General features: G+C 42.1%; 45 protein-coding genes, 4 pseudogenes and 1 riboswitch (1 of these 50 running past the window's edge). Of the genes and pseudogenes, 26 read left to right on the top strand and 23 right to left on the bottom strand.

Features of this window, described 5'->3' with window-relative positions; all coding sequences use genetic code 11:
* Positions 1-559: the 5' portion of a LysR family transcriptional regulator gene (locus tag AAEZ02_RS11195; protein ID WP_101032890.1), read on the bottom strand. The gene continues 326 nt to the left of window position 1, outside the view; the window shows 559 of its 885 coding nt (coding positions 1-559); its start codon is at positions 557-559; its stop codon lies off the left edge, out of view.
* Positions 560-651: 92 nt separating this feature from the next.
* Here AAEZ02_RS11195 and AAEZ02_RS11190 point away from each other — a divergent pair, with 92 nt between their 5' ends.
* Positions 652-789, top strand: a complete 138-nt coding sequence (locus AAEZ02_RS11190; protein ID WP_351075574.1) for a hypothetical protein — start codon at positions 652-654, stop codon at positions 787-789.
* Between the two features lie 117 nt (positions 790-906).
* Here the strand turns inward: AAEZ02_RS11190 and AAEZ02_RS11185 are convergent.
* A pseudogene (locus AAEZ02_RS11185) lies at positions 907-1,086 on the bottom strand (helix-turn-helix domain-containing protein); the annotation flags it as partial.
* Positions 1,087-1,192: 106 nt separating this feature from the next.
* Between AAEZ02_RS11185 and AAEZ02_RS11180 the strand changes: the two are divergent.
* The gene (locus tag AAEZ02_RS11180; protein WP_164839409.1) at positions 1,193-1,330 is read left to right on the top strand and encodes a hypothetical protein; all 138 of its coding nucleotides are present in this window, start codon (positions 1,193-1,195) and stop codon (positions 1,328-1,330) included.
* A 167-nt stretch (positions 1,331-1,497) separates the two neighbouring features.
* On the opposite strand, the pseudogene AAEZ02_RS11175 reads toward AAEZ02_RS11180, so the two are convergent.
* Positions 1,498-1,638: pseudogene (locus AAEZ02_RS11175) on the bottom strand (LysR family transcriptional regulator); the annotation flags it as partial.
* Positions 1,639-1,731: 93 nt separating this feature from the next.
* Here AAEZ02_RS11175 and AAEZ02_RS11170 point away from each other — a divergent pair.
* Entirely contained in the window at positions 1,732-1,884 is a 153-nt protein-coding gene (locus AAEZ02_RS11170; protein ID WP_335687566.1) for a hypothetical protein, read from the top strand.
* A gap of 135 nt (positions 1,885-2,019) precedes the next feature.
* On the opposite strand, the gene AAEZ02_RS11165 is transcribed toward AAEZ02_RS11170, so the two are convergent.
* The 7 genes from AAEZ02_RS11165 to serA form a co-directional block, all read right to left on the bottom strand.
* Complete coding sequence (locus tag AAEZ02_RS11165) at positions 2,020-2,451, bottom strand: nitrate reductase cytochrome c-type subunit (protein WP_124013999.1); 432 nt, start codon at positions 2,449-2,451, stop codon at positions 2,020-2,022.
* Positions 2,452-2,549: 98 nt separating this feature from the next.
* Positions 2,550-5,033, bottom strand: a complete 2,484-nt coding sequence (gene napA / locus AAEZ02_RS11160; protein ID WP_101032888.1) for a nitrate reductase catalytic subunit NapA — start codon at positions 5,031-5,033, stop codon at positions 2,550-2,552.
* A gap of 731 nt (positions 5,034-5,764) precedes the next feature.
* Positions 5,765-6,943: a lipocalin-like domain-containing protein gene (locus AAEZ02_RS11155; protein ID WP_124014000.1), complete on the bottom strand. Its 1,179-nt coding sequence runs from the start codon at positions 6,941-6,943 to the stop codon at positions 5,765-5,767.
* Positions 6,940-9,513, bottom strand: a complete 2,574-nt coding sequence (locus AAEZ02_RS11150; RefSeq protein ID WP_124014001.1) for an ABC transporter permease — start codon at positions 9,511-9,513, stop codon at positions 6,940-6,942. The genes AAEZ02_RS11155 and AAEZ02_RS11150 overlap by 4 nt, the downstream gene beginning before the upstream one ends.
* 5 nt (positions 9,514-9,518) lie before the next feature.
* Positions 9,519-10,226: an ABC transporter ATP-binding protein gene (locus AAEZ02_RS11145; protein ID WP_101032885.1), complete on the bottom strand. Its 708-nt coding sequence runs from the start codon at positions 10,224-10,226 to the stop codon at positions 9,519-9,521.
* A gap of 183 nt (positions 10,227-10,409) precedes the next feature.
* Positions 10,410-11,372 (bottom strand): tRNA-modifying protein YgfZ, encoded by a 963-nt coding sequence (ygfZ, locus tag AAEZ02_RS11140; protein WP_124014002.1) that lies wholly within the window; start codon positions 11,370-11,372, stop codon positions 10,410-10,412.
* A gap of 166 nt (positions 11,373-11,538) precedes the next feature.
* On the bottom strand, positions 11,539-12,768 hold the full coding sequence (gene serA, locus AAEZ02_RS11135; RefSeq protein ID WP_351123103.1) for a phosphoglycerate dehydrogenase: 1,230 nt from the start codon (positions 12,766-12,768) through the stop codon (positions 11,539-11,541).
* A gap of 180 nt (positions 12,769-12,948) precedes the next feature.
* Between serA and AAEZ02_RS11130 the strand changes: the two genes are divergently transcribed.
* The 4 genes from AAEZ02_RS11130 (at position 12,949) to AAEZ02_RS11115 (ending at position 15,799) form a co-directional block, all read left to right on the top strand.
* Complete coding sequence (locus AAEZ02_RS11130; protein ID WP_101034750.1) at positions 12,949-13,569, top strand: DUF2238 domain-containing protein; 621 nt, start codon at positions 12,949-12,951, stop codon at positions 13,567-13,569.
* Between the two features lie 485 nt (positions 13,570-14,054).
* A complete protein-coding gene (locus AAEZ02_RS11125; protein ID WP_101032882.1) occupies positions 14,055-14,723 on the top strand; it encodes a helix-turn-helix transcriptional regulator in 669 nt (222 codons plus the stop codon).
* A gap of 191 nt (positions 14,724-14,914) precedes the next feature.
* Positions 14,915-15,352, top strand: a complete 438-nt coding sequence (locus AAEZ02_RS11120; protein ID WP_101032881.1) for a PaaI family thioesterase — start codon at positions 14,915-14,917, stop codon at positions 15,350-15,352.
* Between the two features lie 204 nt (positions 15,353-15,556).
* Positions 15,557-15,799 (top strand): YgjV family protein, encoded by a 243-nt coding sequence (locus tag AAEZ02_RS11115; RefSeq protein WP_101032880.1) that lies wholly within the window; start codon positions 15,557-15,559, stop codon positions 15,797-15,799.
* 724 nt (positions 15,800-16,523) lie between these two features.
* On the opposite strand, the gene AAEZ02_RS11110 is transcribed toward AAEZ02_RS11115, so the two are convergent.
* A complete protein-coding gene (locus AAEZ02_RS11110; protein WP_351123101.1) occupies positions 16,524-18,008 on the bottom strand; it encodes a CYTH domain-containing protein in 1,485 nt (494 codons plus the stop codon).
* A gap of 236 nt (positions 18,009-18,244) precedes the next feature.
* On the opposite strand from AAEZ02_RS11110, the gene AAEZ02_RS11105 reads away from it, so the two are divergent.
* The 4 genes from AAEZ02_RS11105 (at position 18,245) to putA (ending at position 24,532) form a co-directional block, all read left to right on the top strand.
* Positions 18,245-18,925: a TIGR00153 family protein gene (locus AAEZ02_RS11105; protein WP_351123099.1), complete on the top strand. Its 681-nt coding sequence runs from the start codon at positions 18,245-18,247 to the stop codon at positions 18,923-18,925.
* Between the two features lie 25 nt (positions 18,926-18,950).
* Positions 18,951-20,219 carry an inorganic phosphate transporter gene (locus AAEZ02_RS11100; protein ID WP_351123096.1) on the top strand — a complete coding sequence of 423 codons (1,269 nt, stop codon included), beginning with the start codon at positions 18,951-18,953 and terminating at the stop codon, positions 20,217-20,219.
* Positions 20,220-20,358: 139 nt separating this feature from the next.
* Positions 20,359-20,940, top strand: a complete 582-nt coding sequence (locus tag AAEZ02_RS11095; protein WP_351123093.1) for a TIGR04211 family SH3 domain-containing protein — start codon at positions 20,359-20,361, stop codon at positions 20,938-20,940.
* Between the two features lie 397 nt (positions 20,941-21,337).
* The gene (putA, locus tag AAEZ02_RS11090; protein ID WP_351123090.1) at positions 21,338-24,532 is read left to right on the top strand and encodes a bifunctional proline dehydrogenase/L-glutamate gamma-semialdehyde dehydrogenase PutA; all 3,195 of its coding nucleotides are present in this window, start codon (positions 21,338-21,340) and stop codon (positions 24,530-24,532) included.
* 189 nt (positions 24,533-24,721) lie between these two features.
* On the opposite strand, the gene AAEZ02_RS11085 is transcribed toward putA, so the two are convergent.
* Entirely contained in the window at positions 24,722-25,021 is a 300-nt protein-coding gene (locus tag AAEZ02_RS11085) for a hypothetical protein (RefSeq protein ID WP_124014007.1), read from the bottom strand.
* A 547-nt stretch (positions 25,022-25,568) separates the two neighbouring features.
* Here AAEZ02_RS11085 and AAEZ02_RS11080 point away from each other — a divergent pair.
* The gene (locus AAEZ02_RS11080) at positions 25,569-26,912 is read left to right on the top strand and encodes a Na+/H+ antiporter NhaC family protein (RefSeq protein WP_206191883.1); all 1,344 of its coding nucleotides are present in this window, start codon (positions 25,569-25,571) and stop codon (positions 26,910-26,912) included.
* Between the two features lie 469 nt (positions 26,913-27,381).
* Positions 27,382-28,089, top strand: coding sequence for a 23S rRNA pseudouridine(2604) synthase RluF (locus AAEZ02_RS11075; RefSeq protein WP_164839524.1), 708 nt, complete (start codon positions 27,382-27,384; stop codon positions 28,087-28,089).
* A 19-nt stretch (positions 28,090-28,108) separates the two neighbouring features.
* On the opposite strand, the gene AAEZ02_RS11070 is transcribed toward AAEZ02_RS11075, so the two are convergent.
* Positions 28,109-30,265, bottom strand: coding sequence for a S46 family peptidase (locus AAEZ02_RS11070; RefSeq protein ID WP_124014009.1), 2,157 nt, complete (start codon positions 30,263-30,265; stop codon positions 28,109-28,111).
* A 220-nt stretch (positions 30,266-30,485) separates the two neighbouring features.
* Positions 30,486-31,688 carry an aromatic amino acid transport family protein gene (locus AAEZ02_RS11065; protein ID WP_101032870.1) on the bottom strand — a complete coding sequence of 401 codons (1,203 nt, stop codon included), beginning with the start codon at positions 31,686-31,688 and terminating at the stop codon, positions 30,486-30,488.
* A gap of 258 nt (positions 31,689-31,946) precedes the next feature.
* A riboswitch (yybP-ykoY riboswitch) is annotated at positions 31,947-32,058 on the top strand.
* Between the two features lie 95 nt (positions 32,059-32,153).
* On the opposite strand from AAEZ02_RS11065, the gene AAEZ02_RS11060 reads away from it, so the two are divergent.
* The 8 genes from AAEZ02_RS11060 (at position 32,154) to lysS (ending at position 42,084) form a co-directional block, all read left to right on the top strand.
* Positions 32,154-32,708, top strand: coding sequence for a TMEM165/GDT1 family protein (locus tag AAEZ02_RS11060; protein ID WP_124014010.1), 555 nt, complete (start codon positions 32,154-32,156; stop codon positions 32,706-32,708).
* Between the two features lie 11 nt (positions 32,709-32,719).
* Entirely contained in the window at positions 32,720-34,129 is a 1,410-nt protein-coding gene (mdtD, locus tag AAEZ02_RS11055) for a multidrug transporter subunit MdtD (RefSeq protein ID WP_351123085.1), read from the top strand.
* Between the two features lie 400 nt (positions 34,130-34,529).
* A complete protein-coding gene (locus AAEZ02_RS11050; RefSeq protein ID WP_101032867.1) occupies positions 34,530-34,910 on the top strand; it encodes a SpoIIAA family protein in 381 nt (126 codons plus the stop codon).
* A gap of 500 nt (positions 34,911-35,410) precedes the next feature.
* Complete coding sequence (gene ohrR / locus AAEZ02_RS11045; RefSeq protein ID WP_101032866.1) at positions 35,411-35,902, top strand: transcriptional regulator OhrR; 492 nt, start codon at positions 35,411-35,413, stop codon at positions 35,900-35,902.
* A 329-nt stretch (positions 35,903-36,231) separates the two neighbouring features.
* Entirely contained in the window at positions 36,232-37,383 is a 1,152-nt protein-coding gene (chrA, locus tag AAEZ02_RS11040) for a chromate efflux transporter (RefSeq protein ID WP_351123082.1), read from the top strand.
* A 132-nt stretch (positions 37,384-37,515) separates the two neighbouring features.
* Positions 37,516-39,180: a methyl-accepting chemotaxis protein gene (locus tag AAEZ02_RS11035; RefSeq protein WP_351123079.1), complete on the top strand. Its 1,665-nt coding sequence runs from the start codon at positions 37,516-37,518 to the stop codon at positions 39,178-39,180.
* Between the two features lie 247 nt (positions 39,181-39,427).
* Positions 39,428-40,526, top strand: a protein-coding gene (gene prfB, locus AAEZ02_RS11030; protein ID WP_164839407.1) for a peptide chain release factor 2 whose coding sequence is annotated in 2 segments (ribosomal slippage) — positions 39,428-39,502 and positions 39,504-40,526 — 1,098 coding nt in all. Because the reading frame shifts where the segments join, the coding sequence is not laid out codon by codon here.
* A gap of 55 nt (positions 40,527-40,581) precedes the next feature.
* Positions 40,582-42,084, top strand: coding sequence for a lysine--tRNA ligase (gene lysS / locus AAEZ02_RS11025; protein WP_101032862.1), 1,503 nt, complete (start codon positions 40,582-40,584; stop codon positions 42,082-42,084).
* A 109-nt stretch (positions 42,085-42,193) separates the two neighbouring features.
* On the opposite strand, the gene AAEZ02_RS11020 is transcribed toward lysS, so the two are convergent.
* The 5 genes from AAEZ02_RS11020 to AAEZ02_RS11000 form a co-directional block, all read right to left on the bottom strand.
* Positions 42,194-42,622 (bottom strand): PaaI family thioesterase, encoded by a 429-nt coding sequence (locus AAEZ02_RS11020; protein ID WP_351075539.1) that lies wholly within the window; start codon positions 42,620-42,622, stop codon positions 42,194-42,196.
* Positions 42,623-42,681: 59 nt separating this feature from the next.
* Entirely contained in the window at positions 42,682-44,391 is a 1,710-nt protein-coding gene (locus AAEZ02_RS11015) for an FAD-dependent oxidoreductase (RefSeq protein ID WP_124014015.1), read from the bottom strand.
* A 40-nt stretch (positions 44,392-44,431) separates the two neighbouring features.
* Positions 44,432-44,875 carry a transcriptional repressor gene (locus AAEZ02_RS11010; protein WP_101032859.1) on the bottom strand — a complete coding sequence of 148 codons (444 nt, stop codon included), beginning with the start codon at positions 44,873-44,875 and terminating at the stop codon, positions 44,432-44,434.
* A 45-nt stretch (positions 44,876-44,920) separates the two neighbouring features.
* A complete protein-coding gene (locus AAEZ02_RS11005) occupies positions 44,921-45,202 on the bottom strand; it encodes a DUF134 domain-containing protein (protein ID WP_101032858.1) in 282 nt (93 codons plus the stop codon).
* Between the two features lie 222 nt (positions 45,203-45,424).
* The gene (locus AAEZ02_RS11000) at positions 45,425-46,432 is read right to left on the bottom strand and encodes a WD40 repeat domain-containing protein (RefSeq protein ID WP_232772084.1); all 1,008 of its coding nucleotides are present in this window, start codon (positions 46,430-46,432) and stop codon (positions 45,425-45,427) included.
* Positions 46,433-46,647: 215 nt separating this feature from the next.
* Here AAEZ02_RS11000 and pyrC point away from each other — a divergent pair, with 215 nt between their 5' ends.
* The gene (pyrC, locus tag AAEZ02_RS10995; RefSeq protein ID WP_124014202.1) at positions 46,648-47,685 is read left to right on the top strand and encodes a dihydroorotase; all 1,038 of its coding nucleotides are present in this window, start codon (positions 46,648-46,650) and stop codon (positions 47,683-47,685) included.
* Between the two features lie 113 nt (positions 47,686-47,798).
* Here the strand turns inward: pyrC and AAEZ02_RS10990 are convergent, their stop codons facing one another.
* The gene (locus AAEZ02_RS10990; RefSeq protein ID WP_351075533.1) at positions 47,799-51,233 is read right to left on the bottom strand and encodes an EAL domain-containing protein; all 3,435 of its coding nucleotides are present in this window, start codon (positions 51,231-51,233) and stop codon (positions 47,799-47,801) included.
* 587 nt (positions 51,234-51,820) lie between these two features.
* Here AAEZ02_RS10990 and AAEZ02_RS10985 point away from each other — a divergent pair.
* Positions 51,821-52,264: a DUF2057 family protein gene (locus AAEZ02_RS10985; protein ID WP_351123076.1), complete on the top strand. Its 444-nt coding sequence runs from the start codon at positions 51,821-51,823 to the stop codon at positions 52,262-52,264.
* A 209-nt stretch (positions 52,265-52,473) separates the two neighbouring features.
* Here AAEZ02_RS10985 and AAEZ02_RS10980 read toward each other — a convergent pair whose 3' ends face one another.
* Together AAEZ02_RS10980 and AAEZ02_RS10975 are read right to left on the bottom strand one after the other, a co-directional pair.
* Positions 52,474-52,617 (bottom strand): OmpA family protein, encoded by a 144-nt coding sequence (locus AAEZ02_RS10980; RefSeq protein ID WP_164839394.1) that lies wholly within the window; start codon positions 52,615-52,617, stop codon positions 52,474-52,476.
* 58 nt (positions 52,618-52,675) lie between these two features.
* A pseudogene (locus AAEZ02_RS10975) lies at positions 52,676-53,590 on the bottom strand (IS5 family transposase).
* 456 nt (positions 53,591-54,046) lie between these two features.
* Between AAEZ02_RS10975 and AAEZ02_RS10970 the strand changes: the two are divergent.
* The 3 genes and pseudogenes from AAEZ02_RS10970 (at position 54,047) to AAEZ02_RS10960 (ending at position 56,783) form a co-directional block, all read left to right on the top strand.
* On the top strand, positions 54,047-54,562 hold the full coding sequence (locus tag AAEZ02_RS10970; protein ID WP_124014205.1) for a hypothetical protein: 516 nt from the start codon (positions 54,047-54,049) through the stop codon (positions 54,560-54,562).
* A gap of 177 nt (positions 54,563-54,739) precedes the next feature.
* A pseudogene (locus AAEZ02_RS10965) lies at positions 54,740-55,802 on the top strand (transposase).
* 387 nt (positions 55,803-56,189) lie between these two features.
* Positions 56,190-56,783 carry a hypothetical protein gene (locus tag AAEZ02_RS10960; RefSeq protein ID WP_124014206.1) on the top strand — a complete coding sequence of 198 codons (594 nt, stop codon included), beginning with the start codon at positions 56,190-56,192 and terminating at the stop codon, positions 56,781-56,783.
* A gap of 201 nt (positions 56,784-56,984) precedes the next feature.
* Here AAEZ02_RS10960 and AAEZ02_RS10955 read toward each other — a convergent pair whose 3' ends face one another.
* Positions 56,985-57,587, bottom strand: coding sequence for a hypothetical protein (locus AAEZ02_RS10955; protein WP_351123071.1), 603 nt, complete (start codon positions 57,585-57,587; stop codon positions 56,985-56,987).
* Positions 57,588-57,671: the final 84 nt, after the last annotated feature.

Genomic DNA, 57,671 nt, shown 5'->3' with positions numbered 1-57,671 from the left:
CTTGCCAGCGTATCTCCGCTTTATCTGTGAGTGGATGTCCTTCGGGTAAGCATGCAAGTAAGGGATATTTAGTCAGTGGTTGATTCGATAACTCTGTTTTATGGGTTGTCGGCAGTGCGGTAAACGCAATATCTAGACTGTTGTTCAATAGTGCTTGTTCGCAACCAAAGCCGCCATACTCGTACATCTGTATTTCAATCCCCGGATATTGCTGCCGATAATTGGTCAACAAGCTGGTAATTAAACTGCTCATCATAGGGCAGACGCCAAGCCGTAATAGTCCTGTTTTTAAGCCATTGAGGTTGTTAATATCTTCTTGAAGTCGATGCCAATGACCCAAAATTTCCTTAGCACTTTTTTCAAACAATTGCCCTGCTTGAGTTAGCTCAACCTTTTGATTGTTCCTAATCAGCAATTTCTCACCCATATTGTCTTCTAAACGCTGGATGATTTTTGTGAGTGTCGGTTGAGTCATAAAACATTTTTCTGCCGCCCGGGTAAAGTTTTCAGTTTCAACTAAGGTCAGAAAACTCTGCAAGTTCTTGATTGGAATGTTCATGCTTAAATGGAATCCATATTATGTTATTAATTCATTTTACGGATAAAGCATAAACGATTACTTTGAACTAGTTAACAAAACGGGGAATACCAATGAAATCAATTTCTAATTTATGGGTCGGTGCGTTGTGGCAAGCCGCCATGCCGCTTGAAAATGAAGCGCAAGCATTACCGGTTACGCAGATAGCTCGAACTGTGCCAGAAACGCCATTTCACAAAACATCAAAATAAAAAAACCAGCCTAGGCTGGTTTTTTTAGCTTTTTTGTGATGTTAGTTAACCATGTTAGCGGCCAATGCTGGATCGGTTAACCATGCCACTTCAACAGAAGTGGCATTGCTCAAGTCATCGCCCTGTCTGAGTTAGCTCAACCTTTTGATTGTTCCTAATCAGCAATTTCTCACCCAAATTGTTTTCTAAACGCTGGATAAGTTTTGTGAGTGTCGGGTGAGTCATAAAGCCTTTTTCTGCCGCCTGGGTAAAGTTTTCAGTTTTAACTAGCGTCATAAAGTTCTGTAAGCTACTGATTTAAAAGTTCATGCTGAAATGGAATCCATATTATAGTATTAATTCATTTTACGGATGAAGCATAAAAGATTACTTTGAACTCGTTAACTGACACGGAGAACAACCAATGAAATCAATTTCTAATTTATGGGTCGGTGCGTTGTGGCAAGCCGCCATGCCGCTTGAAAATGAAGCGCAAGCATTACCGGTTACGCAGACAGCTCGAACGGTGCCAGAAACGCCATTCCACAAAACATCAAAATAAAAAAACCAGCCTAGGCTGGTTTTTTTTAGCTTTTTTGTGATGCTGGTTAACCGTGTTAGCGGCCAATGCTGAATCAGTAACCATGCCACTTAACAGAAATGGCATTGCTCAAGTCATTGCCCTGCCTGAGCTAGCTCAACCTTTTGATTGTTCCAGATAAGCCATTACTCGCGGATATTATCTTTGAAATGCTGAATGATTTTGGTCGGTGTCGGTTGGGTTATAAAGCCTTTTTATGTCGCCCGTATAAAGTTTTCAGTTTCAACTAAAGTCAGAAAACTCTGCAAGTTCTTGATTGGAGTATTCATGCCTAAATAGAATCCACTCTATGATAATTATTCATTTTACCTATGAAGCATAAAAGATTACTTTGAACTCGTTAACAAAAATGAGGAATGGCAATGAAATCAACTTCAAGTTTATGGGTCGGCGCATTATGGCAAGCGGCGATGCCTGAGAAAGATGAGATCCAATCATATAATGTATCACAAACTGCAGCAGAACCGAGTGCGCAGTCTGTCCAGCACAAATCTCAAACAATAAAACCAGCTTAGGCTGGGTTTTTTTTAAGCATTTTTTGCTATGCGAGTTGACAGCATTATCTACACATTTTGAATAGATAAAAAAAGCCACTTCAATAGAAGTGGCTTTTTTAAATTGAAGCTAGAAGGACGTTATGCCCTCGTGGCTTACTTGGTTGTAAATGTGTTTTCCACTAGTTCCTGTTTATTGTTTGCTTGGGCAACATGACACTGTACACAGAAGTAGTTCATGCCATTTAATGTGCCTTTGTCATCGACTACGTGTGATTTTGCCACTGGCGTTGCTTTCATTCTTTTGGCTTTGTCCCAAGCATGGCATGTCAAACAGCCGTTTTTATCTGTGGTGATACGATAGCTGTCTTTATGAGGGATCAGCGGCGGTTGCTGGGCAAAGCTGCGTGGGATAGCTTTTCCTCGAGTAGGATAAGTTGCCATAGCATCGGCTGGCGAATTGTCGTTTATGGCGACGTTACCTGCACGAGACTCTACTTGAACAGGGGTGCTGTCTGCTAAAGCTTGCTGTCCAGAATAGGCGTTAAGGCTTAATAGTATAGCCGCGACGCTAAGTAGTTTTTTCATTTTCATCTCCGTTACATCCTAATGAATGTAGAAATTGAGCATCATAGCTGTCATGGCTGAATCACCCAATGACAGCAGCAGTGAATATAAAAGGCGTATTAAGCTTTAAATATTTTCACTGGACACTTCTTGAAGTCAGTTTCTTTTGATAAGGGATCCGTTGCATCTAACAGCAGCTTGTTCACTAATTGCTTGGCGTCGAAGAATGGCATGAATACCACGCCTCTTGGCGGCTTATTACGGCCTTTGGTTTCCACTCTGGTGTTGATTTCACCGCGCGGAGAGGCAACGGTAACTTCATCTCCTTGGGCTAAACCGCGCGCCTTAGCGTCTGCTGGATGCATAAAGACCTGAGCACTTGGCATGGCTTTATGCAGTTCCGGTACTCGAGCGGTCATTGACCCTGTATGCCAATGCTCTAGAACTCGCCCGGTGGACATCCACAGATCAAACTCTTCATTAGGCTCTTCTGCAGCGGGTTCATAAGGCAATGCAAATATAACGGCTTTACCATCTGGTTTACCGTAAAAATTGAAGCCTTCACCTTTTTTAACGTAGGGATCGCTGCCTTCAACAAAGCGACGAGTGGTTTCTTTACCATTGACGACCGGCCAACGTAATCCTCGTGTTTGGTGATAAGTGTCAAAGTCGGCTAAATCGTGTGCATGTCCGCGGCCAAATTGAGCATATTCTTCGAAAATACCTTTCTGTAGATAAAAGCCAAAGTGTTCATTTTCATCGTTATAAGTACCTTTACAATCGCTTACTGGGAACTTATTGATTACGCCATTGGCAAATAGTACTTCATACAAGGTTTTATCGGCTAGCTCAGGTTGCTTAGCGATTAACTCTGCTGGCCAGACTTCACTAACTTTAAAGCGTTTAGAGAATTCAACCAGCTGCCATAAATCTGACTTAGACCCTTCAGGTGTTGGTACGAGCTGATGCCAAAAATGAGTGCGACGTTCCGCATTACCATATGAGCCTTCTTTTTCAACCCACATTGCGGTTGGCAGAATTAAGTCAGCAGCCATTGCGGTGATGGTCGGGTAGGGATCTGAGACCACAATGAAGTTTTCTGGGTTACGAAAACCAGGGTAAATTTCATCATTAATGTTAGGGCCTGCCTGCATATTATTTGTACACATGGTCCAATAACAGTTTAATTTACCATCTTTGAGCATGCGACTTTGCTGTACTGCATGGTACCCAGGTTTGGCGGGAATGGTACCCGCTGGGACTTGCCATAGTTTTTCAGTGATTTCACGATGTTTAGGATTTTTTACTACCATATCAGCAGGTAGACGATGCGAGAACGTCCCTACTTCACGGGCAGTACCACACGCTGATGGTTGACCTGTTAGTGAAAATGGACTGTTGCCTGGAGTGGCTATTTTTCCGGTTAACAAGTGAATGTTGTAGAGCATATTGTTGGCCCACACACCACGAGTATGTTGGTTAATACCCATGGTCCATAAGCTCATTATTTTAATGTCAGGATCGGCATAGGCTTTTGCCATAATTTCTAGATTTTCAACCGGAACGCCGCTCATTTCTGACGCGTATTCAGCTGTATAAGTACTGACAAACTTGGCATAGTCTTCAAAGCTAATGGGTGTAGAGCTCCCGTTACCTGAATTTTTGGCTTTCTTTTCCAACGGGTGTTCTGGGCGCAGGCCGTAACCAATGTCAGTGGTACCTAAAGCAAATTTAGTGTGTTTGCTGACAAAGTCTTTGTTCACTGCTTTGTTTTGAATAATGTAGTTGGCAATATAGTTTAAGATGACTAAGTCTGTCTGCGGCTTAAACACCATGGCATTGTCTGCTAAGTCAAAGCTGCGGTTTTCATAGGTAGAAAGCACATGTACGCGGGCATCTTTATGGCTTAATCGACGATCAGTTAGGCGCGCCCATAAGATGGGGTGCATTTCTGCCATGTTGGCGCCCCACAATACAAAGTGATCAGCCGCTTCTAAGTCATCATAGCAACCCATAGGTTCATCAATACCAAAGGTACGCATAAAGCCACCCACAGCAGATGCCATACAATGGCGTGCATTAGGGTCAATATTGTTGGTTAAAAAGCCCGCTTTGTGGAGCTTAGATGCCGCGTAGCCTTCCCAAATAGTCCATTGACCCGAACCAAACATGCCGACTGATGTAGGGCCTTTTTTGGCAATACTGGCTTTCCATTTTTCGGCCATCGTATCAAAAGCAACATCCCAACTTACAGGGGTAAAATCGCCTTCTTTATCATACTTACCATCTTTCATTCTGAGTAATGGCGAGGTTAATCTGTCCTTGCCATACATGATTTTGGATAAGAAATAACCTTTAATACAATTTAAGCCTTTGTTAACAGGGCTTTCTGGGTCACCTTGGGTGGCAACAATTTTACCATTTCGTGTTCCCACTAAAACGCTACAGCCTACACCGCAAAAGCGACATGGGGCTTTATCCCATTTTATTTCACTTTTACCTTCAGCTGCTTGAACGATATTAATTGGAATAGCGATACCCACGGCCGACGCTGCTGCGGCAGCGGCGTTGGCTTTTAAAAACTCGCGACGACTGATGCTCATGGTGTTCCTCACTCTTAGAATGTTGTTCTTGTTTCGTGATAGTCATTGGAGGTGACGTGATAGAGTGAGTCTAGACCTTACTAACGACATGGGTATACCTCCGAATGGGTATAGTGGTTAATAGTTGTGCAAGGTCACATTTTTCAGCGTGATGTAAATCTCATTTCTATAATTAGGGATATGCTGTTTTAGAGTTTGCTTGTAAAGCTTCTCATGCTTGAAATGCAGGGTTTTTAGGTGATGAAAGCTAATATATGCGAGGAGATAAAAAGGGAGTGGGTATATTATATGGCTTTACAGCAGTAAAGGTTATGCTCTTAATAGGTATTAAGCGACTAAAAGCCTAGATTCTAGGACGCTGCGTGGCTAGATCCTATAACATCTAGGTAGCAAGCGATATCGAGCGATGACATACGATAACAAGCGACGTCCAGGGATAACAAGCGATAACGAGCGATAACGAGCGATGTTCAGGGATAACAAGCGATGACATGCGATAACAAGCGATGTCCAGAGATAGCAAGCGATGACATACGATAACGAGCGATGTCCAGAGATAGTAAGCGATGACATACGATAACGAGCGATGTCTAGAGATAGCAAGTGATGACATACGATAACAAGCGAATAAACGAAAAAGCTGAAGCATAGAGCCTATAAAATCTTAGCAGCGAAGCGGTCTCTAGCAGCAAAGCGACACTAGAACCTAGTTGCTAGGACGCTGCGTGGCGTTAGCGATAACCAGTCAACTCCATATATCCCTTTCCTTGGTGACTGCCGGCAATGGTAATAGGGCCTTCCCAATATGAGGTCGACACTAACATGTCACTGTTAGGGTTGAGTGCTTGGGCGGTAATGTCTATTGCTTCACTCTTGATGCCAATACGCCACGCAATAGGATGATAGCCTAATGCTGTTTGTTGCCACTGAGTCGGTTCCATTGAGATATCATTGGGATTATCTTTACTGTTGATATTGCGACCACTGCCATCGGCAAACATTCTTCTGGCACTGTAAAAGTTATCCTTGTTAGTTTGTCCGCGCAGCCTAAACACCATCAGTGTTGAATCATCGTCTAAACGCAGTGAAAACCAGTCCCAGCCCTGTTGGGCTTTGGTTAAAAATTGTGAGCTCCATTCGCGGTCAAGCCAAGCTTTACCGCTGACTTTTTCGGTAACACCATGACGGGTAATTTGGCCTGTGACATCGATAAAGGGCTGGCTGTAGTAGTAAGACGCGACACTTTGGTCGGCACTTTTACTGCTATAACCTTGCTTGCCTTGTAATTGCAGAGGTTGTTGACTGTTTAGCTGTAATTGGTAGCTAAATTGATCATTGTTTACCTTGAGCGTGGCTGGGAATAGGTCGTTAGATTGACTCTGCCATTGCCAGTTTTGTAAATGCACTTGAAATGGTTGCGGTTCAACACCAGCAAGTTGAGGGTGAGCGCGCGACCATTTCTCGGCGATTAAATGTTCAGCTGCAGATGTGACTGCGGCGTGGGCCATATACAGCTGATCCGTTGCCCATGCAGGAGGACGATTCATTGATAACTCGGGGGATGGCAGCGCAGGTGATTGCGCAGTAGACGATGGTGTTTTTGGTGCCAGCGCGATACGGAACTGGGTCCATTGTACCCCTACGTCCTCGCCTTTAGTGGTGGTTAAATTGGCCGTTAAATACCACCATTCAATTTTAAAGCCATCATGGGCTAGATGATCCGCTGGAAACACTAAATTGTGATCGGGTAATACTTGTTGATATCCCGTACTTTGGCTTGCGGTCATATTGGCTATGGTGGATGACGTGTGCTCAGATGACGGGTCTGAACAGCCACTTATCAGTATCATTAAGCCGATCAGCAGTGTGCTAAGCTTGGCATATAAGGTGATCTGCTTGGCGTTATTCATAAGACTTCCTGCTGCAGGCTTGATATCAATGGTTTGCGGGTTTGCCAATACAAAGGCAGGCACACGGCAATGACACTGCTGGCTAGTGCAATCAGCACTACTTGAGCATAAGCTTGCCAATCCCATACCATGGCTATCGTCCAACCAAAGGCTTGTAGGGTCACTTTGTTGATCAACAAATAGCCCAATAGTGCACCTGTGGGCATGGCTAGTAAACAGGTTAAAAATACAATGATCAGCATTTGGGATAACACCATTACCCGCAGTTGCTGGCGGTTGACACCTAAAGCGTATAAGCGGGCTAATGGCGCCAGCCGTGCTTGAGTTAACATGATGCACGCGCTAAACAAACCAATAGCTGCGACCAGTAATGTGAGGCTATTCAACACCACAGTAATTGAAAAGGTGCGCTTGAAAATCTCGATGGCTTGTGATTTTATGCCTTGCTGGCTATACATTTGAGCGGATGAAATCCCCAAGGTTTGAGTGAGTTGTTGCTGTATCTCGTTTAGCTCGCCAGCATAAATTATCGCTAAGCTGATAGGCTTGATAGGTAGCTTATTCGTTTGCCAAGTGAGGTGATGGATAATGGCTTCGCCCATGGGATTACCATAGTCATAATAAATGGCTCCCACTGTCATAGATGAGGCGGTTAAACGGTCAATTTGTACCTTACTGCCAAGTTGTAGGTTCAATTTAATGGCTAATGGTTCGCTTATCATTATGCTGTTGTTCGCGCCAAAATCTTGCCAGAATTGTGGTATTTGGCCTTTAAAAATAGTGGTGTTTTTGAGCGAGTATATATCACGGCTAATCAGCGAAATAGGAGTATTGGTCGATGTCGGCTCAATTTCTGCAGTAGGCGTCCTTGATGAGCTCAGAGCTGCAGAACTTATTATTGCTGAGGTTTTCCATTGCTGATAAACCCCGGTGACTTTGGGTTGTTGTTGTAAAAAACCCTCCAGTTTACTCATGTCGCTTGGATTAGGTATGATGTATAAATCGGCATGTAAACGGGCGTTTAACCATTGTTTTAAGGTGATTTCAAAGCTACCTACTAAGGTGTTCATAGAGATATTGGCACAAATAGCCAACAACATCGCCATCATAGCTAACGATAATGGAGCAATGATATCTTTAGTTTCAGCAACCCCATATTGCCATAGGCCTTTAGGAAATAAGGGCGTAATAAGAGTGAGCATGCTACCCAATAATTGGGGCAGTAATAAAGGAATCGCAATAGTGACGACACCGAGTAAAGCTAAACTATATCGGTAATTTTCAGTCAGATTAAATAGCAGATACGCGCCAAGTAACATGACGACACCAAGGTAGAATTGTTTACGATGTAAACGACGGTAGTGGCGCTCTTGTTTATGGGTGCCTTGGGCTAAAGGAGTGTTTATCAAGTTGGTTAACATGGGGATGCAGGCGCCCATTGCCGAAGCCAAGGTTAAGCCAAAAGCTTGTAAAAACCATGACCATTGCCATATTCCAGGCATTAATCGAGCGTCGTAAAGTTGTTCTAATGTCAGCGCAACCATGGGCTGCAGCCATTGTGAAAGTTGTAAACCAGTAATAAAGCCAATGATGCAGCCAATCAGTACCAATATGAGTAATTCGCACAAAAGCGCGATCATTAAGCTGAATTTATCAATACCTTGCTGCATTAATTGGACAAATAACTTTTGCCGTTTCATTAAGCTATAACGAACCCCGTTATAGGCAATAAATAACCCAACAACAAATGCTAACATGCTCATGGCATTTAAATTTAAATGAAAGCTCTCGGTCAAAGCGCCTAGTGCCTCACCTGTGTCTACTGTAGTGATATTGATTCGGTTGGTATCGATACCGGCGGCTAATAACGTTTGCTTAATAGATTGCTCAAACGAAGGAGGGTTATCGGGCGAAAGTACCTCAGTGGCCGTTGTCGTAGGAGCAAATACCGCGATATAACTTAATTTTCCCTGCATGTTCAGCAGGGGCTGCGCCAGAGACATATCCATTAATAAGGCGCTACCCAACCCCAATTTGTCGTCGACCTGTAGCACATTAAGCTTAATGTTATTAAGCGTGAAGTCGCCATTAGGGGCGATGCGCTTAGCTTGGCTTTGGCTCATCATAATGGTGGGCTGACCATTAAGCAGCTGGCTTAAATCGATGGTCGATGAGGTTAAACTGGCACTTGAGATTGTGGTGTTTTTTGCACTATGTGCTAGCGCTGACACCACATCGCTACCCGTGACTTGCCACAATTGGCCATCAGGGCTGGTCGCCAATCCTTCTATAATCGCTAGACTGTCTATTCCCGCTTGAGATAGGGCAAAATAAACCTGTTCATTGATATCACTGCTGCTGTTATTGCTCAGGTTAAAACTGGCCCGTTGGCTTAATAATTCGGTGGCGCTACTGTAGCTTTGTATGGCATTTTCGTTAGTTGCTTTGACGCCAATCAGTAAGGTGACGGCGAGTATAATACCGATTAAAATGGCGCTCGCTTGTATGGGTGAGTGCTTATAGTGGCGGTAAAAAACCTGTAAGCAGAGACGGACGTTAATTAGTGACATGGCAATCACTCATAAGCTAATGGGGTGATGTTGCGCAGATGCTCTATGCTACCACCGTGTAAATGAAGGTGAGTTTGCATAAAGTCAGCACATTGCTGGCTATGGGTCACCATCACCACGCAGGTATTAGCTTGCTTGGCCAGTGAGGTCAGTAGCGTCATGACTTGCAATCCGGCTTGTTGGTCTAAATTACCTGTGGGCTCGTCGGCAAGCAATAAAGGCGGTTTATGGGCTAAGGCTCTGGCAATTGCGACACGTTGCTGTTGCCCACCGGATAAATTCTCTACCTTACGTTGAAGTAACGAACTTATGTCCAGTTGTTCGCAGAGCTCATCGCACCATGGCGTCCATTTTTGGCCATTCATTGCCAATGAAAAGATGATATTGTCACGCACATTAAGTGGCGTCAGTAAATTAAATTGCTGAAAGACGACCCCAAGATATTGACGGCGGTATTGACTCCATTGCTTATCTTTCCAGGGCGTTACCGATTGTTTCTGGCCATCGATATGAATGAATAATTCGCCGCTGTCGATAGTCTCAAAGCCGCCAATGATATTAAGTAAGGTACTTTTACCACTGCCACTAGGGCCCATAAGGGCAACGGTTTGCCCTTGGTATAACGTCAGATTGACTTGATTGAGCACAGAATGGAATGACTCGCCATCGCGAAACCCTTTATTAATATTTTCTAAGGTAACGAGAGGTTCCATAGTGACTCCATAACTGATGAATGTAATGAGTTATTTGGGTTTAATGAATTTATTTAATTCGTTAACAATATTAATCATATACCTAATATGAGTCAAATAGATCGCCTTGGCTATAAAAAAACAAAAAGCGAACCCAAGGTTCGCTTTTGTAGATGTATTTAGTCGGTTAATAATATGAGTTAATTAGGCATCTGCTAAAGAATACGGCAACTCGATAATAGATAGCTGTGAGCTTTCATCTCCAGCAAGACGAAGTTGAGCGTTGTTTTCGGTATCATTTGGTAGTACCGCTGTAAGCAGTACTTTATCGCCATATTGGACGCACTCAATAATATTACCGCCACGACGGAAACCGTCATCAAGCGCAATTTCTAACGTAGTGTCAGTGGTGATTTTTTGATTGCTGGTACCGGACAAAATATACAAAGCGCGTTTATTACCACCGCGGTATTTCATTCTAGCAATCGTTTCTTGGCCCATGTAACAGCCTTTAGTAAAGCTGATGCCATTAATGGCTTGTAAGTTACACATTTGTGCTACGTACTGGCCTGAATGAGCGGCATCAATGTTGGGATAACCGGCTTTAATTTCTAATGCTTGCCATGCACTGGCATCAAACAATGTTTGACCCGATTGGTTGATGATTATTTCGGCTGCGGCTGATTTAATAATGGCAATAAAACGATCTCCATCGCGAATGATTACGCCCTGATCTACAAAGTTAAGTGTTTGCGATACATCGCCAAAATGTTCAGTAGCAAAGGCTTGTGCCTCTGCTCCAGCTATGCCGATTATGTGGTAGTCATCACTGACATCAGCCAGTTCAGCTTTACTAAATACCGCGTATTTTTGTAAATGTGGTAAATCTAAACTCAAGGCACTTTTGGGCAGTAACATGAATAAGCTATCGCCCACAGCAAATGTTCGGAAACTGGCAAGCATTTTACCTTTAGGGTCGCAATGCGCGCCCCATTTCCACTCGTATGTACCAAGAGAGGTAATGTCTGTAGTGACTTGGCCTTGAATAAAGCTACGCCCTTGCTCTCCGGTGATTTCGATTAATCCCATATGAGCTAAACTTGATAACATTAATGCAGGAGATGTGGCGATGAAATCCCAATCTGGTTGGTTTACTGAAATAGTCATAACTATCCCTAAGCTGAGAATAAGACGGTATGCTTGGAGTGTAACGGAATAATACAATGCTCAACAGGGGGCAAGGTTTTAAAAGCCAATAAAAAAGCTACCTTTTGAGCAAGGTAGCTTTTCGAGTAAGCCAATTAACCTGAGTTAATCCATTGCGAAGCAAAAGTTAAAATAATACTCGCGCACGGATAGTGCCTTCGATTGACTTCAACTCAACTAATGCTTCTTCGGCTTGGTCTGAATCAACTTCCATTACCACATAACCAATTTGAGCAGTAGTCTGTAGGTATTGTGCGGCAATGTTAATGTGCTTCTCTGAAAACGCTTGGTTGATTTTGATCAACACACCAGGACGGTTATGGTGAATATGCAATAAGCGTGAAGTACCACTATGTTGAGATAATGACACTTCAGGGAAGTTCACTGCAGATAAGGTTGAGCCATTATCTGAGTATTTCACTAGCTTGCCAGCCACTTCAACCCCGATATTTTCTTGTGCTTCTACAGTACTGCCGCCAATGTGTGGCGTGAGCAATACGTTGTCTAAACCTCGAAGTGGAGTGATGAATTCATCATCATTAGACTTAGGTTCAACCGGGAATACGTCAATTGCTGCGCCAGCAAGATGCTCAGATTTTAGCGCTTGGGCTAGGTCTTCAATATCAACCACGGTGCCGCGGGAGGCATTGATAAAGAAACTGCCTTGGCGCATTTTAGCAAATTCAGCCTTAGCGAACATGTCTTTGGTTTGTGGCGTTTCGGGTACATGCAGGCTGACAACATTGGCCTGAGCCAATAACTCATCCATAGAGCGAACTTGTGAGGCATTACCTAACGGTAATTTATCTTCAATATCAAAGAAAATCACTCTCATGCCTATGGTTTCAGCTAAAATACCTAGCTGAGTACCGATATGACCATAACCAACAACACCTAAGGTTTTACCACGGACTTCAACACTGCCATTGGCGCTTTTTAGCCAACCGCCGCGATGTGAAATCGCATTACGCTGCGGAATACCACGCATTAACATGATGATCTCACCAATCACCAATTCTGCAACACTACGCGTGTTGGAAAATGGCGCGTTGAAGACCGGAATACCCAATTGTTCAGCTGTCGATAAATCGACTTGATTAGTCCCAATACAGAAGCAACCAATAGCAGCTAGTTTTTCTGCATGATGTAATACTTCAGCTGTCAGTTGCGTGCGTGAGCGTAAACCAACAAAATGCGCATCTTTGATTGAAACCAGTAATGCAGCTTCGCCGAGTGAGGCTTTGTGATATTCAATATTGGTGTAACCTGAACGTTCTAGTACATCGACCGCAGTTTGGTGGACGCCCTCCAACAGCAGGATTTTAATCTTATCCTTGTCAAGCGAATGTTTCGCCATGATATGGGTACCCTCTTATCATTAAATGGTGCTTATGCTAATGCTTATACTAACAGTTATGATATAAATGCAGACTTCCGACGCAATACCAAAGTAGCACTTTTTTTAGGGCTTGTGGAGGGCTAGATGGCTGAAGGAATATTTTTAATTGAGAACAATATCGCAGAAGAGGAATTTTCGATGAAAAAAGGTGTGATATGGATAACAATTTATCTGTTGGTATTGTTGTGGTCGCTGATAAACCCTAAAGATATGTTTACTTGGTGGCTGGAAGCCATCCCTGCATTACTCGCATTACCGATATTGTTTTTTAGTCGTAAAAGCTTTCCGCTAACCCCGTTAGCTTATGGCCTTATTCTAGTGCATTGTTGTGTGTTATTTGTGGGAGCTCGTTACACCTATGCTGAAGTACCATTATTTGACTGGCTAGCTCAACTGATGGGCAGTGAGCGAAACAATTACGATAAAGTCGGCCATTTTGCCCAAGGTTTTATTCCGGTGATATTGGCGCGTGAAATTTTTATCCGTAAGCAGGTGATACAAATAGGTGCTTGGTGCCAGTTTTTAGCGGTATGTTTTGTGCTCGCATTTTCAGCTTTTTATGAATTAGTTGAATGGTGGGTCGCCATTGCTACTGGCGAAAATGCGGAGGCTTTTTTAGGCACTCAAGGGTATGTTTGGGATACTCAATCTGACATGTTTTTAGCATTAATTGGTGGCGTGTGTGGCGTATTGTTGCTTTCATCTCTTCATAACAAACAGATAGCGACCAAAATGGCGGTCAATAACCATTTGGTGTGACTGCGCAGGCTGGGCTTATCGTGGCATAAAAGGCATCATAAAATAGCTAAATTTGGCTGCTAGCCTGAGAATTAATTAATGGCTTTAAGCGAATGTAAAGTATGAGGCTTATCAGTCTTGAATTAGTGATAAAGTCTATGGCAAGTCAGTCAAACTTACTATTAATACTTTAGACTTACATAATAGCCATAATAACCAGCAAATTTTTACTATGCTTGCTGTATAGAAAGGTTTTTATCATAACAGTAGCTATTGAGAGTGACCGATTAACCACGATTATCTAATCTGTCGGTTAATCCATTTACAAGATAAGGCGATTAACTAATAACCAAATAAAATGTTCTAAATATAAAGAGATGAAAGTAAACTATCTGCTCTGCCTAGTTCTGAAGGCTAGTAAATGAGTTCCATTTACGTATAGTATATAACCTCAGGATGTGATCAAGGTATGTTGAGCAATAATGTACTTTTCAGGGAGAAGAGTGATGAGTTCGAATATCGATGAGTTGGTGTTCTTGCACCAAATCGCAGCACCTTGCCATTTAGCTATTTTGGCTGAATCTATCGGGTTAAAAACTCGCATTGTAAAACATGCGGCTGAGCTTGAGTTAGAAAAAAAATCCAATAACTTTTATCTTATTTCACAAAAGGGCGCAGCCTTAGACAGTAAAGGTATTCCGTTATTGGTGTCGCGTTTAGTCGAACATGTTCCGGTTGCTTTATATCAAGTTGAACGAGGTTCACTTGATCAAGAGTCTGCACTGCTCCAAGGCGTGCGTGGTTTATTGTACAGTGATCAACGCATGGATTTAATGCTAACGGGTTTGCGTAAAATGGTGGCTGACGAATTGTGGTACGACCGGCCATTGATCAGTAAAATCTTTAGACGTTTAGTTCAGCAGTTAGATACTCGTACTGAAATCCCTGCCGATACCGTTGCCATTCTCCAAAGGTTGACCAATCGAGAAAGAACTATTATTCAGCTTGTCTCTAGTGGCGCGCGTAATAAAGAAATTGCCCAGCGATTGTGTATTAGTGAACATACCGTTAAAGCCCATATCTCCTCTATTTTCCGTAAAACAGAGTCACGCAACCGAGTTGAGTTATTACGTTGGGCACAAACTTATCAAAGTCACTGGGAATTGGTGAGTTAACGTACTGGACGATTTATCCAATAACGACAATAACGACAATAACGACAATAACGACAATAACGACAATAACGACAAAAAGGAGCTTAGGCTCCTTTTTAATGGGGTGGTGTTATCTATCGCGTTTATCTTTTAAAAGCTTAAGCTAATCAGTACACTGAGCTTTCTAGTAATGATAATGATGGATATTAAGAATGAGTATTTGGTTTAAAACGGTCACTTTAGAAGATTGTGCTCGTTTGGATGCAGGGATGCAGGGAAAGGGCACCTTAATGCAAACGTTGGGCATTAAAATCACTGAAATTGGCGATGATTATATGGTCGCCACCATGCCTGCTAATCCCGCTGTGCATAATCCATTAGGGATGGTTCATGGTGGCGCGAATGTCGCACTCGCGGAAACGGTAGCCAGTTATGCTGCCAATTTTGTGGTCGATTTCACGCGCTATTATTGTGTCGGACAAGAAATCAACGCCAATCATTTAAAAGCATCACGTAATGGCGAATTAACCGCGACAGCAAAACCTGTACACATTGGCAAGCGCAGTTCTGTATGGGAAATATTAGTGCACAATAGCGCTGGCAAACTTTGCTGTATTTCAAGAATGACAGCTGCAGTTGTAGAGCGATAAGCTATAGTTAGAACAATAGCGACTAAATCTACAGTAGATCAACATTTTAGTCTTGCTGCCTATTTATTATGTAGATAACGTTACTGCTTGTTTAATCATAATGAATGTACAAGGGCTAAGGGGAAGTGCTCGGACATTTGTTAGCTGAACAGAGTGTTTTTGGCTTCAACTTGTTTATTCAGCATCGTAATATAAGGAAAATCCATGGACAATATTAACCCTTGGGAATGGGTCGGCTACTTAGCTTCGGTCGTTGTTGCTATTTCCTTGATGATGGCGAACATCAAAAAATTACGCTGGTGGAACTTAATTGGTGCTGGATTATTTGTGGCTTACGGCCTGGCCATAGATGCATTACCCGTTGCTTTGGTTAATTTTTTTATTGTGTTAATTGATGCCTATTATTTGATTAAGTTATACCGTAAACCAACCCCGCCCACAGACTAATCATTCCTTTACTCAATGATTTAATACCAAAAAGGTAAACTGACAACGTTGGCTTTTTTATTGTCATTACACTATTTTTTGGATTAATTTAAATAGTTTTAATCGCTTTTAACGTATTTGGCTATCTATTTTAATCATTATAATTAATCCTCTTGCGCTTCTATAATGTGTCCATCAAATGGTGGTTTGGAGTAGGAGTATTCATATGGCAACCGTTTATGACTTAATTGAACAGTGGTTAGCCGACCGCGCATAAAGAACAATAAATAACTCAAGTTAATTATTTAACCAGTCAAAACGGTGTATCGTGGCAGATGTGTAAAACGCAATGTCTGCTGGCGAAGGTGGTCCACGACGTTGACAAAATTGGTATTTAATAGAAACGCTAGCCGGCATCGTAAGTAAGACTATCTTAGATGTTCAGTAAAAGAGAGTGGGATTATTTCACTACAGCGGAGATAGAGCAACGCAGGATCCGTTGCCGAATAACACTATGCCGTTAAGTCTTCGCCTTGATTAAAGCAATTTGAATTCCCGCTGCATAACCAGATAATTAATACGATTGGTATTAAACAGGCTTTAGCCAAATTACAGCCATTTAGCTAAGCAATAGGCGACCATTTATACCTAAATGCTATAAATTGGTCGTCTATCAAAAACAGGACAATAATCATCCTCTTACTGTTTTGCTCACAATCATTTGCTGACGCAATAATGTGTTAACTTACCAATATATAGGCACTTTTAGGGCACTTTTACGAGACTGCTCCATGGCAAACAATAAACTGGTTTCTTTATTGTCTAACCAGGTTTCAATATTAAGTTGATGCTGCTCACTAAGGAACCTTAATATTTTATACGCAGATAGCGTGCTGATCCCCAACGCTAAGTCTTGCCACGGTGCACGAAAAGCCTCGCGCTTTTTGGCTTGGTACATTTCTCCATAAGCAAAGCCAACTAAGATACTTTCATCCAGTGCGTCTGCAACGTGTTGGTAATCTACGCTATTCATTTCAGATGTTATCGGCATTAATTTGCCAATACGTTTCCATGAGGCTTGTTGTAATTGGTTAGCAAACAAGCCCAGTTCTGGATAATTGCCCCATTGATGTTGACCACTTTCAGTGGTTAATAACAAATCGACTAAGGCCAATTGTAATTGACCATACTCAGGTTGTTGCCATATGGAGGCTAATTGAGTTGAAATAGACATCGAGCTGATATGGTTTTCTAGTCGTTGGCACACCAGAGGTTTATTATTGATGTTGGCAAGCAGTTTTGCGTCGTCTTGCAACAATAAGCAACAGCTTTGCAGTGGACTAACAAATGTTAGCGCCTGTTCAAGATGATCAAATAATGGGCTAGTGTGCTGATTGAGTAAACCAAATTGATCTAGGGTGAGCCTGAGTAAGCGCACACAACGACGTAATTCACCCCATAATGCTGACTGTTGTTGTTCGTCGTCATTAGAGACAGTTAACATATTTTCAATCAGTTGCCAGCGCTCAAGCCCCGTTTCTAGTATGGCGCTAAGGGTTTGCTGTAAATTATTACTCTTTGACAACGAGACGTAATCAATATTCTCGAGGGTGACGGGTTTTGATTTACCCGCAAGCTGGTAACCTCGCTGAGCTTTACTGGCCTTACCTAACCGCAAGGGCACTGATTTAGCCACTTCAATTGCCAATTCTATTAAGGCTGAAGTATCACCTGCAAGTAATTCAAATTCTAGCTCGCATATGGGATCAAGGTTGTTTTTTGCAATGATTTCACCCACATCCAATGCGACCTCAACGAGGCTGTTATTGAGGTAAATATGCCAGGTTTGGCGGTTGAAATTGGTTTCAAAAATACACCCGAGTGATGCGGAGATGTTGTCGATATTATATCCTACCGGCCAAATTTTATTTGGGAAACGTGACAGGATCGGTATTTTTTGATCTATGTTGACATTATATTCGGGACGAGAGTGGATCCCTCCTACGACCCTACCTGCTGTTTTTATGGTCTGTTCGAGTTGGTTATCAAAACCCCTTACGCGTAAGCCCATATCCCAACGACGCAACTGTAAATCGTCTGTATCGAAATATCCGTTGGTGAGGTTTTTCTGGCCTTGAGGGGTCGAATTAGGGTAGTCATTCAATATTTTTTTTAATAAATCATGGTGTTGTGCTTGAATGAATAGTTTTAACTCTATTTCTGCGTCCATTGACTTTATGTTTGCCTTGTCATCAAATGTTCATTAATGCGTCATATTATCTTCATAATGTCACATTGCTGTAATAAAATTATCTTAGTATAGCGTTGCTCGCATCATATATACTGAGTAACGATAACAGAGAAACTGTCGTACGAAATTAAAAAACACAGTTTCATTATGTGTACGCTTGGGTTAACATGCGCCCGCTTTTTCCAAATTGGAATTTATTAAATAGGTAAACGGCAATGCCAGTAAACTCTATTTTAGGTGTGTTTGCAAAATCACCTCTTAAGCCTTTAGAACAGCATATCGACAAAGTACATGAGTGTGCATCACTTCTTGTTCCTTTCTTTGACGCAACTATCTCAGGTGACTGGGATGAAGCGATAAAGATACGCAAAAAAATTAGTTTGCTGGAAAAAGACGCTGACTCACTTAAACGTGAAATTCGCCTGACTCTTCCTGGTGGATTATTCATGCCTGTTGAACGGACCGACTTGCTTGAGTTATTAACTCAACAGGACAAAATCGCCAACATGGCAAAAGATATCTCTGGCCGTATTATTGGCCGTCAATTAGTCCTTCCTCAGCCTATGCAAAAAGCTTTTGGTGCTTATCTACAACGTTGTTTAGATGCGGTATCACTTGCTAAGCGGGCTATTAACGAACTCGATGATTTGCTCGAAACCGGTTTCCGGGGCCGTCAAGTTGAGTTAGTTGCCAAAATGATCAATGAATTAGATCTTATCGAAGGCGATTCTGATGACTTACAAATTCAATTGCGTCGTCAATTGTTTGCATTAGAAGCTGAATTGAATCCGATTGATGTAATGTTCATGTATAAAATTATCGAATGGGTTGGAGGTTTAGCAGATCTTGCTGAGCGTGTCGGTTCCCGCCTAGAGCTAATGCTAGCTCGTAACTAATTACAAAGGTTATCAAGGAAACAAAATGGTTGATGTATTAGTCACCAATGGCCCTATGCTTATTATGATAGCGGCTGCATTCGGATTTTTAATGGCATGGGGTATTGGTGCAAACGACGTAGCCAATGCAATGGGGACCTCTGTAGGTTCTAATGCCATTACCATTAAACAAGCGATTATTATTGCAATGATCTTTGAGTTCACCGGTGCATTTTTAGCTGGTGGTGAAGTCACAAGTACTATTCGTAAAGGTATTATCGACGCCAGTTATTTTACTGACGTACCAGAGTTATTGGTCTACGGCATGATTGCCTCATTACTTGCAGCAGGTATTTGGTTAGTGGTAGCGTCAGCGTTAGGCTGGCCGGTTTCTACAACCCATTCGATTATTGGCGCGATTGTCGGTTTTGCCGCCGTGGGTGTCAATGCTGACGCTGTTGAATGGGGTAAGGTTGGCGGTATTATTGGCTCTTGGGTCGTGACACCAGCAATTTCGGGTTTTATTGCTTATATCATTTTCCAAAGTGTGCAAAAGCTGATTTTTGATACCGATGATCCGTTGGGAAATGCTAAGCGTTATGTGCCTTTTTACATGGCATTAGCCGGTTTTGTGATGTCTCTTGTGACCATTACCAAAGGTTTAAAGCATGTAGGCATCAATTTTTCAACCATAGAAGCTTATCTTTTAGCGGCGGCTGTTGCGGCCGTAGTTGGTCTTTTGGGTAAAGTGGCTATTAGCCGTTTAAAAATGAGCGACAAAGCTGACCGTCAAACTCAGTATGGTAATGTTGAAAAAGTCTTCGCCATTTTAATGGTTGTAACTGCATGTTGTATGGCATTTGCCCATGGTTCAAATGACGTTGCTAACGCGATTGGTCCATTAGCTGCAGTGGTTTCTGTGGTTGAAAATGGCGGTGTTATTGGTGCTGAAGCGGTTCTAGCATGGTGGATTTTACCATTAGGCGCAGTGGGTATTGTGTTGGGGTTGGCTATTTTTGGTCAGCGTGTGATGAAAACCATTGGTAAAAACATCACCCATTTAACCCCAAGCCGTGGTTTTGCCGCTGAATTAGCTGCCGCATCGACTGTGGTTATTGCTTCTGGTACCGGTTTACCTATCTCGACAACACAAACCTTAGTGGGCGCAGTGTTAGGTGTGGGCATGGCGCGTGGTATCGCGGCAATCAATATTGGTGTGGTACGTAACATTGTTGTGTCTTGGGTTATTACCTTGCCAGCAGGTGCTGCATTATCTATTGTGTTCTTCTTCATTATTAAGAGCATCTTTAGTTAATTTAGCCAAGACCCAATGAAGTATTAACAGAAGTGTGAGTGCGAATGCATTTAAGAAGGAAGTCATATGACTTCCTTCTTGCATTCAGAGCATTTAATAAATAGCATGACAATAAGTTTTCTGAGTTTGGATAAATACCGTGTTAAGAGTACTTTCAATCCTTATATTTTTACTTGCGCCAAGTGGCGTATTTGCGGCCCAAGCACCAACGCGTTTTATTTCTGATGATGTATATACGTTTATTCATGGTGGACCGGGTACAGAATTTCGTATTCTTGGTAGCGTAGAAGCGGGTCAACCGATCACGTTATTGGATAATACCGATGGTGATTTCACTCAAATTATTGATCATAAAGGCCGAGAAGGCTGGGTATTAACCAGTTTAGTGACCGATCAGCCTAGTTTTCGTGAACGTTTTCCAGAGATGGAAGCCCAACTGAAGCAAGCCAATGAGCAATTAAATCAAATTACTCAAAATACTGACAATACTGAAGAATATTTAATTCTGGCTAACGAAAAAGTGACTGAATTAAACGCTGCATTAACGATAGCGGTTAAACAGCGAGATGAAGCCGAGTTAAAAGTGCAACAAGGGGCTGATAATCGTCGTTATCAAATGTGGCAACAAGGTGGCTTGATTGGCGGTATGGGTGCATTGATTGGTATTATATTGGTGTACTTACCGCGTCCGCAGCGTCGTAAAAATAGTCGTTGGATGTAATAATATCTGTTGATGTTGAGGTTCTATAGAATCAAATCATCTTTTATGCGATTCATATCCTTGCTAAAAAGCCAACGATTCAAACGTTGGCTTTTTTTATTTCATTTTTTTCTATGAGAGTCATTCATTTTTTTATTCTGTTAAATATATATTAATTGTTACTTAACAAGCTGTTAAAAACCTTTATCTGTTAACTGTCACGCTTTATCACATTGCGCATGGATAATGCAGTGATAAAAATCAAACAATTGTTGGCAATTTTTTAACTATAGTGTCCAAGTTCACATTTTGAAGGTATAATCGCCGAAAAATAGATCGTACATTGTATACAAAATAAAATATTTATGAATATTGTGTTCATTTAATAGCCACAACAACCATCCTTAATCTGACCTAGATGGAATCGAATACTATGTTCAAAGCGAGTGAAGTACTGGAAGGCCGCTATGACAATGCCACTCTTGATGAGTTATTTAAAGCCATTACGGATAACTATATTGTCGATGAAGAGCAATACCTATCTGAATTAATCAAGTTAGTGCCTTCGTCTGATACAGACATTGAGCAAGTCACTCGTCGCGCTCACGAACTCGTTAGCAAAGTACGTCAGTTTGAGAAAAAAGGTTTAATGGTAGGGGTTGATGCCTTTTTACAACAATACAGTTTAGAAACACAAGAAGGGATTATCCTAATGTGTTTAGCTGAAGCTCTGTTGCGCATTCCTGATGCTGAAACTGCCGATGCGTTAATAGAAGATAAGCTGTCTGGGGCTAAGTGGGATGTACACCTTAACAAAAGTGGTTCACTACTGGTTAATGCCTCAACGTGGGGGTTAATGCTTACCGGAAGAATCGTTAAGTTAGATCGTAACATTGACGGTACACCGAGTAACTTGCTTAAGCGTCTCGTTAACCGCGTTGGCGAGCCTGTGATCCGTCAAGCGATGTTAGCTGCGATGAAGATTATGGGTAAGCAATTTGTATTAGGGCGTAATGTCAAAGAAGCGCTCAAAAATAGCGAAGCTAAGCGTAAGTTAGGTTATACCCACAGTTATGACATGCTTGGTGAGGCAGCTTTAACGGCCAGTGATGCGCAAAAATACTTCATCGATTACAGTAACGCTATCGGTGATTTAGGCGCGCAGCAATATGATGAGTCTGACGCATCACGGCCAACAATTTCAATTAAACTGTCAGCATTGCATCCTCGTTATGAAGTCGCCAATGAAGATCGGGTATTAACCGAACTATACGACACTGTCATTAAGCTGATTGTTCAAGCCCGTGAGCTGAGGATTGGTATTTCAATTGATGCCGAAGAAATGGATCGTCTTGAACTATCGTTAACATTGTTCAAGAAATTGTATCAGTCAGATGCCGCCAAAGGATGGGGCTTACTGGGTATTGTGGTGCAGGCCTATTCGAAGCGCTGCTTACCTGTTTTATGCTGGGTGACTCGTCTTGCAAAAGATCAAGGTGATGAAATTCCATTACGTTTAGTAAAAGGTGCGTATTGGGATAGTGAGCTTAAATGGGCTCAGCAAGCGGGTGACGGGGGGTATCCTTTATTTACTCGTAAAGCGAGCACTGATGTGTCTTATTTGGCCTGTGCACGCTTCTTACTATCAGATGCCACTCGCGGTGCTATTTACCCGCAATTTGCTACTCATAACGCGCAAACGGTAGCCAGTATTAATGCCATGGCCGGCGATCGCCTTTATGAGTACCAACGCTTACATGGTATGGGGCAAGAATTGTACGACACCATTTTATCTGAAAGTGGTGCTAAAGCCGTGCGTATTTATGCGCCAATCGGTGCCCATAAAGACTTGCTGCCTTACTTGGTCCGTCGCTTACTTGAAAACGGTGCGAATACCTCATTTGTGCACAAGTTAGTAGACCCACATACCCCTATTGAAAGCTTAGTGGTTCACCCATTAGTGACCTTACAAGGTTATAAAACCTTAGCTAATCAAAAAATTGTGCAGCCAGCAGATATTTTTGGTGCAGAACGTAAAAACTCTAAAGGACTAAACATGAACATTATTTCTGAATCAGAGCCATTTTTTGCTGCATTAGAAACGTACAGTGCCACTCAGTGGACTGCGGGTCCGTTGGTTAACGGTCAGACCTTAACGGGTGATGTACAAACGGTAGTGAGTCCTTTTGATACTTCATTAACGGTAGGCACTGTGGCGTTTGCTGATGCTAAAGCAATAGAGCAAGCGGTCGTGGGTGCTGATGCCGCTTTTGGCCGTTGGGCGCGGACTCCGGTTGAGACGCGTGCCAATGCACTGCAAAAACTAGCCGATTTACTGGAAGAAAACCGAGAAGAGCTGATTGTGTTGTGTACCCGTGAAGCGGGTAAGAGCATTCAAGACGGTATCGATGAAGTACGTGAAGCGGTCGATTTCTGTCGTTACTACGCCGTGCAAGCGAAGAAAATGATGGCTAAGCCTGAATTACTTCCTGGCCCAACAGGTGAGCTTAATGAGTTGTTGTTACAAGGTCGCGGAATTTTTGTTTGTATTAGTCCATGGAACTTCCCGTTAGCGATTTTCATCGGCCAAGTATCAGCGGCGTTAGCCGCGGGTAATACCGTGATTGCCAAGCCAGCTGAACAAACCTGCTTAGTGGGTTATCGTGCCGTGCAGCTTGCTCATGAAGCGGGGATCCCTAAAGATGTATTGCAGTTCTTACCCGGTACGGGGGCTGTTGTCGGTTCTGCCTTAACGGCTGATGAGCGTATTGGCGGTGTGTGTTTTACCGGGTCTACAGGTACAGCAAAGCTTATCAACCGTACCTTAGCCAACCGTGATGGCGCCATTATTCCATTAATCGCTGAAACCGGTGGTCAAAATGCCATGGTGGTTGACTCAACGTCACAGCCTGAACAAGTGGTAAATGATGTAGTTTCTTCATCATTTACCAGTGCTGGTCAACGTTGTTCAGCACTGCGAGTGTTGTTTTTACAAGAAGATATTGCCGATAGGGTGATTGAAGTGATGAAAGGTGCAATGGAGCAATTGGTCATTGGCGATCCTAGCTTCGTTAAGACGGACGTGGGCCCAGTGATAGATGCAACGGCTAAAGCAAACTTGAATGCCCATATTGACCATATTAGCCAAGTAGGTAAGTTAATTAATAAACTTGAGTTACCAGCGGGTACTGAGAAGGGTCACTTTGTTGCCCCAACCGCGGTTGAAATCGATTCGATAAAGATGCTAGAAAAAGAGCATTTTGGGCCTATTTTGCATGTAATCCGTTATAAGGCTGCTGATTTAGGCAAAGTGATTGACGAAATCAATAGCACTGGGTTTGGGTTAACATTAGGGATCCACAGCCGTAATGAAGGCCATGCGCTTAATCTAGCCGATAAAGTGAATGTCGGTAACGTGTACATTAATCGTAACCAAATTGGTGCCGTAGTGGGTGTGCAGCCATTTGGTGGTCAAGGGTTATCAGGTACAGGTCCTAAAGCCGGTGGTCCACATTACTTAACCCGTTTTGTGACTGAAAAAACGCGTACCAACAACATTACCGCTCTTGGTGGTAATGCGACATTGCTATCGTTAGGCGACACTGACGAGTAAGGTAATGTGTTTTATCTTTTAAGCCCACTTATGTGGGCTTTTTTATGCCACTAATTGGACGGTTCGCTTTTACGCTTATTGACAGCAAGAGGAGTAAATTCAGAGCCGTATTAATATGTCTTCCCTAAAAATAAGTGAGGCGTTCAGAGCTGCATACAGAGTTGCATACAGAGTTGCATACAGAGTTGCTTACTGAGTTACAAGAACGGGTGACAGTTGAATATTATTGCGTTTTAATCCTCGGCCGACGTTTTGGCATAATTTACCAAAGCGGCTGATATCACCTAAAGAGGGCATAACGCCCTGTGCGATTGCCGCTTCCCAGTAGGTGACCTCAGAATCGATAAGATCTAATAGTTTTTTTGGGCAACCCACACAACTGTTAGCGGGCCCACAACGAAAGAGATCAGGGGAGTCTAATGGGAAGGTTTGTTTTACTTGGGCAATGAGTTGTTTCATTGCAGTGATCCGATCGGGTTTATGGGTCATATTTCACCTACGCTGAATACCCTGCACATTTATCCTTGTACTATTAGACGAGGCCATAATGCGATGGTATAAATGTGTGAATGCTTATATAGAATAGCAAATCGACATTAGGTTAATACTAACGTAAATCAATTTTTACTTTAAAAAGGGGTGACAAATCGATAAGTTGATCAGGGCTTATGGTTCTTTCTTGACCCAAATTTATTCGAGATAAATAGTATGGCTCTTTAGATAAACCCGCCAGGTATCAAATCGCCACAAACTGCTGCAAAATTGATCTCCAAACATCAACAGACTCTATATTTATGTAAATTATTTGTAGCATTTTTCAGATTTAAGAATTAAATACGCCAAAATAAAGGAAGTCTAGACGTCTATATTGACAGTGGTGAAGAGTTCTCTTATTCTTGGCACAACTTGTTTTGATGTGACTGCAATATATAGCAGCGTTGAACATATTGTTAAATATTCATTGATGATCGAGATTGAGTCGTACTCGCTTTTCTCATCCGCCAATCCCTATTCGTTAAGATAAAGAGAGACCACTTTGACTAAAGCTATTTCATCAGCCCCCTCGGCAGTAAACAGCCCGGCATCGTTTGTGGCATTATTGCCACTTTTTTTGTTTTTAGGATTGTTTATTGGTGCAGGCTTATATTTTCAAAGTCAGGGTGTTGATTATGCGTTCTACCAATTACCCAGTGTTATTGCTATTTTACCTGCCATTGTATTGGCAATATTGTTGTCAAAGCAGCAAATCAATAGTGCGATAGAAACCTTTATTGAAGGTATTGGCCACAGTAATATTATTGCTATGTGTTTAATTTATTTATTGGCTGGTGCATTTGCTGCTGTTGCAAAAGCAACTGGCGGCGTTGATGCGACGGTGGCACTCGGTTTATCGTTTATTCCATCCAATTTATTATTGCCTGGTTTTTTTGTTATAGCCGCTTTTATTGCAACATCGATGGGGACGTCGATGGGCACCATTGCTGCTGTTGCGCCGGTGGCGTTAGGGGTCGCTGATCAAGCACATATTGACTATGCCATAATGGCGGGTGCGGTAATGTCTGGTGCGTTATTTGGTGACAATTTATCGATTATTTCAGATACCACGATTGCGGCAACGCGAACTCAGGGCTGTGAAATGAAAGATAAATTTCGTGAGAACTTAGTGTTTGCTATCCCGGCGTCGATCCTCACCTTGATTGCTTTTTCATTTGTCGGTCAAGGGCAAGCAGATATTGTTGCTCAGGATATTGAAATCTTAAAAGTACTACCGTATTTAACCATTCTAGTGTTAGCGGTGGTCGGCTTAAACGTATTTGTGGTGCTGTCATTAGGGATAGTATTAGCCGGCGTGACAGGCGTGTTAAGTTCTCACTATACCTTTATCCAATTTGGTAATGACATTTACACCGGTTTTACCAATATGCAGGAGATTTTTATTCTGTCGATGTTAGTCGGTGGTTTAGCGGCACTAATGCAGCAGCAGGGTGGACTAACGTTTGTCAGCAAGCAGATTGAACGTCTAATCAAACGTTTTTCAAAAGCGAATGGCGAAGCATCAAGCCGTGCGGCAGAGTTAGGCATGGCCGCGATTGTTGCCGCTACCAATACATGTGTAGCTAACAATACTGTGTCGATTGTGGTGACGGGTGATATCGCCAAGGAGCTAGCCGAAAAGCATGGGGTTTCCCCCAAACGAGCGGCCAGTATTCTCGATATTTTTGCTTGTATTATTCAGGGATTAATTCCACATGGCGCCCAAGCACTATTAATTGCCTCTGTGTTTACCATTAGTCCATTAGTCGCAGTGTCTAATGCTTGGTATTGTATGATTTTGGCCGTCATGGCAGTGATCATTGTGATATTTCGTAAACGAGTCTAAATCGGTTATATGATCAATCATCACTTGCTTACCCAGTTTAAGTGGCGACGAATGTAGCTATTTTACGATAATCAAGTAATAGCCAATCAGTAATGATTGGCTATTACTGTTCTTGGTTCTTGGTCATTACTTTTGGGTTTTCCGGGTTAACATGCCCATGCCTGTTTTTGCTTAAGTATCGACCCGTGACCGAGGAGTGTCTGCAATCATGATTGACACCTAATGATTGTGTTCATGTCATTGATGCTATTGGATTAGCGTCAGTTGGATTTTGCCAATTGTTTGATAAATTTTTACCTATGTTGTGTCATCGGCTATATGGGAATTAACCCAGGTGAATATTTTATGCTGCATCTGCCTCGGGTTAAGCATGCTAATAACAATTAACACGTAACAAACTAATGTGGACCTATTTCTCGGAACCCGTTATTTTATGTCCATTCTTGCTTGAGTATTGTCCATGACATCGATGCGATTAAGTCATTATTTAGCTGTGTGTGGCGTGGCATCAAGACGGCAAGCTGCGCGACTTATCGATAGTGGTCGAGTGAGTCTTAATCATCAATTAGCCAAGCATACTGATCGCATTAACCCCGCAGAAGCGGTGACGGTTTTGGTGGATGGTAAACCCATTTTGCCCGTGCAAGCTAAACAGTATTGGCTGTACCATAAGCCTGTTGGCGTTGATTGCCGTTTATTAGCTAATGATCCCCATAGTCTGCTCCATTTATTACCCGAGTCACCCAGGCTGTATCCTGCAGGGCGTTTAGATAAAAATTCTCGCGGATTATTACTGCTCACTAATGATGGCCAATTGACTCAAGCGTTAATGCATCCCGATTTTTATCATCCAAAGACTTATGTCGTCCAAGTGGATAAGCCTATTAGCGCAGAATTTTTATTGATGATGGCGCAAGGCGTGCAATATGGGCAAGTGCAAACTCGACCGTGTGACATTCGGCGATGGAGCTCTGAGGCGGATGAAGACAGATTTGAGATCGTATTAACCCAAGGATTAAATCGGCAAATTAGGCGTATGTGTCAGGCGTTGAGCTATAAAGTGATTGATTTAATGCGTACCCAGTTGCTGGATGTGTGTCTTGCTGAATTAGCAGAAAAAACAATGCGGCCATTAACGGCCGCAGAGTTATTGAGTCTTAAATGCGCAGTAAGCTGAGCATTTTGTTAAACAATGATTATTTAACAATGTCCATTTCAGCTAATAAATTGTCAGCATGATCTAAGTACTGCATTACCCAGAGCATATAACGGCTATCAACTTGGATGGAACGATTGCTTTGAGCGTCGTATCCCCAGTCACCAATGATACTTTCGTACACACCGTCAAACAGCAAACCGACTAATTCAGCGCGGCCGTTTAAGGTGGGTGATCCTGAGTTACCGCCGGTTGTATCAAGGGTCGATAAAAAATTAACCGGGACTGAGTCAATGGCTTTGACATAATAATCGCCGTATTGCTTTTGCTTAATCAGCTCAATCTGTTTTGCTGGTGCATCAAATGGGTCAACTCCAGTATCTTTGGCTAAAATGCCTTCTAAACGGGTAAAAGGGATTGCCACTAGGCCATCTTGTGGTGAGTAACCTTTAACGTTACCTATTGTCACCCGCAGGCTTGAGTTTGCATCGGCATAAACCGGTTTACCTTGCTCGCGGTTATAGGCAATGATCGCGTCCATATATTGTGGACGTACTTTCATTAAGTCACCTTCTAATTGTTTTTGCTGTTTTTCTAGCGCCATGTCGGCAGCGTAGGTTTGAACCGCAAATTGAATGAACGGGTCGTTAGAGGCTTTAAAGTCGGCAACCGATTTGTTCATCCATGCTAAGCGAGTTTCTTTGTTGTTTAGCTTGGTGTTGGCGTACATTTTATCCAATGTGTTCGCTAACGCTTTAGCATCAAATTTTTTGCTAATACCAAAGGCTTTATCTAAAGAGGCTAAATGCTGCTCTGCAGGTAATGCGGCATAGCGCGTCAGTAAATCGGCTAGCAGGGATTTATCGACACTGGCGGCATAACGGCGATCAATACGTTCCATGCTTGAGGTAAAGTTGGTCATGTCACGTTCTTGGTATCCGGGCTCACGTTGCATATCAGCTAAGGTTTTCTCATTAGCTAAGCGATACAAATCACGTGCGGTGGTGACCATGGTGGTGTAACCGATATAACCTAATAAAGTGTCTCTTTGCTGATTTTGCTGACTCTTAGCAACCAGTTTTTCTAAGCTTGATAGTGTTTCGCCATATTGCTGTTGGCGCTTTTTATCTTTGCCGATCCAGTTTGCTAAATCGCTCTCTATTTTCTCACGATCAGCGAGCATGGTTGATTTACCATAATACTCAATCATCGAGGTAAAATTTTTGGCATAATTGGCTAAACCAGCAATCAAGCTTTCGTATTTAATCCGCTCGTCGCTGCCTTCTGGCGCGGTTTCTTTGATGATCTCAATCATGCGCTCTTGCAGGACTTTCCCTTCAGGATAAGCCCACTCAAACTGATTGTTAACTTCATCGGCAGTGCGGTAGCGGTTAGTACTGCCTGGGTAACCGGCAACCATCACAAAGTCGCCATCGCTAACGCCCTTAGCTGATACTTTTAAGAAGCTTTTTGGCTCATATGGAACATTATCTTTGCTGAAATCGGCGGGTTTGCCGTCTTTAGATACATAAGCCCGATAAAACGAGAAGTCACCAGTATGGCGTGGCCACATCCAGTTGTCGATATCGCCGCCGTATTTACCTACGCTAGCCGCTGGATTGTAAGCTAAACGCACGTCACGAATTTCTAACTGCTTAACCAGATAATATTCTAAGCCACCATGGAAGCTATACACTTGGCAGCGGTAACCGTCTTCTTTTTCACACTCTGCCACTAAGGCTTTTTCTTGCTGTTCTATGCCTTGGTAAAAATCATTACCCACCTTATCCATTTGGTTTGCTTTAACGTTATCGGTAACATTAGTGACCGTTTCAGTCACAAAAATACGCGAACCCGGTGTAGCAGGTAGTTCTTCTGCGTAAGTTTTGGCTAAAAACCCGTCTTTAAGCAGGTTTTTATCGGATGTTGAGTTGTACTGAATTGAACCATAGGCACAGTGGTGATTGGTGACGACTAAGCCTTTTGGCGATACAAATGAAGCGGTACAACCACCAAGGCTGATCACGGCATTCATTGGAAATTCAGTTAATTTAGAGATTGATTCAGCGCTGATCTCTAAGCCTTTTTCCTTGAGTTCATCGGCCATCGCAGGTAGTTGATGTGGTTGCCACATACCTTCATCTGCCATAGCGCCAAAGCTGGCTGCTATTGCAACAGTTAATAACCATTTTTTCATTATGTAATTCCGTTATTTTTTGGGGAGGAGGTGTTAGCGTGTGATGTATAGTATGGCCAGTCATGTCTCATGCTTGTTTAATTCTTGTTTAATTATATTGGTCGATGTTATTGAAGCGTAAAACAAAAAAGTCAGGCTTAGCCTGACTTTAACAAATGTTTTATCATCTTAATAGGGTTTGTAAAACTCGCTTACAAATCTATTTTATGAGTTATATGGTTCAGGCTAATGCCACCATCAACTGGGCAACAACAATCAAGGTACCGAGTAAGCCCGCGATGATAAGTCCCAAACTGCCACCAGAGACTTGGTAGCCGCCCAATGGCTGTGAACGTTGCTTTAATGCCATTGCAATGGGTAAATAGATAATTATCACCACCAATGGAATAGCTGCAAAACCAAGGACGCTTAAAAAGCCATCTGGGTAGTAAAGTGCACACAATAGCGGTGGTATAAAGGTAATGAGCCATGTTTTAGCGCGACCTGAGGCATCATCCTTGGCTCGAGTGAGTTCGGCAACATAGTCAAACAAGCTCATGGTAACGCCTAAGAACGAAGTGATTAATGCAAGGTTAGCAAATAAATCAATGGCTTGGATTATAATTCTTGATTGAGCTAAGCTTTGTAAAGCTGCAACGAGTTTAGGCAGTGAACCACCAAAGCTATGGACGGTTTCGCCGCCTAAAGACCCTAAGGTCACTAACAACCACAGGATATAGCAAACCAGTGGAATGCTCGAGCCGATCAATAACACTTTTCTGAGTGAAACGGCATCACCTTCTAAGTAGCGCACAATCGTCGCAATACACACATGGAAACCAAATGAGGTAAACACTACAGGAATGGCTGCTAGCCATAATTGTTGTAGCGCTGTGCCTGAAGCAACATCGGTTGAGTAATTGTTTAATGCACTGATTAAATTAACGTCTGGTAATAAAAATGCCACCACAATGACGAGTAACACCACCATAGAAGTAAATAAAATGCGTGATACTTTATCAATCCACTTCACGCCAATGGCAATTAATCCACCAAAGATAACCGTAAACAGTATGATGGCTACTTGGTTGCTCATGTTAATGCCGATGGGTTGTAAACGGGTTTCTAATAGCGATGACCCTCCCATCAGATACACCATGGTTAACGCAAATAATAAGCTCAGGAATGAGCCACCTTGAATGAGCTGGCCAACTTTTCCCAGTGTTTTACCGGTAATGGCATGGACGTTATCGCCGACACCAGAGTGAAGATTAATTTCTAACATCAATAACGAGGTGTAAGCTGATAACCCCCAAATAACCACTAATAAGATTAATGCGGGGATCATACCCAAGGCTGCCGTTGCTAATGGTAGCGCTAACATGCCTCCCCCAATGGCCGTTCCAGCTACAATTGAAATAGAGCCTAACGTTTTAAAATTCACAGAAAATGTCCAGTCTAATTTTTATTTTATTTGTATCGGACATTAGCAGAAGGGTGACAGAGCAGGCAAGGATCTTTGACTGTTAAAGGCTAACAGCGGTGTTTGTAAACAATTACACAACAATAGACCAAACTTTTTTACACGTGATTTTTGCAATAGCGTAGCATTACGGCGTTACTGTTGGGGTGAGGTTATTTTTATGCCGAATTTACACTGTAAAATGAGTCCATTGAATAAAATTATTTAATCGTTATAATGCGAATTGTTTTAGGGGAGTAGCTAATCTTGTCTTGCTGTTATGGCACACAAGATGTCTGTATCAACATAATTGGCCTCACGCCATGGTGCAGACAGTAACTCACTGTTAATCAGTGGTTTTACCAAGCGAGACCTAAGCACAGTAACTGCATCAAGGGGTATGCGGTGGCTCGTGCTTAGTTGTCATTTACCCCTAGGAATATCACATTGGAAGCTTTATTCGCCTCAACTCTTACTGTTGCCATCGCTGAAATAGGCGACAAGACTCAATTATTAGCCTTGCTGCTCGCGGTGAGATTTAGCAATAAAAGCGCTATTATCTCAGGTATTTTACTCGCCACAATATTGAATCATTTCCTTGCTGCATGGCTTGGCCAGTGGGCAATTACTTGGATTGATCCACAATGGGCGACTTATCTGGTGGCCGGTTCATTTTTTGCTATTGCGTTATGGGTGCTTATACCCGATAAAATCGATGATGATGATAACCGTTTCTATCAACTCGGTGCTTTTACTGCGACGTTTATTTTGTTTTTTATTGCTGAAATAGGGGATAAAACTCAAATTGCCACTGTAGTCTTGGCGGCAAAATATCAATCACTCACCTGGGTTGTGATCGGCACGACATTGGGAATGTTGATTGCCAATGTCCCTGTTGTACTCGCTGGACATTTTAGTGCTAATAAATTACCCATGAAGCTTATTCATCGAGGTTGTGCTGTATTGTTTGCACTGCTTGGCGTGGCTACACTCATGTGGTAAATGGAGGTTTAATGCCTGATAGCCAACTTCTCGATGCAGAGACTGCCCGTGGGTTACCTTGGGTCGTCGCGATTGCCTTTTTCATGCAGTCGCTTGATGGGACGATCCTCAATACAGCACTCCCGGCGATGGCCAGCGATTTAAATGAAGATCCACTGCGTATGCAAGGCGTGATTATCGCTTACATGCTCACCGTTGCCTTGTTGATCCCTGCTTCTGGCTGGATTGCTGATCGCTTTGGCACCAAAAAAATCTTCTTTGGTGCCATCTTATTGTTCAGTGTTGGATCATTGCTTTGTGCATTGTCCTATTCATTAGACATGCTCATTGGCGCTCGGGTTATTCAGGGGTTGGGCGGCGCGTTAATGTTGCCTGTGGGGCGACTGGTGGTGCTTCGGACATATCCGCGTTCGGAATTAGTACGGGTCATGGGCTTTATCACCATTCCGGGTCTACTCGGTCCGTTGATCGGTCCAACGATGGGCGGTTGGATGGTGCAATACCTGACATGGCATTGGATCTTTTTGATCAATCTGCCCGTTGGCGTGGTGGGTTGTTATGCCGTGTGGCGGTTCATCCCTGATCTCCGTGGCAAGGAAAAGTTGCGTTTCGATAGTCTGGGTTTTTTGCTGTTTGGTGCGGCGATGTTGTTGATCACCATTGCCATGGAAGGGCTAGGCGAACTGCATATGCCACACCTACGGGTGATGTTACTGTTATTTGGTGGTATGGCGTGTTTGATAGCATATTGGTTACGGGCAGGGCGTATTGAGCATCCGCTGTTTGCGCCATCATTATTTCGGACGAGGACGTTTGCTATTGGCCTATTTGGTAATCTGTTTGCTCGCTTGGGCAGTGGCGCGTTGCCGTTTCTGGTGCCATTGCTGTTGCAAGTGGCGCTGGGTTATTCGCCATCTCAGGCTGGGATGAGTATGTTGCCATTAGCGGCTGCGGCGATACTGGCCAAGTATGTGGCACGACCGATTATCGAACGTTTAGGCTATCGCTTCGTACTGACTACTAATACGTTGGCGCTGGGGCTCATGCTAATGAGCATGAGCTTGGTAAGCGAACAGACTCCATACTGGTTATTGTTGGGAATGCTGGCTATTCTGGGCGCAATCAACTCGTTGCAGTTCACGGCGATGAATGTTGTAACTCTAATAGACCTCGATGATGCCAGTGCCAGCAGTGGCAACAGTTTGTTGTCGGTGGTAGGGCAATTATCATTAAGTCTGGGGGTTGCCTGTGCAGGGGCTTTACTTGGCGGTTTTAGCACTGATGTCGACAGTGATGGAGTGGGCACTGTGCTTAGAGCTTTCCAACTGACGTTCGTTACGGTTGGCATTATGACGATGTTAGCCGCAACGATCTTTTCGCAATTGTCTAAAGAAGATGGACGTCGAGTAAAGCATCCGTAGAGTAAATCACGTCTTAGGCGCACCCGTCGGAAGAATACCCTAACGCTATTGTTGTTTTATCGATGAGTCGCCTGATGACCATTGATCCTGTTGTTCATCACCGTCGTGGCATACTGCCACTGATAATGGTGTTCATGCCACTGATGCATATTAACAGAATGTTAACCTCTCATTTGTTTGCATGTCTTGGCTATTCTCATATTACGCCGCTCTAGAGAGAGCGTTTGCTGTGATCGTTAAATGGTTAATATTACCCATTACACCATAAGTACTCTAACGTTTATTTTGTGCACTCCGGCATACATTTCCTCGTATCTGTGGCTAAAATATAAGCATGCACAAACATTATATGGGCGCGCGTGCATTTAATTGTGTAAAAGCATAGTAAAGGAGTCTCGATATGGATATGAAGAAACATGGTTTATCGATTGGCATAAACCGAATTGAAAATGTGTTTTTTGTGACATTAAAAGCAACGGGCACATTAACCCACCAAGATTACCTCGTCATTACCCCAATGCTAGAGGGGGCATTAAGCCAAGTTGATCAACCTCAAGTGAGTTTATTTCTCGATGCGACTGAGCTCGACGGTTGGGATTTGCATGCTGCTTGGGATGATTTAAAGCTGGGGTTAAACCATAAATCAGAGTTTGAAAGAGTGGCGATTTGGGGTAATAAAGGCTGGCAAGAATGGGCGGCCAAAGTCGGTAGTTGGTTTATTGCAGGTGAGATTAAATATTTCGAAGACCAAGATGACGCCTTAAAATGGCTTCGATATTAACACTGATGCTCAAGATAAGCGGATGTGGATTGATCAATATGTCGTTCGCGGTATGAAGCGTTGATTTTACCTTAGTGATTTTATAGAGACTATTCGCTAGGGTTTTGATGCTGTGATAATCCGTTTATGCCGTGGTATTTACATTATGGCCACTGTTACCTTGTTACCTTGTTGCTGCGGCGCAGGTCGTTGCGTAGATAGTTGCGCTGTAGCGATAAGTTATAATGCCATTTGTCCGTCAATTTTTTGCTGATCGTTAGCCATAACGGCAACTTTTAAGCTGTTGCCTGAATCAATCGTGGTGGGCATTGAAGAAGGAGAATTAACGCTAAGTGACATGGTTAACCTTAATGTAAAACTGAATGTTAGTCTTCTGTCGACCAAGGATCGCCGCGCTTGATGCATTTTTATCAAAAAGTGGCTTACTGAATTTTTAATTATAGGTTGTGCACAACCAATGTTATCATTGACTCATATTATTGGTTAGCGGAGTAAAGCCTATGCCTAGTAAAGCGTCTACTGGATCTCAATTCCCTACAGCACAAAACCCGCTAGCACTTGAAAATCAGGTGTGTTTCTCATTATACAGCGCGACCAATGCTTTGATCCGCGCATATCGACCCTTATTAGATGAGTTGTCGCTGACGTATCCACAGTATTTGGTGATGATGGTGCTTTGGAAGGAGCCGGGGATAAGTGTCAAAACCTTAGGTGAGAAATTACATCTTGATTCTGGAACGTTAACCCCGTTATTAAAACGCTTAGAAAGTAAAACGTTAGTGACTCGAGGTCGCAGCGAGTTAGATGAACGCGTGCGTGTGTTACATGTGACTGAGCAAGGCCAGCAATTATACCAGCAAGCATTGAGCATTCCTGAGCAAATGCGCTGTAAAGTTGGCGGCAGTATTGAAGATTTACAACAATTGAAGCAACTGTGTGATCAGGCATTTTTTATGCTTAATTCTGGCGCGGGAAGCAGCTGTGAAAGATGATTATTTTGAGCGTGGTGATGGTCTGTCATGCCGCAATATTCAGCTCTCAATGGTTGAGCAAGTCAGTATAAAATAACAATAGTAATCGATTTGTTTGACATGTTTTCTCATACCGATCATTTGAAGTATTGGTCATGTTAGAACCGCTGCATTACTCTTTTTATAAAGTAAGCCGTACTTGAGTCGTCATTCAACACTCGTTTTGAGTTGATCACTTATTGATAAGGTTTAGTATAAGAGGCTACTAGAGAAGGGTGTTTTTTTGTCGTCATAAAAATGTCACCTCAATGTCATAGTATTGTTTACCAACACAAAAAGGTACCAGGACGATGTGGCAAATATTCAGTCGCTTTTTAGCATTAGGTTTGATCAGCTTTGGAGGACCTGCGGCACACATAGGCTATTTTAGAAAAGCCTTTGTGGACGAACTGCAATGGCTAGACAATAAGCAATATTCTAGTTTTGTCGCCCTAAGTCAGTTTATGCCAGGGCCTGGTTCAAGTCAGGTCGGTTTTGCGATTGGTTATCACCGTGGCGGTTTACTGGGGGGATTAGCCGCCTTTTTGGGGTTTACCTTACCATCGTTTTTACTGTTGTTTTTATTTGCGGTTACCAGTGCGCAATGGTTGCAATTAACAACCGTTGCGGGGGCTATTCACGGCCTAAAGTTACTTGCTGTAGTGGTAGTAGCTGACGCAACCTTGTCAATGTTCACGCAATTTTGCCAACGAAAAACCGCAAAAATATTAATGGCAGCAACCGCCGTTGCTATTATATTAATGCCTTCATTATTGATCCAAATAGCCGTGTTAATTGTGGCGGCTATTGTTGGGGTCACGCTGATGACTCGGGGTGACAGTATTACACCGGACTCTCCTGCTATTGAGCTTGATTATCGTTGGTTAGCCTTATTTATTATAGGAATAGCGGCATCTTTATATTTTATCAATCAACCCGATAGCCTTGGACAAATTTTTGCGCAGTTCTATCAAGTCGGCAGTTTGGTGTTCGGTGGTGGGCATGTGGTATTGCCCTTGCTAGAAACCAGCGTCGGTGAATACATTACCCCAGATCGTTTTTTGACCGGTTATGCGCTTGCACAAGCCATTCCTGGACCTATGTTTACCTTAGCCACTTTTTTAGGTGCTGACTTATGGTTAGAGTCGCCGATCCTTGGGGCTATGGTGGCGACGTTAGCCATTTTTCTCCCGGGTTTTTTACTGATGCTGGTGGGTTTAAAAAGTTGGCATTCAATAAGCCAACGTCCAGCCATAGCAGGCGCTATCGCGGGAGTGAATGCGGCTGTTGTCGGACTCTTACTTGCGGCACTTTACCAACCGGTATTTACCAGTGCGGTGATCATGCCGTTGGATATGGCGTTAGTGATTATTGGCTTTAGTCTGTTAAAAGTCTTCAAGCCCAGCTTAGTGTGGTTGGTGATAGGATTTGCTGCCATGGGCAGCGGACTATCAATGTTATAAAAAAGTGACTAGATTGCGCTTTTTTGAGACAAATCTCACTTTATTGGGAGGTATATAGTTAGTTCGTTTAAGTATCTATAAAAAATAGATTAGTATGCTAAATCGATTATTACCCTCAAAAGGCTTGCCACTATGCTGAGATCTTCACTACGCAATAAACTCCTGGGCTTATCATTAATTCCGCTTTCGTTGATCCTCACCGTATTACTGAGTATTTTTTATGTTAATGAAGAGTCATCTTTAACCAAGGATGTTGATAACTTTCGCAGTGAATTAATTTCAGAGCGCCAAAACCAACTAAAAGAATCAGTCCAGATTGCTCAAGGCGTTGTTGAATATGAACTTGCTTTGGGTGACAAGGGAAATGTCAATGCAGCATTAAGAGATTTACGTTTTGGCACTGCAGGCTATTTCTATATATATGATGATGCCGGGGTCAATATTTTTCACCCGACGATACCTGAACTTGAAGGCCAAAATAAAATTGATATGGTCGACCCTAGTGGCACCAAAATTATTGTTGGCTTATTAGAGGCCGCTCAAGCGGGTACTGGTAATTTTTCTTATTACTATCAAAAACCGGGTAGTAGCCAGCTTATTGAAAAACTCGGCTTTGCGGTAATGATCCCCAACACCCATTGGATGTTAGGCTCGGGTGCCTATATTGATGATATTGAAGAGTCCATTGCGGCTTATAAAACCTATAAAACGGAAGAGATGGGTCAAAAAGCACTGATGTTTTTACTCATTGCTATAGGTCTTACAGGCATAACCGCTTTTGCCGTGGTGGTGATGGCACATAAAATGGTGGTGCCAATCCAGAATATGGCTACCTCGTTAAATGATATTGCCAAAGGTGAAGGCGATTTAACCAAACGTTTAGATATCACCAGTGAAGATGAGATTGGACAGTTAGGCAGTGCATTCAATCTGTTTATCGACAAATTACAGCATATTATTAGCGATGTGGCTGGCGCAACGGACAGGGTTAAGCATGCTGCTCAAAGCATCAATGGCCAAACGGTGTCGATGACTGAGCAACTCAACCACCATAATAGTGAAGTTGATCAAATTGTTACTGCCATCACTGAAATGTCGGCTACGGCGAATGATGTGGCGCATAATACCAATATGGTTGCAGAGGCAACACACGCAGCCTCTGATAACGTAGGTAAAGCACAAGATTGTGTTGATACTTCACTAACGGAAGTGTCTAATTTAATGACTCAAATTGACAATGCCGCTGGCAATGTGAAGTCATTAAGTGAACAATCGAAAAAAATTAACTCTGTACTCAGTGTCATAGGCGGAATTGCCGAACAAACTAATTTACTGGCACTTAATGCGGCGATTGAAGCTGCGCGAGCTGGCGAGCAAGGTCGAGGTTTTGCCGTTGTTGCCGATGAAGTGAGAAATTTAGCCAGTCGTACCCAAGCCAGTACGGTCGAGATTAATGAAATGCTGTCTGAACTGCATAAGTTAGTCACCAAAGCGGTACAAGCCATGGAAGAAAGCCAAACCAGTTGTTTAAGTTCGGTTGAGTCCTCGCGGGCGATTTCTGAAAGCTTAGGTTCAGTAACCTCATCGGTGACCAGTATTAATGACATGAGTACCCAAATAGCCACCGCCGCTACCGAGCAAAGCTCAGTGACTGAAGAAATTAATCGCAATATCAATTCAGTACAAGAGATTGTGAATACGTTACTAGCAGCCAGTGAAGAGGCATCTGATATGAGCAAAACCGTGGCGAATGAAGGTCAGACCTTAGCTCAGTTAGTGGGTCAATTTAAAGTATAATTTTTACCAAACCGATCGTTAAAAATGAACCCGAAGGGGTTCATTTTTTTAATCATTTTTTAATGATAACAATAGGTCCATTTAATCTGTTTATTACAGGTTAATGATTTTTTTGATGTTGTTTCTGCGCAATATATTCGTCATTTGTTTATTAATAATCGCTCTTCTGGTCTAGGTTTAGCGCCTCTCATGGGGTAAAATACGCCGTTGCACCTTTCGTTAACGGCTAAATTTAAGTTGAATATTCATGTTTGAAGTTAATCCGGTAAAATTCAAAATCAAAGAGCTCGCCGAACGCACTGAGCTACTTCGGGGGTATCTTTGACTACGCTGCCAAAAGTGAGCGGTTAGAAGAAGTCAGTCGAGAGCTTGAAAGCCCTGAAGTGTGGAATGAGCCTGAACGTGCTCAAGCATTAGGTAAAGAGCGTGCTGCGTTAGTCTTAGTGGTCAAAACCATTGATGATATGGACTCAGGTCTAGAAGACATCGAAGGGTTACTTGAACTGGCCATTGAAGAAGATGACGAAGGAACCTTTAATGATGCCGCTTCAGAACTTGAGTCGTTAGAGACTCGTTTGGCTGATCTCGAATTCCGCCGCATGTTTTCTGGTAAGAATGATGCATCAAATTGTTACTTGGATATTCAATCTGGTTCAGGCGGCACCGAAGCACAAGACTGGGCCAATATGGTTCTGCGCATGTATTTACGCTGGGGTGAGGCACATGGTTTTAGCCCAGAGTTAATAGAAGTGACTGACGGCGATGTAGCGGGTATTAAAGGTGCAACGATTAAGTTCACCGGAGAATATGCTTTTGGATGGATGCGAACCGAGACCGGTGTTCATCGTTTGGTGCGTAAATCACCATTTGATTCATCAGGTAAACGTCATACCTCTTTTTGTTCCGTTTTCGTTTACCCAGAAATTGATGACGAGATTGAAATTGAAATTAATCCGTCTGATTTACGTATTGACACTTATCGCGCATCTGGCGCAGGTGGTCAGCACGTCAACAAAACAGATTCAGCGGTACGTATTACGCATTTGCCAACCAATACTGTGGTGCAATGTCAAAACGATCGCTCGCAACATAAAAACCGTGACGCTGCCTATAAACTGTTAAAGGCGAAGTTATACGAGTTACAAATGCACCAGCAAAATGCCGATAAACAAGCTGCTGAAAATGCAAAATCAGACATCGGCTGGGGCAGTCAAATTCGTTCATACGTATTAGATGACGCCCGTATCAAAGATTTACGCACGGGGGTTGAGAACCGCAATACTCAATCTGTGCTGGATGGTGATTTAGATAAGTTTATTGAAGCCAGCCTAAAATCAGGACTTTAAGTAAATTAATTTTTTCGCCATCACAAAGTGTGGCGAGTAAACGCGAGAATATAATATGACTGAACACGTACAAGATGAAAACAAACTGATTGCTGAACGTCGCGCTAAATTAGACCACATCCGCACCAGTTGTCCTGCTAATGCTCATCCAAATACCTGGCAACGTAGCCATAAAGCGGCTGAGTTACAGGCGCAATATGGTGAGCAGACCAAAGAAGCGCTAGAAGTGTTAGGGTTTCAAACCAGTATTGCCGGCCGTGTTATGGCAAAACGAGGTCCATTTTTAGTCATTCAAGACGTGTCTGGTCGTATTCAAGCTTACGCTGGTAAGCCAGTGCAAGGTGATTTAAAAGAGCGTTATCAAGGTTTAGACATCGGTGACATCATTGGTGTTAAAGGTCAGCTGCATTTATCGGGCCGGGGCGACTTGTACGTTAATATGGAAGAATATCAGTTACTGACTAAAGCATTACGTCCGTTACCTGAAAAGTTCCACGGGTTAACCGACCAAGAAACGCGCTATCGTCAGCGTTACGTTGATTTAATCGTTAATGAAGAGTCTCGCAATACCTTTATTATGCGTTCTAAAGTGGTTTCCGCTATTCGTCACTTTATGGTCAAAAAAGAGTTCATGGAAGTTGAAACTCCTATGATGCACGTTATTCCTGGTGGTGCTACTGCACGTCCATTTGTCACTCATCACAACGCGTTAGACATGGCCATGTACTTACGTATTGCGCCAGAACTGTATTTAAAGCGGTTAGTGGTTGGTGGTTTTGAGCGTGTGTTCGAAATTAACCGTAACTTCCGTAACGAAGGTTTATCGCCACGTCATAACCCAGAATTCACCATGATGGAATTCTATATGGCGTACGCGGATTATAAAGACCTAATGGATTTAACTGAAGAAATGCTCAGTTCAATTGCGATTGATTTACTCGGTAGTGCGCAAATGCCATACGGCGAGGACACAGTAGACTTTGGTGGTCCTTATGCCCGTTTAAGCATGTTAGAAGCCATTCAGAAATACAATCCTGATAACGCCACTATACAAGCGATGACGTACGAGCAAGTTAAAGACGTAGACTTTATGCGCGACTTGGCCAAGAGCCTAGGCATCAAGCTAGAAAAATTCTGGACTTGTGGCCAGTTGCTGGAAGAAATTTTTGGTGAAACCGCTGAAACTAAACTGATGCAACCTACTTTCATTACTGGCTATCCCGCGGATATTTCGCCTTTAGCACGTCGTAATGATAACAATGATTTCATCACCGACCGTTTTGAATTCTTTATCGGTGGCCGTGAAGTGGCTAACGGCTTCTCTGAGCTCAATGATGCTGAAGATCAAGACAGCCGCTTTAAAGCGCAAGTTGATGCCAAAGATGCCGGCGATGACGAAGCCATGTTCTACGATGCAGACTACATCACTGCACTCGAGCACGGTTTACCGCCAACCGCGGGTCAAGGTATTGGTATCGACCGTTTGGTGATGCTATTCACTAACACGCATACTATCCGTGATGTGATTTTATTCCCAGCGATGCGTCCACAAGCTTAATCGCTAGTCAGCTAAGCCAATAAAACGAAACCAGCCATCAGGCTGGTTTTTTTTGGCTAGATTTAAATGAAAATATAGACTCGTCCTTGTTGCTGAGATGGGTTCTAAGCTAGCCTATGACTCCGTTCCTAGGTTGAATAAACTTCGCCTTAGCCGTCACGCAAGCTTTATTTTCTACATAGAGTACGGCTTCTAGTTGGTACATTCCTAAGCGTTTGCTCACCAGATGACCGACAATTTTGATGGCATCGCCAACTTTTATTGGGGCAACAAAGCGTACTGTCATTTCTGCAGTTAAGGCTTTAATGCCTTGCATAAGCAAACAATGAGTCATGGCAGCATCGACTAAGGTGCTTGCTACGCCGCCATGTAAGAAGCTAGTGTAGCCTTGAAGCTGCTGACTTGCTTTATGATAACCAACAACCTGATTGTCACCGTCTGCAAAAAACTTACATTGTAATGACAATGGATTTTGTTTAGCGTCGCCACAGACAACACATTGACTGTGGCTTTGTTTACAATCTTGATAACTACTCACACTAAGCCTTGTTTATTAATAGGGACAGATGGCTGTTAAGGTTTTTCTTAACTAATGTACTAAAAACGCGCATTGACCATTTGGTAAGTTTTATAGCCACCGCTGAGGTTGCGTGCTTTAAAACCATGCTGGACTAACATGCGACAGGCGACATGACCGCGCAACCCTACCTGACAGAGCAGCAATAATTCTTTGTCTTTGGGAAGTTCATTGAGTCGGTCTCGAAGTTGCGGCAGCGGAATATTAATCGCATTATCAATCGCACCCACAGCCGTTAGTTCGCCAGGATTACGCACATCGACAATAATTTGTGTCGCAGTCAAGGCCTGTAGATCTTGAGTGTGACAAGTCACTTCATCGCCTAATAACACATTAGCCGCGACCATACCTGCCTGATTGACCACGTCTCGCGCAGAGCCAAAAGGAGGCGCGTAAGTGAGCTCAAGGTCGGCTAAATCATATACCGTCATCCCCGCGCGTTGCGCTACCGCTAATACGTCAATACGCTTATCGACACCATCAATCCCTGCAGCCTGAGCACCTAAAATGCGGCCATTATCAGGACAAAACAACAGTTTTAAAGTAATAGGGTGAGCCCCAGGATAATAGCTGGCATGGCTTGCTGTGTGGACATAAATTTTTTCAAATGGGATAGCTTGCCTTAGCAAACTTTTCTCATTTAATCCCGTCGAGGCGATGGCCATATCAAACAACTTACAGATTGCGGTCCCTTGGGTAGCGCGATATAACCTATCACCACCCAACATGTTATCTGCGGCTAATCGTCCCTGACGATTAGCCGGTCCAGCAAGTGGAACAAGTGAAGGATTACCGCTGACGAAATCAGCGGTTTCAATGGCATCGCCGACAGCATAAATATCTGCATCGGAAGTACGCATCCCGGCATCTACACGAATACCACCGAGCGGGCCTAATACTAAGCCGCACTCTGATGCCAAGCTAGTTTCTGGTTTAACGCCGATGGCGAGGATGACTAAGTCTGTCGCTAAAGTGCTGTTATCACTCAAGGTTAATTGTAAATGGGAATGGGGCGGTACCGGTTTATCATAGTCATCGGTAATATCGGCTTCAGCAAGTTGAATTTGGCACTCATTGACGGCGGTTAAGCCTGTTTTTAAGCGTAAATCAACCTTATTATCAACTAGCTTTTGATGCAGTATATTGGCCATTTCAATATCCACAGGCCCCATAACTTGGTCGGCAAGTTCGAGTAAGCTCACCTCTAATCCTCGGTGGCGCAGCGCTTCCACCATTTCTAAACCAATAAACCCACCCCCTACCACAGTGGCATGTTTCGGCTTATGCAGCACAAGGTTCGCCAGTACTCTATCCATATCAGGAATATTACGTAGACTATGGACGAACTGGTTATTGATGCCGCTAATGGGTGGTTTTATTGGTGATGCCCCCGGGCTTAGTAGCAACTTGTCATATGACTCTTGATATATTTCATGGGTAATATGATTACGTATGTTTAGCCTTTTAGCTTGCCTATCAATAGCAATCACTTCATTAAACACCCGGACATCAACATTGAAACGTGATTTGAAGCTTTCGGGTGTTTGCAACAATAATGCATCTCTGGATTCAATTTCACCACTGATATGATAAGGCAAACCACAGTTGGCAAATGAAACAAACTCGCCCCTTTCTAACATGATAATTTCAGCCGTTTCTGATACACGTCTTGCTCTTGCTGCTGCTGATGCCCCACCGGCAACCCCACCGATAATTACTATTTTAGTCATTGTTTTCTCCGATAAAATTTAATATTAACCTAGCGGCTATCTAGTCGACTTTCTGTCTAGCAGACTGGCTATTAAGTGCTTGTTGGCAATCAAAGCAGTGACCATACATATTGAGGCTGTGGTGGTGAATAATCATACCGTGATGTTCTGCTGCTAAGCCTAAACGAAGCTCAATCAAGGGGTCGGTAAATTCAGTTAACTTGCCACAGGTTAAGCAAATTAAATGATCATGACGCGGTTTATTATTGAGTTCATAAACAGCATTTTCAGACTCAAATAGTCGTCGTACGACTATGCCTGCTTGCTCAAAATGCGCCATAATTCGATACACAGTATTGAGACCTATGGTCTCTCCCTGCGCATTTAAGCCTTGATAGATATTTTCTACTGTTAAATGCTGCTCATCGACTTGAGTTAGAAACTCAAGCAACTTACATCTTTGAGTGGTTATTTTGAGGCCAGAGTCTTTCAATACTGCTTGCATTAGACTTACCTAAACACGTCAATACGTGTTACCAGTGTTTAATTTTTAGTTGATATTTTTTGTCATCAAGGCTTTGCTATTGATTAAACTATCAACCACCTTATATCGAGCCCCTTTAACTAAGTTAGCTAACGTTTGGCGGGATATTCCCATTGACTTAGCGGCTTCTTGTTGCTGCATTCCGAGCAAATCAACTAAGCGCAAAGCCTCTATTTCATCTTCAGCAAGTGGCACCTGTTCTAACTGTGCCATCGGAATCCCATTGGGTTTAAAACAAATATTGGCTGCTTGGCCACATATGGTTCGGGGAATTTTTGGTCTTGCCATGTAACACCTCATTATTGGCATATGCTATATATACTGAATTTAGTTCGCACTTGCAAGATCTATTCTTTTTTTTACTGTGATATGTAAACTGATCTTTGACATGACCAATGACATTTAATGATATCTATTATGTCACCGTAGGTAACTCAGATAATGATAAAGGCTAAAATTAATGTGCATAGTCGTTAACGCTTGGGCTTATTATTCCAAGCTAAGGTTAACTCACAAGCTCCATGTTTCAAGTGCGCCGTCTGAGCTTAAGGTCAATAGCTTACCATTAGGTTTGATCACCATTGAAAATACCGTTGTGCCAGCGTTATAGGCAGTGATATCCCAATGAGAAAGCTCCTTTCCCGATGAGGCATCCCAATAGATAACACTTTGCTTTGAGGTTGCGGTAATTAAGTTGTTGCCATGGTTGGTGAATAAAGCCTGTCGAAAATAGCGATAACGTTCAAGGTAATCAAGATGGCTCACTGGCTGCGTAGTTTGGGTATCGATAATGACATTATTGTCGAGTGCATCAGCAATAAATAAGCGTCGATTAGTTTCATCAAAACTCACGCTGGTGATCCGTTGAGGGCGGGAAAAACTGCTGATGAGCTCACCGTTATAAGTGGCCCAAATGTGTACATCACCATCAAGCCCAGTCGATAATACCTGTTGTTCAAAATTAGAGAGCTCAATATGATTAACGGCAGCACTGTGTTGTTTAAACAATGACATCGTCATGCTGCTTCTTTGTATCACAGTAATTGAACCATCATTCATCCCCACTAAAATAGTGCTGCCTGTTTGGCTCAGAAAAAGGCTCGAAATACTGGCATCGGGATTAAACCCCTGCGCAGGCCAACGTATATCTAATTTGCCCGTTTCAAGATTGAAAATAGAAATTTTTTGTTTGCCTGCAGTGGCAAGGTATTGTTTGTTACCTGACAACGCCAGCAGATAATTAGTGTCATCAAAGTCATCGTCAGACCATTGGTGTAATAATTGGCTTGTTGCTACATTCCATATCGATAATGTGCGGCTTCTGCCTAATGTAACCGCCATACTGGCATCCGTTGACAGTATGCCATCAACGAGCGTTTCGTTAACGAGTCGCTGAATGTTATCGGGTCTTTTCATGACCACAGCTTGATTGCAGCCTGAGATAGCCATCATCGTCACCATGATTGCACTAATAAGGCACACATTGCGCGGTAAGCTAGATCTGGCGTTGGCTAACAATATAATTCCTTTATAAAAAATGATACTTTCAACATAATAGCATAGTGCCATACCGCTGGTTTTATTCACTGCTGATGCAACATCTCACTCTATTTAGCGATAAGCTAGGACTTTTTGATATAGCAAAGTCTGCGTTCAAATTATGCATCTATTAAGAAAAAGCGATTTCAGGCACAATAACACTAACAACCTGTTATTTAAGCCAAGGAACCCACATGACCCAAATTACCTTAACGACTCCCGATGATTGGCATCTTCATTTTCGTGATGGGGATATGCTCGGTGAGACGGTTCCTGCTACGGCTCGTTTGTTTCAACGCGCGATTGCGATGCCTAATTTAGTCCCGCCAGTAACGACAGCGGCGATGGCGGTTGCTTATCGGGATCGTATTTTAGCGGCTCGCCCAATCGGAAGTGATTTTCAGCCGTTAATGACCCTATTTTTAACCAATAATACCTCAGCACAAGACATTATCGATGCTAAAGCGGCAGGTGTTGTCGCGGGGAAGTTATACCCAGCAGGTGCCACTACAAACTCAGATGCGGCGGTAAAAGCATTGGATGAGTTGTTTCCGATATTTGAGGTTATGGCCGAGCAGGGCATGTTGCTATTGGTTCACGGTGAAGTGACCGAAGCGCATATCGATATTTTTGATCGCGAAAAGCTCTTTATTGATCGTTACTTATCGCGCATTGTCGAATCAATTCCCAGCCTCAAAGTGGTGTTTGAACATATCACGACTAAAGAAGCCGCTGAGTTTGTTGCGGCCGCTTCAACCAATGTTGCCGCCACTATTACCCCACAGCATTTACTGTTAAATCGCAATGACTTGTTAGTCGGTGGCGTACGCCCGCATAACTTTTGTTTACCGGTACTGAAACGTAATATTCACCAGCAAGCTTTGCAAGCGGCTGTAGCGACTGGTTCAAGTAAGTTCTTTTTAGGCACCGACTCAGCCCCCCATGAGAAACACCGTAAAGAGTCCGCTTGTGGCTGTGCAGGCTGTTACAGTGCATGGAGTGCATTAGAATTATACGCTCAAGTGTTTGATAATTTAGGTGTTATAGATAAGCTCGAAGGGTTTTCCAGCTTATACGGTGCCGATTTTTATGGTCTCCCTCGTAATACCGGAACCGTGACATTAGTGAAACAAGAATGGGTTGTGCCAGAAGAGATTATTTTACCTAACGGTAATCCTATCGTGCCATTTTTTGCCGGACAAAAAGTGAATTGGAAAGTGAAAACGACTTAGTTTAATCGCTAAGTCGCTAAGCGTGCTTATTTTCAATAGCGCGTGGTTAACCGAGAACTCTTATCGCGAAGCAGATTTATTGATGCCTGTCAGTTTGCTGATAGGCATTTTGATCAGCGCCTTAATAAGGGCTTCTTATTCGGTCTTTTATTTTTTGCCTGTGTCTTTAACAGCTCTTCAAATGCAGCTCGAGGTAATGGCTTACTAAATAAGTAACCTTGGCCGTAATCACATTTCAGTGCATTGAGCAGATGATACTGCTCTTCTGTTTCAACACCCTCTGCAACGACCGTTAAATTGAGCCCATGTCCCATTGCTATCGCCGCGCCGACCAGTTCCAGATCGCCCGGATCAACCGTTATATCGTGAATAAAGCTCTTATCTACTTTCAAGGTATTAAAAGGGTAACTGCGCAGATAACTGAGTGACGAATATCCGGTACCAAAATCGTCCATCGAGATACTGACACCAATATCGTTAATCCAGCTTAAGTTACTGTCTATAATAGGATCGCCACTGAGTAGTACCCCTTCGGTGATTTCAAGTTCTACAGAAGTAGCATTAATTTGGTGTATATCTAGCTGAATTTTAAGCATATCAACAAAGGTATTTTCTCGGAATTGTTTGGGAGAAACGTTAATGGCTATTTTAAAATGAGGATTAAATTCGAGCTGCCATTTTTTGGCTGCAGTAAATGCGTTCTCGATAACAAATTGGCCGATAGAGACAATCAATCCCGTTTGTTCTGCGATAGGAATAAATTCATCAGGAGTGACTTGGCCAAGTAAATCACTATTCCATCTAAGCAGCGCTTCTGCGCCAATGATTTTACGACTTCTAATGTCTACAAAGGGTTGAAAATAAACCTCGAGCTCTTTGCGCTTCAATGCACTTCGTAATTGCTCTTCAACCCTAAGGCGTCGATTCATATCGTGGTTCATTTGATGGGTATAGAAGTTATAGGTATTTCTGCCGCGGTCTTTTGAATAATACATGGCAGAATCTGCCTGTCTTAGTAATTCTTTAGGGTCTTCACTGTCTAGCGGGTAAAGTGCAATACCAATACTGATAGTTGACACTAACTCACGGCTTTCGAGTCTAAAAGGAATGTGAAATTTCTTGAGCAGTTTAGTGGCAATGATCTCAACGTCAGCGGGATTATTGATGTTGCTCAGTATAATGATAAATTCATCACCTCCTAACCGACCCACTACATCATTGTCTCTAATGGAGTGTTTTAACCTTGCAGCCGCTTTAATTAACAATTCATCACCAACAGAGTGGCCCAAGGTGTCATTAACCTTTTTAAAATCGTCTAAATCTAAAAACAGTACTGCCACACTGTTTTTTGCACGATAAGCGTCTTTGAGCATTTGCGACAATCTATCAAGGGAGAGCAGTCTATTTGGCAAGCCTGTTAAGCTATCGTAATGAGCTTGATGGAGGATTTTTTCTTCTTGCTGTTTGTAATACGTTACATCTTGTTTTAGTGCCAAATAGTGTTTGGTGATGCCCGCATTGTCAAAAATGGGTGCGATATGAGCATGTTCCCAGAAAATCTCACCGTTTTTCTTTTTATTTTGCAGTTCACCCTGCCACGCATGTCCTTGAGAAATCGAATCCCATAATTCTTTATAAAGTGATTTAGGGGTTAACCCCGACTTTAACATGCTAGCCGGTTGGCCAATGACTTCACTTGCGGTGTAGCCAGAAATTTTTTCAAATGCACTATTAACATATTCAATTTTACTGTCGATACTGGTTAATATCATTGAGATAGGGCTTTGTTCTATTGCTTGTGACAGCGTGAGGGCTCGTTCCTCAGCCTTTTTTTGAGCGCTTAAATCAATGTCGATGCAGTACATTTCCACTTCGTTGTCTGTGTTATTGATTAACGTATGGGATGAATAAACCGCGACACTACTGCCATCTGCACGTCTAAGGAGTAACTCTCCAGCGGGAATGGGGATACCATCATTAATCCATGCATTGATGTTGTCAATTACGTGGTTCTTATAGGGTAATGGAATAATTAGATTTTCGAGTTTTTGACCTAATGCTTGCTCTTTTGAATAGCCATAAAGGCTTTCACTGGCTTGGTTCCAAAAAATAACCGAACGGTTTTTATCATAACCTTGCACCGAAATCGAGGGGATTTTTTCGAAGATTTGTCTGAATTTAGATTCACTGTTTAGCAGCTTTTGCTCTGCATTAATTCGCTCTGAAATATCTTTAACAAAGCAGAAAAACATACTGTCATCACCATCCCAAAAGCTGATATTCACGTCAACATGAAACAAGTGCCCCAGCTTATGTTTGTGCAGCGAAGTATAATTGATGGTTTTAGTTTGCTTTGCTGTAAGGATATTTTGGCTTGAAAACTGATGTTTTTCACTGGTTTCAATTTGATTAATAGGCTTATCGAGTAATTCATCTAGAGTATACCCCGTCATATTGGCGAAACTCTGATTTGATTCTATTATCCTGCCATCGACCGACACAATGACAAAACCATCTTGGGCAGTCGTTATAATGTTGCGATAAGTGATTTCACTGCGACGTAATTGTTTTTCGATATGCTTTTGAGCGGCCAGATCTCGGCCTACGCCAACAATGCCCTGAATTTTGCCGGATAAATGAGTAAAAGGTGTTTTTTGGGTTCTAAATATATGCTCAACTCCATCTGGTGTCGTGATCCATTCTTCATCCATCCACGACTGATTTTCTTGCAACACAAACTGATCCGCTTTGATAAATTTATCCGCCTGTTGGCAATCAAATAAGTCATAATCGTTATGATATTTTATTTGCTCTGATTTGAGTTGCAACAGATTAGAAAAAGCCTTGTTACAGCCCAAATAAATGCCATCGGTTGATTTATAAAAAATAATATCGGGAATACCATCAATAATGCTTTGTAACAGGTTTTTTTCGGCTTCGAGGAGCGATTTATTATGATGTGATTCTTGTGCTAATTGTTGCCTTTGTTGATGTTTTTTAAGCAGTAATCCAAGTAGCATAGTGCCACAAGTGTAAACGGTTAGTAATGTAGGACCAATGGTAAGCATGATGTCGTATTTATCTGCTATAGGCATTAATAACCAACTCGATAAAACGGCAAGCTCGACCACAATCCCCATAACCAATAGGTTTTGCCAATTGGGTTGTTTGTTTGAATGTTGCATCCAGTATCGCCAGCCTAAACCAATGGCAGAACTGATGAAAATAACCAATGTGCCAACGTATAAACCTGCTCCGCCCTGATAAATACGAAAGCAAGCCGCGAGGATAGTGGCAATTAATGTCGGAATAAAACCGAAAAATAAACCGCTCAAGCTTAATAATATCCAGCGAGCATCAAAAACAATCCCAGGCCTAAGCTCCCAAGGATTATTCATTACACTGATCGCAATCATCCCGATAAAAATGCCACTCAAGACATTTTTATATTTATCGGGCGTTAGCCTTTGTAAGGTAATGACGTCATAAATGACCACAAGAGCCAGTAACAATACGGCGTTGCTCATCAAACTGAAAAAACTATCCATTTTTTCTCCACATAATAAGGGCGTTGCCTTGCTTAACTGTAGCTCAAGTTGGGTAATAATAAAAAATTAGTCTATTTTTATCATTATGTTAATAATATTGTGGCCGAGTATGGCACACACTGGTCATGGTTGGATCTAGATCAGATTATTTTATCAAGCCCCTAGTAAAGTCAAGTCATTAAACGGTGGGTTTTCAACTCATTCTTCATATTCGGATTAGATCTGCAATATGAATATCTGGTTTCATCGGCAGTAGCCGTTGGTAAAGGAAAAATCTATGCTGTGGATAAATAACACGTTATTGAAAGACCCGTATGTTATTTGAATTTGGCTCTGTTGATAAGGAGCTGTCAATAGCCTGGTATTATCATTACGGTTGATTCATTTTGTCTACGTAATATTATCTCTGTATTAATCTGAGTAATAAACCATTATTAATACAATAAGATAACCATTAATGAAAGGCACTCATTTTTGTTAAGGTATTTTTAATATAAAAAATTGAAAGTTATTGGCATATTTCGAGGTCTATTAAATTATGACCAACATACTTAATCGTTAAGTATGAAATATGGATGAATATGACTATGACGACTTCATTTTCTGCTAAAACGCTACTCAGCTCTATCACAATCGGCTTAGCATTATTATTCGGCGCGTCAGCTCAAGCGTCTAGTATTACTGTACCGGACTCCATAATAGTCGAAACTATTAACGGTAAAAACGTGAGTTTTGAACATACCATTGGGCTTAACCATGGACAACAATTGGTTGAAATTAACTATCGAGATACTTTTCAAGACAATGCTGATGATTCAGGGGGTTGGGTTCGTTCTGAACCCTTATACTTAACATTAAATGTGGATCATAATCAGCGTTATGAGCTCGCAACGCCTGTTATTTATAGTGAGGAAGACGCCCGTGATTTTTTAGACAATCCGCAAGTGACATTAAGTATCAATGGTCAACATCATAAAGATGTCGCATTAATGACTCAGTTGCAGTTATTAACTAAATTGGTATTAAAATAAATTTTATGATGATTCCCAATCATTAATAATGTCGAGCACAATAGCAATGTCCATAAAAAATCCGAGTGTGTTAAATTCACTCGGATTTAGACGGCTGTATTAGATAGATTAGCCAATAGTTTGTTGTTAACTAAACGGCATTACCGTCAAGGCTACTTTTTTATGACTGCTTATTCAGTTTTATCACTGTTAATTATCCTGAATTGAGGCTATTTATTGTCCGAACGAATCACCAACTCAACTCGTCGATTCTGCTTTTGGCCTGCGTCATCAAAGTTATTAGCGATAGGTGAATATTCACCAACCCCTTTTGCTTCAACTTGTTGTGGATTAATAGCAAATTGCTTAATCAAACGACCTTGTTGATCAAATCAGTCTTGGGCAAGCCAATCCCCAGCTCGTTTTCCGATACTAATTCACCGCCTGACGAACAGGCATACCGAGTCCTATGACTTTGTTCATGACCTTCACCCCTGCTAAAACCTCACCCACTTGAGCGTTATCATTTCGTAGGCTCAACTTAGCATTGTTGAGCTGCATATAACGGTACATGCCCGTTTCTGAGAGTGAGCGTTGGTGGTAATAATTATCTTTCTTCCATTGCTTTAACGCATCATTCTTCAACGCCTTAACTGCTTCATTTCTAGGATGGCCGTCCTCCCAGTAAGCCACATTTTTTCTCGGCGGAATGGTGGGCTTACAGCCCTTTCGCTTAAGCAGCTTATGGCAGTCTTTTGTATCGTAGTCACCATAAGCAGACACTTGCGCTATCTTACGCCTGAGTGGATTTCAAAAGTCGGTAATACTTCATTATCTGCGACATTGACCATACTCACTTCTGCAGCAATAACCTCGTGGGTCCGCGTACCTATGGCAATATGCAACTTACGCCAAGTACGGCGTTTCTCCTTGCCATGCTTGCGCATCTTCCATTCACCTTCGCCGTAAACTTTTAGCCCTATGGCATCAACAACCAAGTGGGTAATCGGCCCACGGCAAGGGTTTCGATACTTGATATCGACTGTCTGAGCCCGCTTGCTAATACAGCTGTAACCTGGAGAAGATAAAGGCATATTAATTAGATAAAACAATGAGTTGATGAAACTTTCTAGCGCCCGCAAAGGCAGATTAAACAGACCTTTGAGCATTAGCTCATTAGATAGCGGTATCGCGATACTGAAAACCTCGTCCTCGGCCGCCATGATGCTCGGTGCTGCACCACTGTTTTATCGCTTGTTCATCTATCCAGAAAGTGAGTCAGCCTCTGTTGACCAAGGCTTTGTTATATTCAGGCCAGTTGGTGATGCAGTGCTTGGATTTGCCCATCTGATATCGATTCCTGTGATGTGTTCAGAGGAGCTGATCGTAACGAGCCTGAAAAGTTCACTTCTTTAGGCAATAACGCCTGATAAAACCAGTGATGAATCACCTGTGACCCAAGCAGCTTGGGACAGGTGTATTGCCCAAGACCTTCAATATTTTTTCTGATTTATAACGAATATAAGTATTACTCAGTTACTTTACGAGTTAATTTAGGCGTAAATGTTAGATATCGATTTATTGCATCACTTGTGATGTTATTTTTGTAATTAATAGTTATTTAGGGTGTGTTGTTGTGTCTAGTTTATTGATTACTCTCTAAGAATGTTGACTAATATTATTTCAGTTGATAATTTACTGCTTAAATAAGAGTATATAAACTTTGATGCAAATATATGTATACATAAATTATAAGAACCGCATCTGAAAGTAATGGGAAAATTAAATTAAGGGACTTTAGAGATGAAAAAAATATTATTTTGCGCTTTAGTGTTAAGTTTAGTTGGATGTAAAAGTAATGATATACGTATGATTAGCGATTCAGTATCAGGCATTACGGGTATTGGCAAGGATACAGCAATTAATAATGGCTCTGTTTACAAACATCCTACGCAACAGTATTCGAATAAGTCTGAGTCATTTTACATTACTGAAAACACAAGGCTATCTCAAGAATATGGTGCTATTCGTTCGATTGAACACGAGAAAAATCCTAAAGGTATGACAATGGTGCGATTTGTTGCGTTCCATCAAGATAGTGGTGCAGCTATGGAGAATCAAACCTATTTATATGCACAAGATAGTAATGGTTGGTTAAATGAGAATCCAGTTACATCTCATTATGCTGAAGCCATTATTATTAATAGCGGTGACTATTATTTAAAGTCTCAAGCTAAAAAGGATGGTAAGTTTTATACCAGCGGTATGATCAAACTAGATAAAGGTGTGACAAATGTCGTGACCATTGAATTACAATAATTAAATTTTTTAATTATTCAATTAAAAGACCAGTATTTATTACTGGTTTTTTATGATTAAATTTTTCGTTAATACGAATATCTAAGTAAGCATTAAATATGGCCAATCATTCCACTTGAATGAATATTAAACACTCAACTAGACTTTAATTATGTTTTCTAAAAATGGTAATTGAAGATGGCTAGACCAAGACAAGCTATCGTTAGCTTAGAAGATACGCCTTACTATCACTGCTGTTCCCGTTTAGTACGTCTGACTTTTCTTTGAGGGATTAATAATTTAACAGGTGAGAACCTTGAACATCGGCGTGAGTGGGTTGATACTCGTATTCTTGAGCTCGCTGACATCTTTGCTATTGATATTTGTGCTTATGCATTCTTGTTAAAAAGCAGGGAGCAATAACTTACATGTCGTGATTAAGGTTGATGCAGATAAAGTGAAACACTGGTCAGATAAAGACGTGTTGGTGCAGTGGCACAAAGGCTTTAAAGGCACCTTACTGACACACAAGTTTGTAAAAGGTGAAGACCTAAACGAATTTGAGTTTAAAACAGTGAATGATTGCATTACCCAATATCGACAACGCTTGGTTGATATCAGTTGGTTAATGCGCTCCTTGAGTGAGCCGATTGCTCGAATGGCCAATAAAGAAGATAAGTGCACAGGCAGATTCTATTCGCTGCCATCCATGGCACTCACCCTTCGAGCCAGCTAAAGCTGTTCAAATTCATTTTCGATGAATTTGTGGGAAGGGCGGTTTAAATCCCAAGCGTTACTCGACGAAGCAGCCGTTCTGAGTTGTATGGCTTATGTTAATTTAAACCCTATTAGAGCCAAAATGGCCACCACACCAGAAACCTCAGACTACACCAGCATTCAACGCCGAATACACTCAGCGATAAAAGGTGAACAACCAGCAGAGTTATTGCCTTTTATAGGTAATGAGCGTGTAAACATGCCTAATGGTTTAATGTTCAGCGTAAAAGACTATATTGTGCTGGTGGAAGATACCGACCGAATTATTCGAGAAGATAAACGGGGTGCAATTAGTTCAAGCAGCCAAGCTATTCTTAATAGACTAAACATACCTGCCGAGAACTGGCTAAAAATAACTACAGAGTTTGGGTTATTATTCAAAGGCGCGGTAGGGGCGTTACCTGCCTTAACTGAATATTGTGAGCATCTAGAGCGAAAACGACGCCAAGGCGCAGCAAACTGCCAGCGTTGGTTGTGTGCTTAAGGCTTAATATCGAGAAAACTATAATGTTTTTGACACTTTGGTTGATATCAATCAGCTAGTGTTGTCTCGATTTCGGCCTATAAGCTAATTATCAAGCTTAAAAACTTATTTACTGTTTAAAAGGATGTATTTGGTTTTTTTTATAGTCATAAAGGCTATCGTAATTCAAGTGAAAAGGCAGTAAGTTATTTCATTATAAAAATGGGTGGCATTGTTGTTGCTAAATTTACTTATTTGATCACTTGGCATGGCACTGAATCATTAGCCTATAAAATTCCCACTAAATACAGCTATGCCATTCACAGCTGGTAAATGCCATATCTGAATCGCAAGACAATGGATCTATTTAAAGCACTTATTTAAAACCCAACTAACAGGATGTTATCGATGAATATGATGAGAAAAGTCAGCTTGATGGTGGCGTTTACTACAATGAGTTTTGCTGCATTGGCTAGTAACCAAGTTGCTATTGATGCATTTGAAGCTAAAACCAAACCCATAGCACAAGATGCAAAAGTGCTATCCGATAAGCAGCTAGTCTTGATGCAAGAGTTTAATCAGCTCATGGATTCTGGCAATGCGTCGGCTGTATTCCAAAGTGGCAAGGTGCAAGAATTACAAGCACTCGGTGAGCAGACGTTGGTGCAAGCTAGGCTGTTTGTAAAAGAGTATGAGCAGTTTTTATCGCAATTACCTGAAACATCTACCTGTTATACGCCAGAAAACGTCACAGAATATAACAGCTTGATTGATGAGGTCTCTGCTAATAACCAGTCGTTATCTGAATTGAGCGCTACAGTATCCCCCGGCGATAATGCAGGTGCCACCATGGCGTTATTAAATGTACAAATGCATGCAGGACGGGTTAGCTCTTTTGTGCAAATGTTCCAGTTGGTGAAGATATGTTATGTAACCGAAGCCATGGGCTATACCAAAGAAGATGTAGAACGTATGCAAGCGGAAGAGGATGACGAGCAGTAAAGCTCGGCGTGTAGATCTATTTTTTAATGGTTGTATGTTTTTTTAGCGTTTGATCACATATCGCTTTTATCATTATTGCTGTTGGCAATTTTAAAGATAAACAAGGCAATATGATTAAAGCTAGATAATATTTCGCTGCTGAATGAATAAACCCCCATAAACCAACGCTATGGGGGTTTTTATTTCTATCAGTAGCGGCCTTTATTGACCAAAAATCAATGGCTTGACTTGGTCGTAAAGGTGTTGATACAAGGTTTGGGTAAACCCTGTGTTGTTATCAAACGTTACCGATACATTATTTGCTGTAGATGTTTGCATTGCTTTATTGAGTTCAACTTCAATCAGTTGTTGGTTATCAAGTACAAAGTAGTCTGGATACACATATTGTTGTGCAGAGCCTTCGACGATTTCAGCCACTTCAATTAATAACTGATCACTCGGACTATTGCTTTTAGTCATTTGAAAACGTTGTTCAATACTGCCATCATCGTCAAGCAGTGCAATAGTTTGATTTTCTTCATCTATGCTAATATTGTCTGGGAAATAAAAATCAAATAAGATTTCCGCAATCATAGTAGTAGAGAACGTTTCTTCAGTCACAAAGCTTGATAGCTCATAAGTTTGATAGTCATCAACGACACGACACATAACGTCGGCTGTTTGAGTTATGTTTAATCGATATAAAGTGTCAGGCCAAGTTAATGTGTCTAACTTTAAGATTTCTGGGGACATATTTAAAACCGATTGCCAATATTCACTATTATTTGCGCCAGTAATTTTATCTATATCGATGGTAATAGGCACATTCGCTCCAGGGCGAGATCGTGAACGTTTTTTAAACAATTTAACTCACTATTTGACGTTAACATCTCGCTATGATCTTATACT

The sequence above is a fragment of the Shewanella sp. T24-MNA-CIBAN-0130 genome (assembly GCF_040310185.1).
GTDB classification, from domain to species: domain Bacteria; phylum Pseudomonadota; class Gammaproteobacteria; order Enterobacterales; family Shewanellaceae; genus Shewanella; species Shewanella psychromarinicola.
This window is presented reverse-complemented; position numbering and strand designations above follow the sequence as displayed.

What these genes read in the sequence shown, in the direction of transcription:
- putA (WP_351123090.1), top strand. Translation starts at nt 21,338, where the DNA reads ATGGAATCGAATACTATGTTCAAAGCGAGTGAAGTACTGGAAGGCCGC.
- AAEZ02_RS11015 (WP_124014015.1), bottom strand. Translation starts at nt 44,391, where the DNA reads ATGACTAAAATAGTAATTATCGGTGGGGTTGCCGGTGGGGCATCAGCA.
- AAEZ02_RS11005 (WP_101032858.1), bottom strand. Translation starts at nt 45,202, where the DNA reads ATGGCAAGACCAAAAATTCCCCGAACCATATGTGGCCAAGCAGCCAAT.
- AAEZ02_RS11165 (WP_124013999.1), bottom strand. Translation starts at nt 2,451, where the DNA reads ATGAAAAAACTACTTAGCGTCGCGGCTATACTATTAAGCCTTAACGCC.
- AAEZ02_RS11150 (WP_124014001.1), bottom strand. Translation starts at nt 9,513, where the DNA reads ATGTCACTAATTAACGTCCGTCTCTGCTTACAGGTTTTTTACCGCCAC.
- AAEZ02_RS11035 (WP_351123079.1), top strand. Translation starts at nt 37,516, where the DNA reads ATGCTGAGATCTTCACTACGCAATAAACTCCTGGGCTTATCATTAATT.
- AAEZ02_RS11115 (WP_101032880.1), top strand. Translation starts at nt 15,557, where the DNA reads ATGGACAATATTAACCCTTGGGAATGGGTCGGCTACTTAGCTTCGGTC.
- AAEZ02_RS11145 (WP_101032885.1), bottom strand. Translation starts at nt 10,226, where the DNA reads ATGGAACCTCTCGTTACCTTAGAAAATATTAATAAAGGGTTTCGCGAT.
- AAEZ02_RS11120 (WP_101032881.1), top strand. Translation starts at nt 14,915, where the DNA reads ATGAGTATTTGGTTTAAAACGGTCACTTTAGAAGATTGTGCTCGTTTG.
- napA (WP_101032888.1), bottom strand. Translation starts at nt 5,033, where the DNA reads ATGAGCATCAGTCGTCGCGAGTTTTTAAAAGCCAACGCCGCTGCCGCA.
- AAEZ02_RS10990 (WP_351075533.1), bottom strand. Translation starts at nt 51,233, where the DNA reads ATGGATAGTTTTTTCAGTTTGATGAGCAACGCCGTATTGTTACTGGCT.
- ygfZ (WP_124014002.1), bottom strand. Translation starts at nt 11,372, where the DNA reads ATGACTATTTCAGTAAACCAACCAGATTGGGATTTCATCGCCACATCT.
- ohrR (WP_101032866.1), top strand. Translation starts at nt 35,411, where the DNA reads ATGCCTAGTAAAGCGTCTACTGGATCTCAATTCCCTACAGCACAAAAC.
- AAEZ02_RS10960 (WP_124014206.1), top strand. Translation starts at nt 56,190, where the DNA reads ATGAATATGATGAGAAAAGTCAGCTTGATGGTGGCGTTTACTACAATG.
- AAEZ02_RS11050 (WP_101032867.1), top strand. Translation starts at nt 34,530, where the DNA reads ATGGATATGAAGAAACATGGTTTATCGATTGGCATAAACCGAATTGAA.
- AAEZ02_RS11130 (WP_101034750.1), top strand. Translation starts at nt 12,949, where the DNA reads ATGAAAAAAGGTGTGATATGGATAACAATTTATCTGTTGGTATTGTTG.
- serA (WP_351123103.1), bottom strand. Translation starts at nt 12,768, where the DNA reads ATGGCGAAACATTCGCTTGACAAGGATAAGATTAAAATCCTGCTGTTG.
- AAEZ02_RS10985 (WP_351123076.1), top strand. Translation starts at nt 51,821, where the DNA reads ATGACGACTTCATTTTCTGCTAAAACGCTACTCAGCTCTATCACAATC.
- AAEZ02_RS11110 (WP_351123101.1), bottom strand. Translation starts at nt 18,008, where the DNA reads ATGGACGCAGAAATAGAGTTAAAACTATTCATTCAAGCACAACACCAT.
- mdtD (WP_351123085.1), top strand. Translation starts at nt 32,720, where the DNA reads ATGCCTGATAGCCAACTTCTCGATGCAGAGACTGCCCGTGGGTTACCT.
- AAEZ02_RS11100 (WP_351123096.1), top strand. Translation starts at nt 18,951, where the DNA reads ATGGTTGATGTATTAGTCACCAATGGCCCTATGCTTATTATGATAGCG.
- AAEZ02_RS11085 (WP_124014007.1), bottom strand. Translation starts at nt 25,021, where the DNA reads ATGACCCATAAACCCGATCGGATCACTGCAATGAAACAACTCATTGCC.
- AAEZ02_RS11010 (WP_101032859.1), bottom strand. Translation starts at nt 44,875, where the DNA reads ATGCAAGCAGTATTGAAAGACTCTGGCCTCAAAATAACCACTCAAAGA.
- AAEZ02_RS11180 (WP_164839409.1), top strand. Translation starts at nt 1,193, where the DNA reads ATGAAATCAATTTCTAATTTATGGGTCGGTGCGTTGTGGCAAGCCGCC.
- AAEZ02_RS11105 (WP_351123099.1), top strand. Translation starts at nt 18,245, where the DNA reads ATGCCAGTAAACTCTATTTTAGGTGTGTTTGCAAAATCACCTCTTAAG.
- AAEZ02_RS11075 (WP_164839524.1), top strand. Translation starts at nt 27,382, where the DNA reads ATGCGATTAAGTCATTATTTAGCTGTGTGTGGCGTGGCATCAAGACGG.
- AAEZ02_RS11155 (WP_124014000.1), bottom strand. Translation starts at nt 6,943, where the DNA reads ATGAATAACGCCAAGCAGATCACCTTATATGCCAAGCTTAGCACACTG.
- pyrC (WP_124014202.1), top strand. Translation starts at nt 46,648, where the DNA reads ATGACCCAAATTACCTTAACGACTCCCGATGATTGGCATCTTCATTTT.
- AAEZ02_RS10970 (WP_124014205.1), top strand. Translation starts at nt 54,047, where the DNA reads ATGAAAAAAATATTATTTTGCGCTTTAGTGTTAAGTTTAGTTGGATGT.
- AAEZ02_RS11070 (WP_124014009.1), bottom strand. Translation starts at nt 30,265, where the DNA reads ATGAAAAAATGGTTATTAACTGTTGCAATAGCAGCCAGCTTTGGCGCT.
- chrA (WP_351123082.1), top strand. Translation starts at nt 36,232, where the DNA reads ATGTGGCAAATATTCAGTCGCTTTTTAGCATTAGGTTTGATCAGCTTT.
- AAEZ02_RS11125 (WP_101032882.1), top strand. Translation starts at nt 14,055, where the DNA reads ATGAGTTCGAATATCGATGAGTTGGTGTTCTTGCACCAAATCGCAGCA.
- AAEZ02_RS11170 (WP_335687566.1), top strand. Translation starts at nt 1,732, where the DNA reads ATGAAATCAACTTCAAGTTTATGGGTCGGCGCATTATGGCAAGCGGCG.
- AAEZ02_RS11190 (WP_351075574.1), top strand. Translation starts at nt 652, where the DNA reads ATGAAATCAATTTCTAATTTATGGGTCGGTGCGTTGTGGCAAGCCGCC.
- lysS (WP_101032862.1), top strand. Translation starts at nt 40,582, where the DNA reads ATGACTGAACACGTACAAGATGAAAACAAACTGATTGCTGAACGTCGC.